Genomic DNA, 53712 nt, shown 5'->3' with positions numbered 1-53712 from the left:
CCCGGGCCGATGCCGTCACAGCATCCGTTGATCTTGGCCGACTCGCGTAGCAGGCCGGAGCCAGCCCCGGTGCGACCGCATCCGTGCAGGTCGGAGGCGTGATTCGCGCCGCATGGATAATGGAATGAACGCGGCATGGCCGAGTGTTAAAGTAACTAGCCCGACAAGGTGTCGGGACGTACGGGGCTGAACGGTTTCGACTGCGTACGTAGATTTAGGGGAAGCGTGTCGGTGCAGGCAAGAGACCACCGTAAGCGTCGTTGCAACCAATTAAGCGCCGATTCCAATCAGCGCGAGTACGCCCTCGCTGCCTAAGTAGCAGGCGTCTCTGTCAGTCCGGGTTCGTCCCTCGACCCGGGTACTGGCATCAGCTAGAGGGAATTACTGTCCGGCTCGGTCGCGGAGTCGGATGGGACATCCAACAGCGACTGGGATCGTCATCCGAGCTTGTTCGCGAGACCCGGAGATCCGAGTAGAGACCTAGCGAACTGCACACGGAGAAGCCCTGAAGACGCGGCGGAGGACCCGGGTTCGATTCCCGGCAGCTCCACAAGATGGGAACCCGCAGGTCAACAACCTGCGGGTTTTCGTTTTTCGATGGCTGGATCGAGTCAGGTGGTGGACGGTGCCTGTACCTGCGGATTTGCACCGACCGCGGTTCGATTCCCAGCACGTCTCTGAGGCTGCATCGAACCCCCGACGGGCATAAGGATTAGTTATAATCTTCTCGTGCGATGGGGCATTGTGCTGCTAGAGCCAGTCAACGACTGGTTCCTTGACCTGGTGAAGAACGAGCCGATGATCGCCGACAAGATTGAGATAGCGCTGGACGAGCTCGCCGAGCGTGGACCGGAGCTGGGAAGACCTTTGGTCGACCGGATCCAGTCCAGCAAGGCACTACACAACCTCAAAGAACTTCGCCCTCGAACCCCGCCAGGTTCCGAGATCAGAATGCTGTTCGTCTTCGATCCGACGCGGGAGGCGATCGTCCTGGTTGCCGGGGACAAGACCGGCCAGTGGAATCGTTGGTACCGAGACGCGATCCCCCTCGCCGAACAGCGCTATAACGACTACCGAGCAACGAAGGAGGAGTCATGAAGGGTGTGTCTTGGGAAGAGACCAAGCGTCGAGCTCGCGAAATCGACCCGACATGGGATTCCCCTGAGCGCATCGCAGCGCGAGATGAGAGCCGCGAGCAGATGCGCGCGGAGCAGCGCGGACACCAGCTCGCCGAACTCCGCAAGCAGTGCGGAGTGACGCAGGCCAAGGTCGCTGAGCTGATGGGGGTTTCGCAGGCCAGGGTGTCGCAGATCGAGCACGGCAAGATCACGTCCATGGACTTGGTTCGCGAATACATCGCCGCGCTCGGAGGAACCCTGGATGTTGTTGCTCACGTTGGTGATTGGAGCGTCAAGGTCGCCTAGCCTGTTCGGGGCACGTTCACCTAGCCCCACGGTATTCAGCGTTCCCGTGCCTCAATGTCGCGTTGTGCCTGCACGTGGCTCATGAGCGCCAGCGCCAGCTTCTTCAAATCCGGCTGACCACGCAGCGCGCCAACAACAACGACCTGCCGTTCCCGCTTGGGCCGTTTACTTTTCTGTTTTCCCATACCAACCCTCCGGTCACTACAAGCTGGTGCCAGCTAGTGATCGCCCGTGGCGAGTTCCTGCTCGCGGTCGGATACTCATCAAAACTCGCTAACGATAGAATTAGTCACTGATGTTGTCGTTTGCGTTAAAGCGAAGCTGAAACACAAACGGCGATACTAGATTTCTTCCAGTTTGGCCTGTGAATTTTGCTGCACAAATACCTCAACCAGGGCAGTGCCGAAAGCGAGCGACTCAGTCCCTCGCCACGGCGGCTGACCTCCTGGATCATGAGCCGGCCCACCGATCTGCCCACCGGGCGCCGCGCTCACCTGGACGAACTTCTCGCATCCTCTCCGGAGATGACGGATCTGGCCAGACTCGTCGGCGAGTTCGCGGCGATCCTCGTCGAGCGCCGTGGCACTGATCTCGACACGTGGATGAAACAGGTCCGAGAGGCCGGGCTGACCGAACTCGACCCGTTTCTGCGCGGACTCGACCAACACCACGACGCTGCAATCGCTGGTCTGACCCTGCCCTACAGCAACGGCCCGATCGAGGGCGTCAACACGAAAACCATTCTGTGGAATCTGAAAAGTCAAGTTCATCCTGATTTGCCCTGGTTCACTGCGATGATCGGCAACAGGGTGGCGGTCGCTGGAGCGCCGATCTCGCGCGGTGTTGCCCCGGCTGGCGTGGGGACATCGACCAGCCGTTCGAGGAGTTGGTCGAGTGCGGTGTGCCCGTCGTCGACGGCGGCGCGTTCGTCGTCGGTGAGCGGGACGCTAGCCAGCATCCGTTGGAGGTTCTCCTTGGCTTCCAGCAGTTGCCCTTTGCTGGAGTCCTTCGGTGTGTAGAAATCGCAACGGGCGCAAGCCATTCGGTGTGGGCACTGTTCGAAGAAGGTGTAGGTGCAGTATCCGTGTCCGAGGTCGTAGAACTGCCAGGGTTCACCCGCTGCAGCCTGACCGGAGGTCACGGCGTCGCGGTCGACGAGGACTTCGATCGTGCGGACATTGCGGGCAAAGTAGCCCGCGTCGGTGTAGGCCCTGGCCAGGGTGTTCGGGCTGATCTTGGCGTAGAACTGAGTCGATTGCGGTGAGCGATGACCGAGCCAGGCCTGCAATTCGAACAGCGTCATCGGCTCTTTCGCGTTATAGAGCTGGCTGGCGATGGTCGATCGGGCACGGTGGCTGGTGATGGCGCCGCGGACATCGACATCGGGAACACCGGCCTTGCGACAGAGCATAGGAATGACGGTGTTGTTGATGTAGCCGGTGGAGATCCTGCGAGCGCGGACAGCGAAAAGAATGTCGACGTGCTCGCCGGTGCGGCGGTCGAGCAGCTTCGGCTGGTCAGGACGGACGGCCTGCCAGGCATCGATGACCTGCCCCAGCAGCGGGTCGACCGGCTTGGCGAACGCAGTGCCGGTCTTGTTGGTCGCGACGTCGAGCAAGCAGACCGCGTCACGAGCCTGGGTCTGGTTGCAGTCGGCGGCGATGGGGATGTCGTTGTGCTGCCATCGGATGCATCCTGTTCGCAGACGGGCGATTTCGTTGCTGCGCAGCCCGGCGAACAGCCAGGTCACTGTCACGGCGCGGACCAGTTCTAGCGGATAGAAATGGCCGCTGGTGGTCACCGGCAGGTCTTCGGCCTGCAGGTTCAGTCCAGCCCACAACAGTTTCGCCCAGATGTCGTCGGCGATCATGCGTGGGTCGGGGCCAAGCAGGGCCGCGATGCTGCGCGGGGTGGCCAGCGCGCGTTGCGGGTCGAATCGGCGTGGCAGCCATTCCCATTCGTGGCAGTCGTCGAAGAACCGGCGCAGCGCGGCGAGGTGGCCTTCCTTGCTGGATGCTTGCAGCGGTTTGCCGAGGCGGTCACCGAGCCCGGCGATGCGCTGCACGTAGTCGCCGACATTCATCCGATCCAGCGCGGCGACCCAGGCCGCGCAGGTCTGGCGAGTCCAGTCGGCCGGGTCGGCCGCCTCGGGATGCTCGGCGGCCAGCCAGCGGCCCACCTTGAGTAGCGTGGACCGGACGTGGCCACGGACGCGTGGGGTCAACGTCGAGGTGGCATACCAGCGGTCGGCCCACTGTTGCCAGACCGGAGCTCCACCGGTCGCGCGGACACTGTGCTCGCCGGTGCGTGCGCGGGGCGGATCGCAGAACCCCAGGTCCGCGACTGCCCGCTGCAACGCATACAAGGCGTTCAACCGGGCGCCTTCGAGCATCCGGTGGGTGCGGAACCGGTCGAACAACTCGGTGTCGAGATCCTCGAGGTGCGGGCTGCGGTTGAACAACAACAGCGGACACAACACCGCCGGCAGCAGAACGTCATCGTCACGGCCGAGCTGATATCCCCACTGCGCCAACACCTTCCGGACACGTGCGATCTCACCGTCGACCCGGTCACGGCCGAAGATCCGCCATGACAGGGTCAGTCGCTGGAAACTGCCGAGTCGATGGAATTCGCTGAACGAGCCCAGCAGATATGCCTGCGCCGCCAGGTAAGGGCGCACCTCGTCACCGGCCCAATCCGGTGCGTTGCAACGGAACTCGGTTGTATCCCGGCCCAGCAGATGCGCCCACTCGTCGCTGCTCCAACCCCAGAACGTCCGTCCGGTCTCGCCGCAGCGGATCAGCAGCACCGCCACGGCGTCGAGCATGGCGCGGCGGCGGTGCGGTGTCGGCGGCGAATCCAGGCCGGCGTTCACCGTTTCCGGTGGCCGTATCAGCCGCCGGATCGTCGACCATCCCGGCGCGGACGGGTCGTGATACTGCAACCGGCGCAGATTGCGCAGGCCGAGTTCGGCGACTGCTGCTGCTTCCTCGGGCCGGATCTCGACCGTAGTGTCGAAATGGTGCCCGGAAAGCGGTGAGCGCCAACGAAGTTGGCCAGACAGGCGGTCAGGCGCGATCTGGGGCCGGGTCACCGCGCAGACTCCACCGCAGCGCTGGAGGTGCCGGTGAGTGCGGCGATGCGCCAGGCATGGATGTGTTCCATGCTCCGGCTGAGCTTGTCGGCCAGGTCCCGACCGGAGAGATGGATGTAGGTCAGAGTCGAGTCGGTATGCCGGTGTCCGGCAAACGAGGCGATCGTGTGCAGTTCCCAGCCCATGCGCGCCAGGTCGGTCAAGCACAAGTGCCTGGTCGTATGCGTGGAGAACCGCGGAACCCCGGCCGCGACGGCGATGCGGCGCACCACCTTCGACCACGTCCACAACGTCAATGGCTCGGCCCGGTTGCGCCGCGATTCCGACAAAAACAACGGACCCCGGGCCCGGCTGAGGGTGGCCCGATGCCGCAGATACGCCGACAACAACACACCCGTCGGCGCCGAATACGGCACCACCCGGCTCCGCCGGGTCTTCGTCGTCTCCGCCCGGACCCGCACCGTCCGATGCGCTGGATCCAGATCATCGGTCCGCAACGAGCACAACTCCTCCCGCCGCAACGCCGAATCGTAGGCCAGCGCCAGCATCACCCGGTTACGGATCGGCTCACCAGCTGCGACGGCGAGAAGGTCGCGCCATTGCTCCTCGTTCGGGATCCAGGGCAGTTTCACCATCCGCGGCACCAGACCGCGCGATGACCCGCCACCGCCCCGGCGGCCGGGTGTATAACGGCCCCGGCCGACCGGATTCGCCCCCCGCACACCCTCTTCCATCAGATGGTCGTAGAACAGGCGAACCGGAACCAGTCGCTGCTGGATCGTGGCATTGGCCAGCCCGGCACCCGAATCGATCGACACAACGTTCGCACCGCGGTGATGCGGGCGAGATGTCAACTCCCGCACGAACATTGCGATATGCGACCGGTTCGCGGTCACCGGATCCACCTGCTCCCGCTCGCACATCAGCAGATACTCCGACAACCCGCGCGCATACGCGTCGAGCGTGCGCGGCGCGCGTCCCAGATCCGACCACACCCCCAACCACGCCGCCGCCCGCTCATGCCGGCCCAGCACCGGCCACTTCACCGTGAACCCGATCGTCCCGCTCAATCCGCCTCCCAAGTCCGTGGTCATACCAGGGAGACATGATGATCACCCCGGCCAGATTCCACGTAACTTTTAAACTGATCAAACGACAAATGTATGGCCGAGCCAGCTTCCAACTGCTCCGACACCGCATCCTGCTGGCATAGCCCCAGCGACCACCGGAAGTGAGCCAAAGCCGTTCATCTGACAGTCCCGGTTGAAACCATTGCAGCCCAATATAATCGGTACTTATCCAACCTGCCTGACCTGGGTTGGAGTCGGTCTGGTGAGGCGAGTGGACGGTCGGAGTGCTGGCGTGCACGGTGGCGACGGGGCAACGGCCGAGAGACCCTGCGCCGCAGGAGTGGATAGGTGCTCCTGGGTTCCTCGGAGCGATCGACGCATCCCGCCACCAAGTGCGCGGCAGGCCGGAACCTGTAGGTCTGCTGGATGAGTCAGCCCTGAGCTACGACAACACGGACTGGGAGTTCGGGGTCGTCAGTGTTGATATCGTGCTCGAATCCGGCTGGGTTGTCGATTCGCCGAGTTGGGTCGTAGATCACCGCGACCAGCGCGGCGACGTTCGCTTGCCCTCGATAGCCGAACATGTCGTCGATGAGTTGGCTCCGAATCTCCTTCGCTCCCAACGATGGCCGGGTCATCTTTGCTTCGACCGCCACCTGTTCCTGACGTAGCACGAAGTCAATACGGTACGAGCCGCCTGCTCTGCGTGGGGTTGTCTCCTCCGGCTCTACGTCATCGAAGTGAAGCCGGAGCACGGCATGCAGGATCTTCTGAAGGTCATACTCGTCCGACACGGTAATGAGGCCGGGGCCGCGACGATTCGGGCTTTCCATAATGGCCAAAGCAGGTGGGAGTCGGCGAAACAGCTCGGTCAGCTGATTCATCGTGTCGTGGACTTCGGGATTGATGGCTAGCCGCCCTTTGGCTTCCAACAGCAGACGGCGCTGTTCAAGCAAGGGCTCCTCGTAGCTCTGCTTCAGTGAGTGTTGCCATCGGCCATGGCTCTTCAGGAAGCGGGGAACGGAGTTGTACAGTGCCCACGGCTTTCTGGGGTAGGCAATGAATTGCTTGATCCTGGGACTTGTGTTCGGATATCTGGCCTCGAACTGCTCGATAAACCGCCCACGGAGATCGTCTGACAGCGAGGAGAGTGAAGCCGAGTACCACAATGGATAGCGGCCCTGTAGCTGGCGTACCGCCAGCACGGCGTCTGACTCGTCCTCGCCTTGGGCCATTCTGCCGAGTTCAGCCAGCTCCTCTATCTGGCCGAGTAGCGCGGCGATCCGCTTGGCTTCCCCCGCTTGGTTCATGGCTAGATTCTAGGGTCCTTGGGTGAGTCGTCTCATGGTGCACGCCGGTCGACTTCTTCCATTGGCTGTTCAATTGGAGCGCCTCAGGTTCAGCTGCGCCGCTGGTCTCCGCGCGGCCGGATCGGTACTCTCGCCTCGCGCAGCACCCTTCGCCACCGTCCGCTTGGCCATGTGATGCTCCACCTTCAACTGCACCATCGAAGCAGCGGCCTCGTACTTGGCGATTATCTCGGCCACTTCGTCTGGCCCTAGCTGCTTCTTCGGCCCGCCCGATGTCCACGGCAGTGATGAGCGTGACCTGCGCGGTCCGCTTAGCTTGATCCGTTTTCGCAGTTCAGTGAAGTCTTCCAAGATGTCGGCCCGGTTCGAGTAAGTTCCCGCCATGTCCACTAAATGGCGAAGCCGCAGGTCATTGGCCTGTGGCTTCGCTGTTGTGTGGCATTGTGCGAACACCTTGCGGCGGTTCAGTCATCGACGAGCGTCGTTTGTGACCGAGCGATCCAGGGTCGTCAAGGCCCGACACACTCCGGGTAGGCGATCCATGTAGCGCGAGTAGACGGACGCTCATGCCGAATTGGGCGCAATTCTGTGGACGGCGTCGGAGTGCGTCGACACAATCTCTGTCGTCCACGCGGATCAGTGGTGGATCACCTCACCGAGCCGCGGCAGGACGAGTCGTTTCCTTCCAACTGCGCTCCACGGCGATATCGAATTCAGGTCGCTGGCATGGCGGCGGGCGTCGCTACTGGCGATCGAGATGGTCGCCTAGTCGCTTCCGACGCGCGTGGGAGATTGCGAGATTCTCAGACTCCGTTCAACGGGGCAGAGGGGGGAAAGGTGACCGGTAGAGCCGCCAAGGACCGGTGGAAGGGGCCAGGCCGCCAGGTCGGTGCGTCGGCCGGTATGGCCAGCTGGATCTCGGGCAGCGCATCGAGAAGCTGATCGATGGCGTTTTGAGCGAGCAGGTAGGCCAGCGACTGCGCGGGGCAGGCGTGTGGGCCGATGCCCCACGCCAGATGCGAGCGATTGCCTGTGTGATTCTCGGTCCGGATCGCGGGGTCGTTGTTGCAGCCGGCCATGCTGATGAGGATCGGCTGGTGCGCGGGCAGCCAGACGTCGTCGATGAGGATCGGCTGACGGGGATAGGTGGTGAGGAGGTTTGCCAGCGGCGGGTTGTTGAACAAGACTTCGTCCAAGGCGTCTCGGGTGGATAGGTTCCCGCCGACGACACTTCCACCGAAACGTTCGTCGGTGAGGATCAGCAGCAGGGTGTTGCCGATCAGGTTCTGTTGCAGTTCGATCCCGGCGCCGTAGACGCTGTTCAGTTGGTGGATCATCTCCAGTTCATCGAGTTCGGCCGGATGCCGCAGTAGTAGCGAGGTGATGTCGTTGCCAGGATGGGTCCGTTTGAGGGCCAGCAGTTCCAGCAGCGCCTCGACGATCATCTTGTTGCCGTCCTCGGCATCGATCCCCTCGAACATCGCGGCCATGCCTGCGGCGACCCGCTGTCCGATCTCCGGCGGGCAGCCCAGCAGAGCATCGGTGACCGCGAATGCGAGCGGTAACGCGTACTGACTGATCAGATCGGCTGTACCGGCCTGGCAAAAGGTGTTGACCAGCGGGATGGCGATCTTCTCCACGGTGGCATCGAGAGCATATAGATCTACCGCGTTGATACTCGTGGTGATTGCCTGCCGGTAGCGCTGGAGGACCGCTCCGTCGTTTCGACTCCCGGTGGGACGCCACTCCATAAGCGGCCGGACGGGGCAGTCGGCCGGGATGTTCTGCTGCCAGGTGCGCGGATCGACAGGGAAGTGCTCGGGATCGTTGAGGATCCGCAGCGCGGTGTCATACCCGACCACCAATGTGGCCGGCACGCCCGGCGCCAGCTCAACCGGAGCCAAAGAGCCGTATTGTCTTCGCATTTCGTCGTAAACACGGTGCGGATCCGCGGCGAATTCCGGTGAGTACAGCGACACCCTTGGACCTTCGGTAGCCATCGGCGAGCCGTGGACGACTGGACAGGCCGGGGTGTCCAGTCGGGACTGTGGCGTACTCAAGAATGGAGCTCCAGATGTTCGTGTGTGCTGTTCTAGGGACGCGGTCTTCAGCGCATCCCTGCTTTCGGTCGCCGAACCACTGCTGCAAACTTCGAGAAGCGTACTGTCCAAGGGAATTTCGTGCCACTCGTTCCGCGCCGCGTTGACAGCAGCCGATTCGAAGTATCGTGCGTCGAACGCGGTTGGTGAACGTCTGATGGGGTCGATGGCGTGCTTTCTTGCCGCTTACGGCCTGGCCCGCGGCGCGCCCCTGGCACACGACCGCTCACATCCGCCGAGTACCTACCGGCGTGATTCGAATCGCCAGCCCTGCGACCGTCAGCGGGTTCGAGTTGTGAAGCGTTAGGCCCACGAAAGGCCCGGTCCGGGCCTTCGTTGTTTCGGTTGATCGTTCGGAACTACACGCAGACGCCGCCGAGGTTCAACGCGGTGACGTTGGTGTACCCGGCTGCTGGTTGGTAGTCGGGGAGACCGTCGTAGTAGACGGCGCTGACGATGTGCTGGCCCGCGATATCCGGAATCCAGAGGATGCTTGCGGTGCCGTTGGAGACCGGGACGGTGCCGACGATGTTGCCGCCGAGGCCGGGCAGGCGGCTGGTGAATTCGACGACACCGCTTTGCACCGGGGTGCCGTCGGGACGCTGCACCCTCGCCTGCGCAGTCTGCCCGCAGCCGACCGCCGCAACACTGGTAGCGCCGAGTGCCGGGCCGGTCATCGTTACCGACAGTGTTGGGGCGATCGCCGCATTCGCTTGGGGTGCAAAGGTTGTCGGTACTGTCAGACACGCCGCCGCCAGCGCCACACCGGCCGCGCCGCGCGAGAGTCCGCCCATCATGCCTGCCTTTCGCTGTGCCGACCGAGCCCCTCATGGCCCGGTGTAGGTCGTCGCACGGTACCTGAGACGCGGATCACATATGCGCAGGCCGCGCCGAGAATCTGATGTTCAGAGTGCCGAGGATCGGACGGTCCGAGCTGACGGAGCCCGGTATTCCCGTCCGAAACCGCGTCGCGCGGAGTTAGTGTTGCACCGCGCTACATAGCCACGTTCCAGCAAACCGCGAACGGAGCGTTATGGGACACAGGATGGGTATCGCCGCGTGCATGGCAGCCGGGCTGTTGTTCGTCACGGGCTGCGGAACGTCGACGGACTCCACCGGAACTTCCACGCAATCGACCTCGCCGGGGGCCGAGCCCGCGTATGCCGCCGCTCTTCGGCCGGTGATAACCACGTTGATGAAGGACAACGTCATTCCGGGTGCTGTTGTGGTTGTCAAATCGCCGAAGCAAGGCAATTGGACTGCGGCATTCGGTACTCGAACCATCGACTCGAATGAGCCGATGACGGTTGACGACTATTTTCGGGTCGGCAGCAATACGAAGACGATGACGTCGACGGTCATCCTGCAGTTGGCGCAGGATGGCAAGCTCTCGCTGGACGACCCCATCGACAAGTATTGGCCCGGCGTGCCGAACGGCGATCAGATCACGATTGCTCAGCTGAACGAAATGCGCAGCGGGCTATACAGTTACACGTTCGACCCGCAGTTCAATGCCGCGCTCGACAACGAGCCGCAGAAGGTGTGGACACCAGAGGAGTTGCTGGCCATCGCGTTCGCGCACCCGGTGAACTTCCAACCCGGGGAAAAGTTCGAGTACAGCAATACCAACTTCATCCTGCTCGGCCTGGTCATCGAGAAGCTCACGAAAACGACGGCCGCCGAGAGTTTCCAGAAGCGTATCTTCGAACCGCTGAGCCTGAAGCACACATCACTGCCCGCGGCCACGGACTCCTCGATTCCGAATCCGCATCCCAGGGCTATGCCTTCGGCACCAACGTTTCCACCATCGACACCTACGCTCTTCCTCCCGCGGAACAAGCCGAGGCCTTCGCGGGCACATTGAAACCGAGCAACCAAACAAATATCAACGTGTCTTGGGCGTGGACAGCCGGTGGCGCGATCTCGACGGCCGACGATATGGCGACCTATGTGAAGGCGCTCGTCGGCGGTGGCCTGCTCGATGCGAAGATGCAGAAGACTCGGGTGGACAGCATTCAGCCGATCGATCCGGCCAATCCGGAGCAGGCCGGATACGGTCTCGGCATCGTGCGTTTCGGTACGCACCTGATCGGACACGACGGTCAGCTCCCGGGTTTCATGACCTTCATGGGCCATGACCCGGCATCGGACCTCACGATCGTGGTCACCACGAACCTCGCGGCAGTTCCGTCGGGTGAGGGGTCCGCCCTGGTGCTGGTCAAAGGCATGCTGCCGACCTTCTACGGTGCTGATGCCCTGCCGGGCAAAGCGACTACGAGCCCGACGAGCAGTTCCACCGAAACAACGACGACCGGTCGATGACAGTACGAGTGATGCCGGATGGATGAGACCGCCGTACTCATCGCGGGCGCAGGCCCGATCGGACTGACCACCGCGATCGAGTTGCGCCGCAGGGGAGTGTCGTGCCGGATCATCGACCAGGTACTGGAATCGCCCCAGTATGCGAAAGCCGTTGGTGAAATCGACATTCGCATTTGAGCCTCTTGCGGAACAGTGGCGCGACGTCGGGAACCGTGCTGTTCATATTGCCGCTGTGCATGAATGCGGTGGGATTCCAGAACTTGGAGTCCTCGAAGACTCCGCGCTCATTTGGTGTATCCGGACAGGCTCGGCGCGAACATTTGGGGGCGGTCATTTTGCGCGGGCGATGTCCAGGATCGGCGCGGCTCCCGGGCTGTCTGTGTGCGAGACAGCCGAATCCTATGCTCCGTGGTTGTGATCCGAGCCGCCGGAGACAGTAGCGACGGCGATCATGACGGTCAGCGCATGGAAACCGTGTGAGCTGGAATTTACGCGCCGACGACCAGTCCCGGCAGATAATGCGACGTAGCGGGCAGACGAGGAGGAAGCCGTGCGGTACCAGGCCGGGCTGGCGGGGACGTTGCGAGTCACCGTCGAATTCACCGATACCGCGCGTCGATTGCTCGACATTACGTGGTCGGCCGCCAACGCATCGGCCGCCCGCAAGAAGTTCGAGTACGCGCGGATCTTCCTGGTGACACTGTGTGGCGATCCGGAGCGGATGTACCTGGACCTCGTGGACCGACGGCCGTCGGCATCGGTGCAACTGCCAGCGGAATTGGCCGAGGGCGCATACGCCATCGAAGTCGACGCCTACGGCAGTGCGAGTTGGGGTGATGGGCGGCTCGACGCACGCGGGCGAAGTGCCTCGTTCATGATCGACCCAGGCGAATCAGGCTAGTGCCGCGTCCAAACAGCCCCTGCCGTATCGAGCCTGGTTCGAGGGGTTCCGTCGAAGGCAGTCGAAGGGTGGTCGCCCACGCCGCATCGACTGTCATATGACAGCCCTGCGAGCGGTCGGAGCGGGTGGCGCGGCAAGCTATCTGGAAGCGGCACTAAAAGAACTGTGTGCGGGATGCCAACTGTTCGACGTATGCGACCGAGTTATTCGACCGTGGTCAAGTGCGAGCGCGGTGAGCGGTGAGTATCACTCGGGCCCAAGAAGTTTCGACTGGTTGTGCGGCAGTGCCCAGGAACCGCGTTGCGGCTCAGCGAGCATGGCGGCGATGATGCCGCGCTGTTCGGCGGGTCCGAGATCGGCGATCAGGGTTCTCATCGCGCCTCCATCGGCGTAGCCTCTGAGCTGTGCTGCGCCGCCAGCGAATGCACCAGATAGATCAGATTGCCTACGGTTACCAGACTGTGCACCTGATCATTTCGCACTGGGCCGGCCAATGAATCGCGGTGGAACTGCGGTAGTACTCGCCCGAGATGGGCCGGCCCCGCCTCGCTGACCACCTGGACCTCGAGCCGATCCGAACAACCTGGTTGCCGGGCATGCAAGACCGCGGCCTATGGGCGCCCTCTGGTCGATGTGGTGGTTGATACATCAGATTGGTTGTGAATCAATGCAATTCGTCAGATCGAACCGATACCATGGGAAAATGACCGCGATGCGGCTCGGTAACGGTACGTGGTCGATTCTGCGGGACGCCTGCGCGGGCGTGGGCATCAATTCCGCAGACGCCCAACTACTTCGAGTGACCGGGGAGATCGACTATCGGTTGCCCGGCGGTGTGATAGCGCGGATCGGTGCGCCCGGACAGCAGGGTGCCGCCAAGCGCGCAGTCGATGTCGCCCGATGGTTGACCGCCGCCGAAATCCCAGTGGCACAGGCGGTTTCCGACATTCCGCAGCCGGTAGTGGTGGACGGTCGCCCGGTGACGTTCTGGCATGAGTTGCCGCAGCACCGCGCGGGCACACCCGCGGAGGTGGCCGCGGCGCTGACCCGATTGCACCGACTCGCGCCGCCGACCGATATGGAAATCGGACAGGTGGCGCCCTTCGTCGGACTCGATGAACGCATCGACGCCGCGCACACCATGAGCACTGACGACAGATCCTGGATGCGTAGGCATTTGGCGGAACTACGTGGTCGCTGGGCCGCGCTGCCGACCGGACGACCGTGGTGCGTCATCCACGGCGCCGCGTGGAGCGGCAATGCGGTTGTCGCGGCGGACGACAGCGTGATTCTGCTCGATACCGGACTGTTGTCGTTCGGTCCGCCGGAATGGGATCTGGTGCATGCGGCGATCGAATGCGCCTCGTTCGGCTGGATCACCGATGCGCAGTACGGCGAGTACTGCCGGGCCTACGGCAGTGATGTGATGCGCTGGGACGGCTTCTATCTGCTGCGTGATATCCGGGAGTTCCGGATGGCCACCATGGCCGCGCAGGCGGCGGCCGCGAATTCGGAGTACCAGGAGCAGGCGGATCTCCGACTGGCCTGTGTGCGCGGCGATATCGGCCCACGGGTGTGGGACGGGTGGACAGCGCTGTCCTAACGCGCTTGCGATGCCGAGCGGCGGAGGTCCGGGAGGGCGTCCGCCGCATCGGGTTCAGCCCTGCTGGGTCGGCACGACGATGAGCTCGGCCACATTGACGCGCGGCGGTGCGGCGACGGCGTAGGCGATCGCATCGGCGATATCGTCCGAACTCAGGATTTCGAGTTCGCTGCGCCACTGGGTGAGCCCAGTGCGCTGTTCTTCATCGCGCATACCCGCGCCGAGTTCGGTCTCGACGAAACCGGGTTCGATATTCTTCACCCGGACACCGCGCGGGCCGAATTCCGCGCGCAGATTGCGGGTGAGATGGGCAACCGCGGCCTTCGTCGCGGTGTAGACGCCGTAGTTGGGGAATACGGTGTGTCCGCCGATCGAGCCGACATGCACCAGATCCGCGCGGCGGCCGTCGCGTGCCGCGGCGAGCAGGTCATCGATGAAAGCTCTTCCGGTGTAGAGCAATCCGTTGATATTGGTGCCGACCATCTGATCCCATTCGTCGGTGTCAGCGGCTTCGAACGGCGCGGCGAGCATGACGCCCGCATTCGCGACCACCAGATCGACCGGGCCGAATGCAGCGCGCACCGTCGCCGCGGCATCGCGCACGGATCGCTGATCGACCACATCGGCGACCACCGCGAGGGTCGGTCCACCGATCTCGGCGGCCAGTTCTTCGATCCGATCCTTACGGCGGCCGAGCAGGGCCACCCGTGCGCCATTGTGTGCGAGCTGTCGGGCAGTGGCGGCGCCGATACCACTGGACGCACCGGTGACGACCGCGGTGCGGCCTTCGAGGTTATTTGTCATGAACACCACGTTCGTATCCGCCGCGGCCATCCGCCAGGCTGCGGACTTCCTGGTAGTCGCAGGGCCACCCAGGTCCGACCAGGTTGTCCTACCCTCGGGTACATGGACTCCGAGAACCGATTGGGCGTATTCCTGCGCGCCCGCCGCGAACTAGCGCGTCCGGAGGAGTTCAGGATTCCGGCCGGCGGGCAACGGCGGGTAGCCGGGCTGCGTCGCGAGGAAGTGGCCATGCTCGCGGGTATGAGCGCGGACTACTATGTGCGGCTGGAGCAGGGACGCGATAAGCATCCGTCCGAGCAGGTTGTCGAGGCATTGGCCCGGGTCTTCGCGTTGGACGAGGAGGGGGTCGCGCATCTGCGCGAGTTGGCACGGCCGACGGCTCGGCGCAGGCGGGCAACGCGACGGCCCGAGCGGGTTGCGCCCGGGCTGCTGCGCCTAATGGATTCCTGGCCGAATACGCCCGCATTGGTCCTGGACCGACATATGGATGTGCTCGCCGCGACTCCACTGGCCACCGCGGTCAATTCCTGTTCAGCCAAGGGCGTCAATATGGTGCGGGCGATCTTTCTGGACCCCCAGGCGCGTGAGTGTTATGCCGACTGGCCCACCATTGCCGCCGATACCGTTGCCAGTCTGCGTGCCACCGCGGGCACCGATCTCGACGATCCACGCCTGACCGAACTTGTCGGAGAGCTGACGCTGAAGAGCGAGGATTTCCGGCGGCTGTGGGCCCGTCATGACGTGCGGGCGAAAACCGCAGGCGTCAAACATTTTCGCAACCCGCTGGTCGGCGATCTCACGCTGTCGTACGAAACCTTTGCCGTGAACGGTGCTCCGGGCCAGATCCTCATCGCCTATCACGCCGAGCAGGATTCGGCCGATGAGCGCGCGCTCGCGCTACTGGGCATGATCGTCGCGGGTGCGGTGCCCGAACCCACTTCCGTACCAGCCGATTCCGATAACTGATTCAGTCTTGGTCGCGCGACGAACCCCGGCGACCCGGAGCGGTCGGTCCTGGTCATCGCGGACTTCGAAGGGGCCGAGCAGCAGTACACGCACGGCAGCAAGCCTGCCGTATCAGGTAGGGGAGTCGACGTTCTGGTGGATCGGCTAACGACTGTGCGGCAGGATGCCGAGTGTCACGGCCAATCCGGCCGCGATGCATCCAGCGGCCGCGGCGCTGGTCGGGAAGGAACGGGTGATGGTGGCGATGCCGGCCACGAAAATCAGGCAGGTTGCCGAGGCCAGCAGCGCGGTTCCGCGATCGACACCGGCCCGCCGGTGAATTCGCTTGTGCGTCACTGTCATGTTCGCTGATTACCCGATTGCCGAGTTATGAAACTGTTATCGACCGCGACAGGCCGAATCATTCCGTGACAACTGCCGTCTCCGACGCGCCTCGAGTGGTAGGACTGGCAGATGGGCAATGACGAGACGGACGCGGACCTGATCGAACTCGCCACCAAGATCTTCGATCTAGCTCGGCATGGCGATGCCGAGCAGCTCACGGCGTACCTCGATGCCGGTGTCCCGGTGAACCTCACCAACGACAACGGCGACACGCTGCTCATGCTGGCCGCCTACCACGGTCATCAGGACGCGGTGCAGGTGCTGCTCGGCCGCGATGCCGACCCGAACCGCGCCAATGACAAGGGACAGACACCGCTGGCCGGTGCCGTCTTCAAGGGCGAGACCGAGATCCTGCGCGCTCTGCTCGCCGCCGGTGCGGATCCGGATGCCGGGACACCGTCCGCGCGGGCCGCGGCCGCCATGTTCGGCAAGAACGATCTGTTGAGCTTGTTCGGGGCGTGACCGATTGGCATGAGCCCGAACGCCGATTCGGCTGCGTTCGGGCGGATCGGTATAGTCGCCGCGGATGAGTAGTGTCACCACCCCAGATAGGTCCAAGCCCGTGAACCGACGATTCGGGCGCGCGGTGTGGCTGGTGCCGGTGCTGCTCGTCGCCTTCGTCACCTGGTGCCTGCTGGCGCCACTGTGGCCCTTCCACCGGATCACCGGTGGGTTCATCGACCTGCAGGTGTACCGGCTCGGTATCGAGGCGCTGCGCGACGGCGCGGATATGTACGGTCAGCTGCCGCAGACCACCATCGGTATCGGCCTGCCATTCATCTATCCGCCGTTCGCCGCGCTGGTGCTGAGCCCGTTCGCACTGCTGCCGTGGGACGCCGCGGCGTTCACCTTCTTCATCTCCTCGACGCTCGCGCTGGCCGTGACGCTGTATCTGGTCGCGCGGCGGCGCTGGCCCGAGCGTGGCGGATTACCTCTTGCGCTGCTTGCCACCTCCTGCGCGACCCCGCTGGCCATGCTTTTGGAGCCGGTCCGCTCGACGTTGGACTTCGGACAGGTGAATCTGCTGCTGATGGTGTTGGTCGCGGCCGACGCACTGACCGCGAAGCCGAAGTGGCGGCGCGGCATGCTGGTCGGCGTGGCCGCCGCGATCAAGCTGACGCCGGCCGCGTTCGTCCTCTATTTCCTGGTGCGCCGGGACTATCGCGCCGCGATCACGGCCGCGATCACCGGTGCGGTGGCGACCGCCCTCAGCTTCGCGATCCTGCCCAAGGAATCGGTCAACTACTGGTTCGGCGGACTCGGCAATGTCTCCGGGCTCAGCGGCTCGTCCTTCCATACCAACCAGTCGATCCAGGCCGTGCTCGCCCGCTTCGGCGTGGAGAAGCCGCTGTTCACCGTGCTGTGGCTGCTGCTGAGTGCGGCGCTGCTCGCGCTGGTGGTCCCGGCCATGCGTCACGCCGCCGAGGTGCCCGCGCTCGCGCTGTCGATCAACGCCGTCTTCACGCTGCTGGTCTCGCCGATCTCCTGGTCGCACCACTGGGTGATGATCGCGCCCGCGCTGTTCGCGATGGTCTGTTACGCGACCACACTGCCGCGCGGCCGGGCGATCGGCTGGTATGTGGCAATCGTCCTCACCACGGCAGCATTCGTCTACGGGCCGCAGAATTGGCTGCCCGGCGATAATCGCCGCGAATTGGCTTGGACCCCTTGGCAACACCTGTGGGGGAATACCTACGTGTGGTTGAGCGTTTTGCTGGTGGTTGCGTACCTCGTTGCCAGCAGGCGGACGAAGTCGCAAGTGGGCGAACGCGATCGCGCGTCGAAGGATGTCGATCTAGTCGATCTGGCAGGTCCTCGCCCGGCGGCCTGACCATTTCTGGGATGCCGGGTTTTGGACGGAGGGTGCCGCGTGGTCGCGATCGATATCGAACGGAATCCGAAGCCGGCGTGGCCGCTGACGCCCCTGCGCGCGGTGCACGCGCGCGGGCTCGGCGGGGTGCCGCCGACGGCACTGGTGCTGATCGGGATCGTCAGCGTGCAGGTCGGTGCGGCGCTGGCCAAACAGCTGTTCACTGCCACCGGTGCTGCGGGGGCGGTCACGCTGCGACTGTTCTTCGCCGGAGTAGTGCTGCTGGTCATCTGGCGGTCCTCGCTGCGAATCGAGCGGCGCGCGCTACTTGTCGTGCTCGGCTACGGCACCGTGCTCGCCTCCATGAATCTGTGCTTCTATCAGGCCATCGACCGGATTCCGCTGGGTATGGCGGTCACCCTCGAATTCTTGGGGCCGCTCACCGTCGCGCTGGCGGGCTCGCGGCGATGGACCGATCCGGTGTGGGCGGTGCTCGCCGGTGGCGGCGTGCTGCTGCTGACAAAGGCGGGCGGTGATGTCGGCTGGTCGGGTGTGCTGTTCGCGTTGGCCGCGGGAGCCCTGTGGGCGAGCTACATTCTGCTGAGCGCCGCACTCGGTGACCGGACCAGCGGCGGCGGGGGATTGGCCATTGCGATGGCCTTCGGCGGTGTGCTCATGGTCCCGGTGGGCATTGCCGACGCGGGGGCGACGTTGTTCCAGCCGTCGGTCCTCGCCGCCGGTTTCGCGGTCGCGATGTTGTCGTCGGTGCTGCCGTATTCCGTGGAACTCGAAGCGTTGCGGCGCATTCCACCGCGCGTCTTCAGCGTGCTGATGAGCCTGGAACCGGCGGCCGCCGCACTCGCCGGACTGATCGTCCTCGGCCAGATCATGCATGCGGCGCAATGGGCGGGCGTCATCTGCGTGGTGGCGGCCTCCATCGGAGCGACCCGCACAGCGCGGCGGAAATAGTCAGCACCCTGCACTACCCGGGGCGAAGATCGGGATTTCGCACCACCACGGCTTGATCACCGGCGGTGTCGCCGGTGCGCCCGCGACGATCCAGTCGCCCTGTACGGATACCTCGCGGGGTGACAGCGGTTCGTTGGCCGGACCGGTGGCGACGGACCCGTCGAGATTGAATTTGCTGCCGTGACAAGGGCAGTTGATGGTGCTGCCCGCGATTTCGTTGAGGGCACAGCCCTGATGCGTGCAGATCACTGAGAAGCCCCGGTAATTACCGGGATTCGGTTGGGTCACCACGGTGTCGCCGAGGATGAGGCCCGAGCCGACCGGTACGTCTGAGGCGCGGGCGATGGCGTTCTCCGGTGCGCCCTCCTCGACCCGCGGCGCAGGTGCGGGTTGTTCCGGGACCTGTTGATGGGTGGCGGGTAGCGGTGCGAACGCGCCCGCGACGATCCATTCGCCCTGAACCGAGATGGTGCGCGCGGCGAGCGGCTGAGTGGCCGGACCAGTGGCCACGGATCCGTCGAGATTGAATTTACTACCGTGACAAGGACAGTTGATGGTGCCGCCGCTGATCGTGCCGACCGCACAGCCCGCATGCGTGCAGATCACCGAAAAGGCTTGGTAATTACCGGGACTCGGCTGGGTGACGACGGTATCGCCGAGTAGCACTCCGGAACCGATCGGCACATCGGAGGTGCGGGTAAGCGCGGTGCCGGGAACCGGTTCCGGCCCGGCCTGCACCTCGGTCGGGGGCGGCGTCGGTTCCGCGGACGGCGCGGCGGCGACCGAACTCGACGAACTCGGCACCGCGGTGGCAGTGGAAGTGGCTTGGTTCGAGGAGGTTTCGCTCGTAGAACAGGCCGCGACAACTGCCGCCGCCCCTGCTCCGATGACGATTGTTCGACGGTTGACGTGTTCGACGCTCATCGGGACCTCGGCGTTGTCGGCTCGTTGTTGTAGGTGTTACGAGATGGCCGCCGATTCGGTTCGAGGTCGTTTCGGATTCTTGCCGAGGTTGGCGCTGCCTACCGCCCGGGTGAGACCGGACCGGGCGGGGCAGCCACCGGCCATTGAACAGAACAGTTCTGAGACCAGAGGTAGGTGTTCGATGAGACTCTCCTGAGAAACTCGGCGGCGCTACCCATAGGCGCGCGGTGTGACCCGTAGGCTGGAATGATGCGGGCGATTGCGTTCTACGAATTCGGCGGTCCGGACGTACTGCAGATCGTCGACATCCCGATCCCGGAACCGGGCCCGGGCCAGGTCCGGGTGGCGGTGCGAACCACTGCGGTGAATCCGGTGGATTGGAAGATCCGTTCTGGCGCATTATCTTTCGGCGAACCGGTGTTTCCGCAGTATCCGGGTGGTGAGATCGCGGGTGTGATCGATGCGGTCGGTCCCGATGTCACCGGGGTCGCGGTCGGCGACGAGGTACTCGGCTGGGCGGTCGCGGCGTATGCCGAATACACCCTCAGTAACGCCGTTGCGAAGAAACCCGAGGAATTGTCCTGGCCGGATGCCGCATCGCTCCCGGTCGCGGTATCGGCAGCGGAGAAGTCATTGGCGGCACTGAAAATACAGCCGGGCGAAACACTGTTGATCAACGGTGCGTCCGGTGCGGTGGGGTCGATGGCGGCGCAACTGGCCGCGGCCGAGGGGGCCACCGTAATCGGCACCGCATCCGCGGCCAATCAGGATATTGTGCGCGAACTCGGCGCCACGCCGATCACCTACGGCGTCGGATTGGTCGAGCGCGTGCGCGAACTCGCGCCCAATGGCATCGACGCGGTCTTCGATGCGGCCGGATATGGTGTGCTGCCGGCCGCCATCGAATTGCGCGGCGGCACCGACCGGATCGTGACGATCGTCGACCCGACAGCCCGCGAACTCGGCATCACTTTCCTCGCCGGTAGCGGTGCCCAGCGGCCGACCGAACTCCTCCACCAGGTCGCCGAACGGGTCGCCAGTGGTGCGTTTCGGCTGCCGGGCCCGGCGCGGACCTTCCTGCTCGAGCGCGCGGCGGCCGCACAGGAGGAGAGCGAAAAAGGGCGTGGCCCAGGCAAGGTCGTCCTCAACGTGAGCTGACCCCGTCCCGGAACGCCTTGTTGCGAACGACAACCGGCGTACCATCTTTTCTTGCCGTGTGCCGATCGGAGCCGCGGCAAAGAGGAGGACGGGCGCGATGGCCGGTAGTCCATCGGCGGACGGAACGGGCCGCGGTGTGCTCGATGCCGGTTTCCAGATCCTGGAGGCCATTTCGGCGGCACCGGAGGGCTGTGGACTCTCGCAACTGGCCCGCACCACCGGATTGGCGAAGGCCACCGCATATCGGTTGACCGAACAATTGGTGGCGCTCGGTGCCGTACAGCGAGTGGAGCAGCGGTATTTCGTCGGCGAGCGGATGGCGGAGCTCGGGCGGCATTGGCAGGCGGCGCCGATCCTGCGCCGGGCCGCGCAACGACCGGCCCGGGTATTGTCCGCATTAACGAATTCGACTGTCGCGGTGTGCATTCTCGACGCGGGCGAGGTTCGCATGGTCTCCGGGATCAAAGGTGCGGAGTTCTTCGTCAACACCACCGCGGATCCGGAGTTGGTCTACCGCACCGCGCTGGCACAGGTGCTGTTCGCGGGACGCGCCGACAATACTGTCCCGCCACCGACATATTCGGCCGCGGAATGGCAGCGTGTCTGCTCCGGAATCGTCGACGCCGGAATGGTTTCCGTCGACCATCACAAGCTGATCGCCGGGATATGTTGTGCCGCAGCGGCTATCCGTCAACCGGGCAGGTGTGATGCGGCCGCGATCGGCTGTATCTCTCTGGCCCAACAGTTTCCGCCGAATCTGCCCGGTCTGGTCGCACATACCGCCCGTGAAATCGAGAAGAATCTTCGCTGATCGGTTCGTTCAGTGGACCGGGCCGTTCCTGCATGCTCGGCGGGCGAACCAGGATAGATGGGCTGTCGAACGCTGAAGGGCCGATCCACCGATGCAAGACTCCGATCTCTGGGGCCACCGCTACGTCTCCTCATCCGTCACCGAGAATGGCCGACCGCGATTCCTGGTCCGCGGCACCCGGATCACCCTGTGGTTCGTCGACGAAACCCGCCGCCTCTCCGCCCACGCGGGTGCCAATACCGTGATGTTCGAGGTGGATCCCGACAGCGGCGTCCTGAAAACCCGATCCCCGTTCTCCACCGTGCTGTCCTACCCTCGGGAATTCGCCGCCCAGGACTCCTGGCTCACCGAATTCCTGCTGCTCGCGCCCACATGGACCACCACCGGTGACGGCACCCTCATCCTCAGCGACGACCGCATCAGGATCGAGCTGCAACAAACCGCCGACTGCCCCTGATACCTAGCTCGCCGGAATAAGAAAGCTTTCGACAACTCGGCGGACCTTGGACACCGCATCGGCTTCGCCGAGGCGCAGTGCGGTATTGGCGGCGCAGAGGACGGCGTCGATCTGGAAGGCGGCGAGATCGATATCCAAATCGGCGATTTCGCCCGCATCGACGGCATACCGGAGTTCGCGCGCCATGGTCGCTATCCAGTCGCGCTGATCGCGCACCAGGGCAGCGCGCACCGGGCCGGGGCGACTGTCGAACTCCGCCATATTCGCGACCCGATAGCAGCCGCCCGCGAACAGCGGTGTCTGCGCGTAGACGATCCAGTGTTCGATCAGGGCGCGAAGTCGTGCCACCCCATGCGGTTGTGCGCGGGCGGGCTGGATGACGGCATCGACGAACATATCGCGGGCGAAATCGAGCGCCGCGAGTTGCAGCGTCTCCTTGGTCTTGAACAGGGTCTGCACCCCCGCTTTGCTGAGCCCGGTATCGGTCGCCAACTTGCCGAAGCTCAAACCGTCGAGACCATTGAGGGAGGCCGTGTCGACTGCCTGGCGCAATACGAGCTGGCGACTCCGGGCACCGCGCAGCAGGCGCTTGTCCTCCGTAGTCATAACCAAAGAGTACGTCCGACCGTATAGCTAATCAACCGGCGTCACCATAGCGTGCAATAGATCGCGCAGAGTTCGCTGCTGAGTGGCGGTGAGCGAGGTCAGTGGCGACTGCGCCCCGAGTAGGTCGAGCGCCTCGGCGCGCCGCCGCTCCCCGGCTGCCGTCAGCACGATCTGCTTGGCGCGTCGGTCGGTCGGATGTGGTTGTCGCCGAACGAGATCCTGCTGTTCGAGGCGGTCCAGCACGAAGGTCGCGTTCGACGGCTCGCACGACATTCTGGTGGCCAATTCGCGCGCGGTAATCGGCTCCGACAGTTCGCGCAGGGCGATGACCTGCGACGGCGTCATATCCAACGTCTCGGCGACGCGGCGAACGTGCACGTCGAGGCGGTGGGTGAACTGATGTACCAGCTTGCAGACATCGCGGTCGATCTCGGTATCCACGGCGAGATTCGGTGCTGCCTGCTCCTTCATGCCGCCGAGTCTAGTGCCACGCTTCGAACTGTGATAGTTCTAGTTCAAATCATTTGAGTTGTCACTATCTGGGGAGTGAATGTATGCGTCCTGCTGTCTTTGCGCTCATGCTGGTGGTCTTCAGCCTGACCACCGGCGAATTCGTGATCGCCGGAATCCTGCCCGAGGTGGCGGATGGACTCGCGGTATCGGTGCCCGCGGCGGGTCTGCTGGTAAGCGCCTATGCGCTCGGCATGATCGTCGGCGGGCCGGTGGTGACCGTGGCGACGGCGCGGCTGCCGCGCAAACCACTGGTGGTCGGTTTGGTCGCGGTGGCGGTCGTCGCGAATCTGGGCTCGGCTCTCGCGCCGAACTATTCGACCGTGCTGCTGGCCAGATTCGCCGCGGGACTCGTGGTGGCAACGTTTTTCGCCGTCGCCATCGCGGCGGTCGTCTCGACGGCCGAACCCGGCCGCGAGGCATCGGCGGTGGCGCAGGTGGCGCTCGGCATGAATCTCGGCATTGTCGGCGGCACTCCGATCGGCGCGGCTATCGGCCAAACTTTCGGCTGGCGTGCGACATTCGTGTCGGTTGCGTTGTGCGCGGCGGTCGCGCTACTGCTTGTGCTGCGTTTCCTGCCGACGATGCCCGCGCTGTCGAGCGGATCGGTGCGCGGCGAGCTGCGCGTATTCGCCGATCGCCGTGTGCAATTGGCGATTGCGCTTACCGCGCTCGGCAATGTCGGTGTGGTGACGGTCTTTACGTACTTCACCCCGCTGCTCACCGAAGTGAGCGGCTTCGCGGCGGGGGTGGTTCCCGCGCTGCTGCTGGTGTACGGAGTCGGCGCGGTGCTCGGCAATTATCTCGGTGGACGGCTGGCCGATAGGGCGCTGATGCCATCGCTGGCCGTTCTGCTCGCAGCCCTGGCGGGCACGCTGGTGTTGCTGTGGGGAGTCGCCGATATTCAATTGATCACGGTGGCAATGATTTTCGTACTGGGTGTGCTAGCCTTCGCGATCATTCCAGGTATGCAGACCCGGGTCGTGACCTCGGCGGGCGGGGCACCCACACTGGCGATCGCGGTCAATGCCTCCGGATTCCAACTCGCCGCCGCGTGCGCGGGCCGCATCGGCGGCTGGGCCATCGATGACGGACCGGGGCTGCGTTCGATCTATCCGATAGCCGCTGTCCTCACGGTATCGGGCTCGGCGATGGCACTGTACATGCTGCTGCGTGATCGCAAGCCCGCGGTGGAATCGAGCTGACCGGTATGTCGTTGAATCCGATTGCTGCACAATCTGTCTCGAGTTGAGCCGCTATTATCTGGCTAGACGCTTACCAGCGTCGCCGATATCAGAAGAGGGGTACGACTGTGAGCATGATTCTCGCCGCGGCACATGACACGTATGGAGCAGTCCTGGCCCAACTCGGCAATCCGACACCGGAGGCGCCGCCCCTCGCGGACAAGATCCTGCAGATGGTCCGCTATTTCACCTGGTTCATCCTGCTCGCGGGCATTACCGCCATCACCTACGCGGGCGGTCGGTTCGCCTGGGAGAAGTGGTCCGGTGGTGGCCTGCAGTCGCCGAAGATGGTGGCCGGAGCCATGATCGGCGGCGTCGTCGCGACCAGCGCGGGCACCATCATGAATGCCGTAATCGGCAGCTAGGCACGCCATTTGATGGAGCAACCCATGCTCGGCCGGTGCGGCTCGGGCACGGGTGCTCCGGTGAGTACCGCCTCGACGGCGGCGCGTAATTCGTTGCCGGTCACCGGTTTACCGTTGCCGGGGGTGGATTCGTCGAAGGCGCCGCGGTACGCGAGTTCGAGGCGTGCGTCGTAGAGGAAGAAGTCCGGTGTGCACGCGGCGCGGAAATCTCGGCCCACCTGCTGTGTTTCGTCGATCAGGTAGGGAAACTTCCAACCGGCGCGATCGGCTTGGGCCCGTAGGTGTTCCGGCGCGTCATCCGGGTAGGCGTCGGCATCATTGGTGCAGATCGCCACGGTCGGGATGGTCAGTGTGCCGAGCACCTCGCCGAGCTTCGACTCGAGGTGCCGCACATACGGGCAGTGGTTGCAGGCGAAGACGACCAGTAGCCCGGACCCGTCCGCATAGTCGGCGCGGGCATGCAGGTGACCGTCGAGGTCGGGCAGACTGAATTCCGGAGCGGGTGTTCCGATCGGGACCATCAGGGATTGGACCGACATGAGGTGCCTCCATCCGAGTCGATATCGAGCGTAGTGCGTTTATCGCGCCAGATCCGCCGGATCGGTGTTGGCCCCGCACAGTACGACGCAGACCCGTTCACCCGGCTCGGGCCGATAGGCCTGGGTGGTCAATGCCGCGAGAGCCGTTGCGGCGGCGTGTTCCACGGCAACGCGGCGGTCCTGCCACAGCGCCAGCCGGGCCGCGATAATGTCGGCGTCGGGGACGAGCACCGAGGTCACGTCATAGTTCTGCGCCGCGTGTAGTGCCAGTTCGGTGGCGCGGCGGGCGCCGAGAGAATCGGCGGCGACCGAATCGACCGGCGCGTCGACGATCCGTCCGGCCTGGATCGCGTCGTGCAGCGCCCGGCAGCGTTCCGGCTCCACCGCGATCGTCCGGACGCCGTAGTGGTCCGCGGCCGTGGCGACTCCGGCGAACAGACCACCGCCGCCGACCGCGACGACAACGGTGTCCAGCCGTGGGAGCTGATGGTGGATCTCTACCATCAGCGTGCCCGCCCCGGCGGCGACGTAGGGGTTGTCGTAGGCGTGTGAGGGCAAAGCGCCACTGGTATCGGCGAATTCGCGACAGGCGGCGAGTGCTTCAGCGTATTCGGTGCCGACCAGGCGTACATCCGCGCCGTAGCCGCGCAGCCGTTCGACCTTCACCGTCGGCGCGGTAGTCGGTAGGAATACCGTCGCCGGTACTTCCTGTTCGCGGGCCGCCCACGCACACGCGAGTCCGGCGTTTCCGCCGGATGCGATGGTTACGCCCGCATCCGGCAGCGTCCCGTCGTCCTGGTGCGCCTGGATGAAGTTTCGGGCGCCACGGGCCTTGAACGAGCCGGTGTGCTGCATGAATTCCAATGCCAGCCACAGCTCACCCGTTGCGTCCCCGGGTGCGATGGCGACCGGCCGCACATGCCCGGTGATCCGATCGGCGGCGGCCTTCACATCGCCGTAGCTCAGCTCCATTCGCACTCCTGTCCTCGGGTTGCTCATTGCTCATCCTGCCCTCTCATCAGGCGTTGGGGAGCGCCCGGTGCAGGGGGTCGAGTAGATCGGTGAGGTGGTGGTCGTAGGGCGCCTGATCGAAGACCGTGGTGTCGCGCATGGTGAAGCCGTAACGGGTATTCGGGGAGGGCGCCGAGGCGTAGCGGACGTGCGCCACGTCGAGGGCGCTTGCCAAACGGGCGATCGGCTCCGGAGTATCGAATCATCTTGGCTCGCATGGGCGATCAACAATTCGGTGGTAGATATCCATCGAGTCCTCTTATTTGCGAACAAATTGCTGATATTCCCACCATGTAGTCTGCGTCCCATCTGGAAGTTGTAGTCATGCTCTGTCGAAGAGAGGTTGACCTGTGAAACTGATCTGGATGACGGTGACGGCCGCACTTGCCGTTGCCGTGGCGGGCTGCTCCGATGACAAGTCCACGACGACCGCATCGAGTTCGTCCGTACCTGCGCAGACGAGTTCGGTGAGTGCGACACCGATCGAAAACGAGGAGCCGGGCGAGGGCGTGCGGATTCCGTTGGGGGAGACCATGAAAGTGCCGATTCCCGCCGATGCCGTGATGGATATCAGGGTGCCCGTCGACTGGGGCGCGGCTGGCGCCGGACTGCGCTGCGCGGTAACCGACAGCACCGGACGCAACGAAGACCTCCGTTCCACGAATACGAAAAAACAGGAAACAATCGGCGGAAAAGAATGGATGACGTTGTGGACCTTTTCCTCACCCGCGGGCGCCGAGGTCACCGTCGGATGTAAGGATCCGGAGGCGAAAATCGCCGCGGGCGACGATCATCTGATCCGGGTCGTCCCGCGTGGCATCACCCCGCACTGAATCGCTGTGACGCGGGCGCCCACCCCGCCTCCCGGGCCTGTGGTACGCCACCGCGATTGTCTACCGTGTAGACGATTTCCACCGATCCGCCGGGCAATGCGCGCGAACTGTCGAGGGTGAGGCCGGTGTCGATATCCAGGGCTTCGGTCAGCCGCATCCCGCCGCCGACGAAGAAGGGCAGCACGACCAGTTCGAGCTTGTCCAATGCGCCTAGTGCGCGGAAGGTTTCGATGGTGCGCGGACCGCCGATCAAGTGGACATCACCACCGCGATTGGCCGCGCGCAGCTGCTCGAGCAATCGCGTCGGATCGCTGTCGACGGTGACGTGATCGGGAGTGCCCGCGGGGCGCTGCGATGCGAGCACGAACACCTGCAGTGTCGGCCACGGCCAGCGGTCATTGGTCAGCGCGGGCGCGAAGGTGGTGTGCCCCATGAGCGCGGCCTCGCAGGTCGCGACGAATTCCGGAACGCCGTGGCTTTCGCCGGGCACATACGCCGGGTCGACTACCTGTGGCGGCCACCCAGTGGGCGTGGTGATGTAGCCATCGGCGCTCATGCACAAGCGAGAACGGATTCGCATACGACGTGCCTCCTCGGTGGTGTGGTCCAGTCTGCTCGATACGACGACGCGGCCGCCGGGAATTCATCGGCGACCGATCACCAATCCCAGTAGGCGCAAGGCGAGTTCGGTATCGCCCGTGACGTGCACGCGGTCGACCACATCCGCCGGATCGAGTTGGCGCGTGCCGAGGCGACCGAGGGTGTGCAGGTCGGTGGTGACGGTGGCATCGGCATTGGCGAGTTCACCGGGTGTCACGGTGGCTCGTCCGTCGTCGATGACGATGGCCGCAGCGGAACCGTCGATGTGGAACTGGATCGTCGCCCGCATGTCGGCGGGAGGGTCGATCAGTGTCGCGAGGAAGACGAGCGTCCATTCGGCGCGGTAGCTCTCCTCGGGCCGTCGCGGTTCGTCGAAATGGTGCCGCATGCCCCACATGGCAAGGGGGACAAGCGCTGCCGCGAGTTCCCGACCGGCCGGGGTGAGTTCGTACACCTGCGACGCTGCCGGTGGCGGCAGGGTGGTCCGGCTGATCAGGCCGTCGTCGTCGAGCTGTTTGATGCGCGCGGCGAGCAGGCTGGTCCCGATGCCGTCGAGTGCGTCGGCGAGGTCGGTGTAGCGCTTCGGGCCCGCCATGAGTTCGCGGATGATCAGCAGCGTCCAGCGTTCGCCGACGAGATCGAGGCTGCGGGACAGTCCGCAGTACTGGTTGTAGGTGCGCCGCGCCATCGCCATCCTTTGAGTTCGAAATCATGGTGTGCTTACTTCTAAATCTTATGTTAGCTTCGAGTTGGGGGGTTGGTCGAACTCAGGAGAGACCCGTGACTACATCGCTGACGAATTCCGCCGAACTCACCGCACTTTCCGCCGATATCCCGACTGCCGTGCGCCACCACTTCGTTCAGATCGATGGCCTGCGCATCCACTACGCCGAGGCGGGCGCGGGTGAACCGCTCATCTTGCTGCACGGCTGGCCACAGCACTGGTGGGAGTGGCGGCACGTGATCGCACCGCTCGCTCAGCGGTATCGGGTGATATGTCCGGATATCCGCGGCCTCGGGTGGTCCGAAGGATCCGGTGACGGCTATACGTTCGAGCGCTTGGCGCGTGATCTCGTCGAATTGCTGGATCGGTTGGAAGTGGATCGAGCGCGGGTGGTCGGACGTGATTGGGGGCTGGTCGTGGGGTATCGCGCCTGCCTGAACTGGCCGGAGCGGTTCGACCAGTTCGTCGCGCTGGCCGGTGTGCATCCGTGGACTATCGATGGGGTGCGTCCCGCGGTATTCACCAGACCGTGGCACGTCTACGCGCTTGCCGCGCTTGGACGTTCGTCAGCACTCCAAACGGTGCTGACAAAGCGGAGTCTGCGCGCGTGGCGGCACCAGGGGCGCTTCAGCGATGCGGAGGCCGCGGTCTATCTGTCCCGGATGCGCACACCGAGTGCGCATGCGGCGACCATCGACTTCAATCGCAATGTGATGTTGCACGAGGTACCGCATTTCGCACGGCACTACCGCATGATGCGGCTGCGGGTGCCGACCCTGCACCTCAACGGCGCCTGCGATCCGCTCTCCGAGGGCGTGCCGGACAGCTATCGCGATTACGCCGACGATATGCGCCTGGAACGGATCCCGGACTGCGGTCACTACGTGCCGGAAGAGCGGCCGCAGTGGCTGGCCGACCGGCTGCTGACCTTCCTCGGCTGAGGCGCGAGGCGGCGCGGGTAGCCTCGGATTCGTGGCAGAGGTAGTGCCGGGATACCGGGAGCAGCCGTCGCGGCTGCCGGGCGCCGTGGTGTGGACGAATACCAATGTCACCGGGGCCGCAGCCTTACCGGTGTTGCCGGACGGATGTATGGATCTGCTGTGGAGCAATGGCAGGTTGCTGGTGGCCGGACCGGACACCCGGGCGTATATGGCCGATGGTGCGACGGGCACTCGATGGGTCGGGATTCGATTCGCACCGGGCAGCGCGCCCACACTGCTCGGGGTGCCCGCGCACGAATTGCGCGATAAACGAGTGGAGTTGCCGGATCTGTGGCCCGCGGCGGCGGCTCGGCGGCTCGCGGAACAGGTCGGGGCGGCTGCGGATCAGACCGCCGCATTGGAGGCGATCGCAATGCGGCGGGCCTACCACACCGAACCGCCCGACCCGGTATTGCGACGGATCGTCGATGCGCTGAATGCAGGATGGTCGGTGGCGGCGACGGCCGAAGCAGCGGGGCTCGGTGCGCGGGTATTGCATCGACGTTCGCTCGCGGCCTTCGGCTACGGGCCCAAGACATTGGGCCGAATCCTGCGGCTGCAGCGGGCGCTCGCGGTGGCCCGCAGCGGAGTACCGCTCGCGGACACCGCATTTCGTACCGGATTCGCCGATCAGGCCCACCTCGCGCGCGATGTGCGCGAACTGACAGGTATGCCGTTGAGCGAGTTGCTCACCCGCTCATAGCGAAGGCTCAATCGGACAGCGGGGCGTACAGATCGACGCTATTGCCATCCGGATCCAGGATCGTCGCGTAGCGCTGGCCCCAGAAGGCGTCCCATGGCTTCAGTTCGCCGCGGTATCCGGCATCGATGAGTTCGCTGTAGACCGCGTCGACCTCGGCGGGGTCCGCGCACTGGAAGGCCAGGCCGAGTCGCCCTGCGGAAGTCGGCGGCTGCCACTCGGAGTGGAACGACTTGATCACGGCCTCGGTATCCAGCGTCAGGCGCATACCGCCGGGCAAGGGGGCCTCCATATGCCCGTCATCCGCCTCCGGGAATTCGAGACCCAGGCGTCGGTAGAAGGCGAGGGAGGCGGCCATATCGCTGACGACAATGCCGATGACATTGAGTTGTGGAGTCATACCCGCAGCGTATGCCGCCCTTCGGTGGGCGTCTTGAACAAATCGGACTCAGCAGGCGGTGGCCGGGATCAGTTCCGCGATGAGGTTCTCGACCAGGATGCGGATCCGGTCGCGGATCGAGCGCACGATGGCGATGTCCTCATCTGTCGCCTCCGGCAGCATCCAATCGCGGTAGCTGATACCGGGGAAGAACGGGCACACGTCGCCGCAGCCCATGGTGACGACGACATCGGACATGGCGACCGCGTCCACGGTCAGCAGCTTCGGCGCGTGCGCCGAGATATCGATATCGAGTTCGGCCATGACCGCGACGGCGGCCGGATTGATGGTGTCGGCGGGCGCGCTCCCCGCGGAGTGCACATCGATGCGGTCGCCGGCGAGCGCATCGAGGAATCCGGCGGCCATTTGCGACCGGCCCGCATTGTGGACACAGACGAACAGCACGCTGGGCTTGTGAGCCATGTGCGGGAATACCTTTCAGGCTGGTGCGTGGTTCTGGGCGCAATGTCGGGATTGTCGGACGGTTGCACCGGGTCTGCGTCGTAGGGTGCGTGATACGTATACCAGGATGGGTGGAATATGTTTCGCGACGAGGGGGGCGACTTTGTCCGCCAAAGCATCTCGAGGCCCGTCGCTCGAGAGTTGTTGCCGCACGCGGGATATCGACCGAGAAGAAACCGGTCGGTCAGAAATTCAGTGTTTTGCCTGGATATGACGCGGCCCGCGGTGCCGGAGCGGCAACCGCGGGCCGTGCACGCGCGCGAAGCGTCACATGGGACGCAGGTTGATGACCTTGCGCAGCCGCGCCCGATCGCGCTCGAGCCGCCGCGCCTCGTATGCGATCGGGAAATAGCGCACCCGCTCCGGTAGCAGCGGCACCGTGCGGGCGATGAACCACCCCAATGCCTTCAGCTTGCGCTCATCGGACTCCGACCACGTCAGGCCGAGCTTGCGCCGGGCTGCCTCCGGGGTGGTGCCGACGGTGACGAAGTACTGCAGCCACCCGACGGGTGCGGCGGCGCTTTTCCAGACCGGGTGCAGTACCCGTGGCAACTGGGTCGGCGGTGCGATCGTCCGGATCACCTTCAGGTAATCGTGTGCAGTACCGGTCGCCTGCAGGTGGTTCTCCACCATATCTGTGAAGAATTTCTCGAATTCTGTGTAGTCCGCCGGAATCTCCTTGGGGGCGACCGAGAAATTTCGCATGAGTTGCACCGTCTCCTGGAAGTACGCCTCCTTCTCGGCCGCGGTCAGTGGGCGGCGGGCGAAGTATTCGGTGCTCACGGTGAAGGCGAAGGTGCCGGTGTGCAGCACCCAGGCCCAGGGCCCGGAGGCCAGCGCCTTGTGCCGGACGCCGTCCGGAGTGGTGGTATTGAGCGAGGCGTGCATCTTGCGCAGGCGATCCGCCTCGGCGATCGCCTCGTCGCCGCCGTAGATCCACATCATCACCGAACCGATGCTGCGCACCGCGCGTCCGAGTGGATCGGTGCGGAAAGTGGAGTGTTCGTCGACGACGGCGGCAATGGTCGGTTCCATGGTCTGCAGCAGAAATGCCGAACCGGCGGTGAGGGAGAAGGTGATCAAGCCGGTCTCGTCCCACATGCGCGTCCCCGGTGCGAACGGGCGGCGCTCCGGTGTGGTCCGCGAATCGGCGTCCGGTGCGACGGCTGTCATTGCGATCTCCTTTGATCGACCATCTAAGAACTTGAGAGACTTAGTGTAACAATCTCTCACAAATTTGGCTTGTCGACCGCTCTGTCCTGGGCACCGCTGACACGGCCCCCTAGGCTGAATCAATGTGACGACCGACTGGCGCAAACGGGACGGGCGGATCGGCGTGCTCACCGGCGCGGGCATCTCCACCGATTCCGGCATTCCCGATTTCCGCGGCCCCCGCGGCGTGTGGACGAAAGACCCCATCGCCGAACTGTTGTCGACCTACGATGCCTACCTCTCCGATCCGGAGCTGCGCAAACGCTCCTGGCTGGCCCGCCGCGACAATCCTGCCTGGCAGGCCCAACCCAATGCCGCGCATACCGCACTGGCCGATCTGGAACGGGCCGGACGCACCATCACGATCATCACCCAGAACATCGACCGGCTGCATCAGCGCGCCGGATCCTCACCGGGCCGGGTGATCGAAATTCACGGCAATATGTTCGAAGTCGTCTGTATCGGTTGCGAATACCAGACGAGCATGGCCGCCACCCTGGCTCGCGTCGCGGCGGGCGAGGCGGATCCGCCCTGTCCGGCATGCGGCGGCATTCTGAAATCCGCGACCATCATGTTCGGCCAGCAAATGGATCGCCGCACCATGACCAAGGCCGCGCTGACCGCCGAGTCCAGCGATGTCTTCTTGGCAGTGGGTTCCTCGCTGCAGGTCGAGCCCGCGGCATCGATGTGCGCGATCGCGGTCGACAGCGGCGCGGATCTGGTCATCGTCAATGCCGAACCGACGCCCTACGACAGCATCGCCACCGAGGTCATCCGCGAACCCATCGGCACCGCCCTACCACGCTTGGTCGCTGACGTACTGGCAAGTTGACGCTAACCCGCTTGGTCGCCGAACTAGTACTGGCGAGTTGACGCGCGACTCTGCCCCAACGGAGCGAGTTTTACGGGCGACACCTTGGCGGTCCAAGCGCACGCGACGCAGGCGCGCAGGACTCAACCATCCACCGTGCATCAGGTGCCGAACTCCCCCGCCATCACCGACCGCCACGGAGTGTCTTACAAAGAGTCAAGGACAACCGCCGCAGGGCTCTCATCCATAATCTCTGTCTTACGAGCGGCCCGTTCGCGGCCCGACGCGAGACACCAGGGGGCCGCCAACACGCGGCGCCCGCGCCGCCAACAACACAGCAAATCAAACACAACCGAGTACCCGCTCGACGTAGCCGTTGGCGAAGCGGCCTTTGGGATCGAAGCGGCGGCGCACCTCGGCGAAGTGATCCCAATCCGGGTAGCGCGGCCGCAGTGTTTCGGCGGTCTGGAAATGGCGTTTGCCCCAGTGCGGGCGGCCGTTGTATTTATCGAAAACCGCCTCGCAGGCGCGGAAATACGGCTCGAAGTCCATACCGCGGTACTGGTGCACGGCGATGTAGCACGTATCGCGCCCGTTCGCGGGGGAGAGATACGCGTCATCGGGGGCGACCCAGCGCACCTCGATCGGCATCGGCGTATCGAACCGTGTCGCGAGCTCCTTGATCTCGCGAATGGCGGCGACGGAATGTTCGCGCGGGATCGCGTATTCCATCTCGGTGAAGCGAATCAGCCGGGGCGAGGCGAAGACTCGATAGGAGCGGTCGACCTGGCGGCGGTAGCTGCCCGCATATGCCGCGCCGCGATGAATCCACGGGACCAGCCGGGGCCGGCGCTTGCCGAGTCGGCACAGCGCGTCGAAGGCGTAGTTGGATATCAGGATGTCGGCGAACCAGTCGGCGGCCCTACCGCGCGGCTGTTCCGGCAGGTCGACGGGGTTATTACGCTTGGTCATGGCCAGCGGGCTGTGCCCGAACATGTAGAACTCGAAATGCTGGTTGCCCTCGACGTAGGAGTCCAGATCCGCGAGGACCTCCTCGACCGGTACCGGGCGTTCGATCCCCTCCAGCACGAATGACGGCACCAGTTGCAGGGTGACCGCGCTGATCACGCCGAGCGCCCCCAGGCTGACCCGCGCCGCGCGCCAACCCTGCGGATCGGACTCCTCGTTCAACTCGACCCGGCTGCCGTCGGCGAGTATCAGCTCGATGGATTGCAGTACGGCCGAAAGGTTTTGCAGCGTCGCGCCGGTGCCGTGGGTGGCGGTGGCGGTCGCGCCCGCGATGGTCTGTACGTCGATATCGCCGAGATTGGGGAAGGCCAGGCCGAGCGGATGCAACGCATTGCTCGCGGCATTGAGGGTGATGCCCGCCTCGACTCGGGCGCGGCCGGTCTCCCGATCCACATTGAGGATGCGGTCCAGCTTCGCGAGGTCGAGCAGAATCCCGTCGGTGAGGACGGCATCGGTGAACGAATGACCCGCACCGGCGACACGTACAGTCTGTCCGGTGGCGGCGGCGCGGCCGATGATCTCGGCCAATTCTTCGGTATTGCGCGGGGCGGCGATGGCAGCGGGCGCGCACTGCTGATCCCCGGTCCAGTTCCCCCACGAGTTGGTCATGCGTCCAACTGTAAGGGCTGGCTCGGAGCAGCGCTAGATATGTCCGGTTTTCTGCGCTAGCGCTTGCGGCCCGCGCAGACGAACGACTTGGCCTGTTCGACTTCTTCGTCCGTCAGGGGCGGTGCCGGCAACGGTCGGCGTGGAGTGTCATCGCTGCGTACGCCGTTGAGTGCGATGGCCATATAGCGCTGCCACGCATTCGGATTCACCGGCTTGGAGAACTCGGCGAGCGCGTCGACCATATGGATCAGTGCGAAGAAGTCCGAGGGCTCGATATCGGGCTGCAGTGCGCCGGCGTCACGCGCGCGATCGATGACCGCGGCGACGGTCGGCTTGATCCGGTCGCGCAACTGGGCGAAGCGCTCCAGATCCTCCTCGAGTTCCAGCATGACCTCGCTGAAGCCGCGATTGGTAGCCAGATGAGTGCAGGCGTACTCGAAGAATTGGACCAGCCCCAGCCACGGGTCGGGATGCTTGGCCGCGGTATCCGCGGCGACGGCGAACTCTCCGACATTCTGTTCGAAGACCTCGGCGATCAGTTCCTTCTTGTTGGCGAAGCGCCGGTAGACGGTGCCGACGCCGACCCCGGCGCGTTCGGCCACGTCATCGAGGGTGATCTCCAGGCCGTGATCGGCGAAGAGCTGACGGGCTGCCTCGACGATGCGCTGCTGATTGCGGGCAGCGTCGGCGCGTAGCCGCCGAGGTGGAGGCACGGTAGTGGCGGGATTCACAGGCACATCCTAGCAATAAGCGGGATTAAGTGGAGGAGTTGTCTCCGTTATTGTGTTAGCTTAACTCGGTAAGCGGAGGAAGTTCCTCCGGATCAAGCCTCGAGACAAATAGGGGACACATGACTACCACGTTGGACCGTGGGGCACCCGCCCCCGAGACAACTGACTCGGGCCGCCGCGGTTCGCACGCTCTGCGCTGGTGGGTGCTCGCCGTACTCGGCGTGGCTCAGCTCATGGTTGTGCTCGACGCGACCGTCGTGAATATCGCGCTGCCCGCAGCGCAACAGGACCTCGGTTTCAGCGATGGCGACCGACAGTGGGTTGTCACCGGCTACGCCCTGGCCTTCGGCAGCCTATTGCTGCTCGGTGGCCGACTCAGTGACCTGTTCGGCCGACGTAACACCTTCATTATCGGCCTGATCGGATTCGCCGGCGCCTCTGCGGTCGGCGGTGCGGCCACCAGCTTCGAAATGCTGGTCGCGGCCCGCGTCGGACAGGGCGTCTTCGGTGCGCTGCTCGCGCCCGCAGCACTGTCGCTGCTCACGGTGACCTTCACCGAACCGGGTGAACGCGCCAAGGCCTTCGGCATCTTCGGTGCGGTCGCCGGTGCGGGTGGCGCCATCGGTCTGCTGCTCGGCGGCATGCTCACCGAATGGGCCTCGTGGCGCTGGGTGATGTTCGTGAACCTCGCCTTCGCGGCGGTCGCACTGGTCGGCGCGGTGCTGCTGCTGGCCAAGCATGTGGTCGTCGAGCGGCCCAAGCTCGACATCCCGGGCACCGTCGTGGTGACCGCCGCACTGTTCGGCATCGTCTACGGGTTCTCGCACGCCGAATCGACCAGCTGGGGCAACCCGGTCACCCTCGGTTTCCTGATCGGTGGCGCGGCCCTGCTCGCGATGTTCGTGTGGATCGAGACCCGAGTCGCGAATCCGCTGTTGCCGCTGCGCATCGTGCTGGACCGCACTCGCGGCGGTTCGTTCCTGACGGTTTTCGTCATGGGCATCGGAATGTTCGCGATCTTCCTGTTCCTGACCTACTACATGCAGCTGAGCATGGGGTACTCCCCGATCAAGACTGGTCTGGCGTTCCTGCCGATGGTGGCGGGCATGGTCGTCTCCTCGACCACGGTGCCCTCGCTGCTGCTGCCGAAGGTCGGTCCGAAAATGGTGGTCGCCGGTGGCTTCCTGGTCGCCGCGCTCGGCATGGCATGGCTGACCCAGATCAGCCTGGACAGCAGCTATGTCGCGAATATCCTGCCCGCCCTGATCCTGATGGGTCTCGGTCTCGGTGGCGCGATGTCGACCGCCTTCCAAGGCGCGACCGCCGGTGTGCACCACGAGGATGCCGGTGTCGCCTCGGCAATGATCAACACCAGCCAGCAGGTCGGCGGCTCGATCGGCACGGCGCTGCTGAGCACCATCGCCGCGTCGGCCGCGACGGACTACCTGTCATCGCACACGCCGGGTCCGCTGGCCGTGGCACAGGCGCAGATCGAGAGCTACACGACCAGTTTCTGGTGGGCCACCGCGATTTTCGCGGCGGGTGCGGTGATCACCGGATTCCTGATGCCGAATACGGTTCCGGCTCCGTCGGAAGGTGAACCGGTAATCGTGCACTGATCTGTTCCGCTCGAACAGCACAACGCCCGCATCAATGATGATGCGGGCGTTGTGTTTTCCGGAATGTTCAGCAGTCCGTCCGGCTACGAAAGACCACACTTGCCACGAATCGATCTGCCGAACAGTTGCTGGCGTCCGCTTTTCGCCGTCTTCCGAGGCGCTGCGGGTACCGCCCTTCGTGCCGCCATCATCGCTGCGGACCTGTGTCCGTAAGCGGAGGTGGAAACTTCGGCCAACCTTCCCGGCATTCGTGTGCCCTCGACGCCGCCGTGTCAACGAACGATGCTGTTCATCGGGTGTGCCGCCGTGCCGGATGTTCGGCTCGGCCGACCCGACCGTTAGCATTGCGCCGGTGACATTCGGCTCGGCAGGAGGTCAGCGGATGGGTCAGCGGGCCCGCAACCCTGCCGTCGAACCGTTGGTGCTGGTGGTGATCTCGCTCGGCGGTGGTCTCGGCGCGCTGGCGCGCTACGGCATCGGCGTGTGGTGGCCTTCGCAACCGCATCAGGTCCCCTGGGCGACCTTCACGATCAATGTCGTGGGATGCTTTGCGATCGGAATTCTGATGGTTCTGATCACCGAGGTGTGGGTAGCCCACAGACTGCTCCGCCCATTTCTCGGTATCGGCGTGCTCGGCGGCTTCACCACTTTTTCCACCTACAGCCTCGAGGTTCGTAGACTGCTCGAATCGGGTGCCGCGGTCGAGGCGCTCGGCTATCTCGGGGGGACGGTGGTGGCCGGACTGGGGGCGGTTGTGCTCGGCATGTTTTCGGCACGGTGGGCTACTGGTACGGCACGGCGGACGAGTTGAATAGTGGACAGCGCGACGGAAGGGGGTCAGGCGATGAAAGATTCACCGACGGGCACTGGTCCGGCGGCGGGACAGTGGCAGTCGGCGGCGCGGCTGACGGTGCTGCTCGACGAGGACGACAAGTGGCGGCACGGGCCCCTGTTCCACGAGATCGTGCGGCGCGCCCGCGACACCGGCCTGGCCGGCGCCAGCGTGTGGCGTGGCGTGGAGGGTTACGGCTCGTCCTCGCGCATCCACACCAGTCGGATCCTAGATCTGGCCGAACATCTACCCGTGCTGGTGATGATCATCGACGAGGTCGAGCGGTTGCGTGCCTTCGTCGAACAGAATTCCGAGGTACTCGCCGGGGTGACAGTCGCATTGTCCGAGGTCGAGGTCTGGCAGCCGAGTCTGGGAGTCGCCCGATGATGGTGGTGCTCGTCCTGGTCGGCGGCATGGTCGGTGCGCCTGCGCGGTATCTCATCGACCGTGCGGTGGCCGCGCGATTCGAATCTCTGCTGCCGCTGGGCACATTGACCGTTAACATTGTCGGTTCGGCGTTGCTCGGTGGACTGATCGGCGCCGGCGCGAACCACTGGCTGTTGGCCGCCGCGGGAACAGGTTTCTGCGGTGCGCTGACCACATTCAGCACCTTCGGCTACGAGACGATCAGGCTCGCGGCCGAGGGCGCCTACGCCTATGCGGTGGGCAATGTGGTGCTCAGCGTCGCGACCAGCTTGACCGCGGTGTTCGTCGCCGCGGCCACGACCCAGTGGTTGTGGACATGATTTTGATGACGAGCCGGGCGCAGCCGACACGGAAGGGAGACCCGAGCATGGCCCATGATCGAGCCGGGCGACCCGCGCGTCCCACCGACCTGGAGGACATCGCGCGTCTGGTGACGGCCTACTACAGCCGCATCCCGAATCCGGCCGAGCCCGCGCAACAGGTGGCGTTCGGGACCTCGGGACATCGGGGCTCCAGTCTGGACACCGCGTTCAACGAGGCGCATATCCTGGCCATCACGCAGTCGATCGTGGAATACCGTGCCACGCGCGGGATTACCGGTCCGGTCTATCTGGCCCGCGATACCCACGCATTGTCCGAACCCGCGTGGACCACCGCGCTCGAGGTGCTGGCCGCCAATGATGTGACCACGATGATCGATGCCCGCGATCGCTACACCCCGACGCCCGCACTGAGTCATGCGGTGTTGCGGCACAACCGCGGTGGGGCCAAGCATCAGGCCGATGGCATCGTCGTCACGCCGTCGCACAATCCGCCGCGCGACGGCGGCTTCAAATACAACCCGCCGCACGGTGGTCCGGCCGATACCAAGGCCACCGATGCCATCGCCAACCGTGCCAACGAACTGTTGCGCAGCGGACTGGCCGGGGTGCGGCGGACCACGCTGCGGCATGCGCTGGAGAACTGCGTCGAGCGCTACGACTACCTCGACCACTACATCGCGGATTTGCCGAATGTGTTGAACCTGGATGCCATTCGTGGCGCCGGGATCCGGCTCGGCGCCGACCCGATGGGTGGGGCCAGTGTCGACTATTGGGAGGAGATCGGGCAGCGCTACGACCTCGAACTCGAGGTTGTCAACCCGTTCGTCGATCCGACCTGGCGGTTCATGACGCTGGATTCCGACGGCAAGATCCGGATGGATCCGTCCTCGCGCTATGCGATGGCCTCGCTGATCGCGATCAAGGACGATTACGACATCTCCACCGGCAACGACGCCGACGCGGATCGGCACGGCATCGTCACCCCTGATGGCGGACTGATGAATCCGAACCACTTCCTCGCGGTCGCCATCGAATATCTGGTCGCGAATCGGATGGGCTGGGATGCGCTCACCAAGATCGGCAAGACGGCGGTGAGTTCGTCGATGATCGACCGGGTGGTCAGCGTGCTCGGGCGCGATGTGTACGAGGTGCCGGTCGGCTTCAAATTCTTCGTGCCCGGATTGTTCAGCGGCAGTCTGGCTTTCGGCGGTGAGGAGAGCGCGGGCGCATCGTTCCTGCGGATGGACGGCACCGTCTGGACCACCGACAAGGACGGCATCCTGCTCGCCCTGCTGGCCACCGAAATCGCCGCGGTCACCGGCCAGAGCCCGTCCGCGCGCTATGTCGAACTCGAGAAGCGCTACGGCAGTCCGGCCTACGCCCGCATCGACGCCGCCGCGACCCCGGAACAGAAAGCACTGCTCGGGAAGTTGACACCGGACATGATCAGCACAAAGGAGATCGCCGGTGAGCCGATCACCGCGGTCCTCACCCGAGCCCGCGGCAATGGCGCCCCCCTCGGCGGACTCAAGGTCACGACCGAAAACGCCTGGTTCGCCGCCCGCCCCTCCGGCACCGAAGACAAGTACAAGATCTACGCGGAGTCCTTCCAGGGGCCCGAACATCTGACCCAGGTCCAAGCGGCCGCGGAAGAAGTGGTGGGGCAGGCGCTGTCCGGTGAGTGATAGATCGACTGCGGGGTCGTCGGGGTCGCTAGGTTCGAGAGCTTCAGCGGGGGAGCAGGGCGGCGCGGGGGCCGGATGGGGTGGGGTGGCATCCAGGGCGCTGCCGGTTGAGATCTGGGTGTTGGTGGGGGCGTCGTTTGTCATCGCCGTCGGGTTCGGTCTGGTGGCGCCGGTGTTGCCGCAGTTTGCGCGGGGGTTCGGCGTCGGGGTTGCCGCGGCTTCGGCGATTGTGAGTGCGTTTGCGTTGATGCGGTTGTTGTTCGCGCCGGTCAGTGGGCGGTTGGTGCAGCGGCTGGGGGAGCGGTCGGTGTATCTCGGGGGGTTGTTGATTGTCGCTGTTTCGACCGGGGCCAGTGCGTTTGCCCAGAGTTATTGGCAGCTGCTGGTTTTGCGGTCGGCGGGTGGGGTCGGGTCGACGATGTTCACGGTGTCGTCGCTGGCGCTGGTGATCCGGATGTCGCCGCCCGCGCAGCGCGGGCGGGTCTCCGGGCTGTGGTCGACGAGTTTTCTGATCGGTTCGGTGAGCGGACCGTTGGTCGGCGGTGCGCTTGCCGGGCTCGGATTGCGGGCGCCGTTCCTGATCTACGCGGCGGCGTTGCTGCTCGCTACCGCGGTGGTCTATGTGAATCTGCGGCATTCGACCCTGGCCGCACCCGAACCGGTGGGCGGGCTGCGGCTGATGTCGTTCCGCGAGGGATTGGCGCGGTCGGAGTATCGGGCAGTACTGCTATCGAACTTCGCCAATGGTGCGGCGGTATTCGGCGTGCGAATGGCGCTCGTGCCGCTGCTCGTTGTCGAAGTGCTGCATCAGAAACCGGGCATGGCCGGTGTGACACTGACAGTGTTCGCCGCAGGCAATGTGGCGGTGCTTTTCGCATCCGGCAGGCTCTCCGACCGTTTCGGACGCAAACCATTCCTGATCACCGGATCGCTGATCTGTGCGGCCGGTACCGCCGGACTCGGTCTCGCGTCGAACGTGCCCTGGCTGCTGGTGACCTCATTCGTGGCCGGGCTGGGTTCGGGCATGTTCACTCCCGCCCAGCAGGCCGCGGTCGCGGACGTCATCGGACCGAAGGCCCGCGGCGGCCCCGTCCTCGCGGGCTTCCAAATGGCCGCCGACCTCGGCACCGTCATCGGCCCGGTCGCAGTGGGTGCCGTGGCCCAACACTTCTCCTACGCCCTCGCCCTCGCCCTGACCGGCGCATTACTTGCCATCGCCGCCGCCATCTGGGCCTTGGTCCCGGAACCACTGCACCGACGAGGCGTCGAATCGAAAGTGGAGATCGCCGCGGATCACCCATCCGACTACATCTACCGCCCCGACGGCGCCGAGTGCCTCGTAGACACCCCCGCCCCAGCCCCTCAAAACGCCGCCCGCTGACCTGGACGTCTGATCACCAGGTAACCCTGGAGGGGCTCTCCGTTTGCCCGCATAAACGCATGGTGATCAGTGGTCCAGCAGCACCCCGTGCGCGGGGTGGCGTGTGATTGGGGCAGAGTGTTCGGGGTGAGCGAATCGGGATCGAAGTACACGCCGCGGCCGATGTCCAGTGCGACGACATATGCCCTGGGTGGCGTGGCGCTCGCGCTCATCGTGTTGATCGTGATCCTCGCGTTCCGGTGGGGGCGCGACGACGCCACGATCCGCAATGACGGCTACGGATCGGTGCACAGCGCGGACGTGCACGCGGTCCTGGACCAGAACAACGGCACGATTCTGCTCGGCCGCCCGGACGCGGCGAAGACCATCGATGTGTACGAGGATCCGCTGTGCCCGTCCTGCGGCGCGCTGGAGCGACTCTACGGTCAGGAGATCGCGCAGCAGATGGACGAGGGCAAGCTCGCGGTCCGATACCACCTCGTGACCTTCCTCGACCCGAAGTCGAAGAGTAAGGACTATTCGACCCGCGCGGTCGCCGCGAACGAATGTGTCGCGGAAACCGGTTCGGGTCCGGTGTATTCGAAATTCCACGCGCTGCTGTTCACCTCGAAGCAGCCGGAAGAGGGCGGCGCGGATCTCAGCAATGACGATCTCGCCAATGTCGCGAAGGAATCGGGCGCCTCGCTGGCGGCGGTGCAGTGCATCAGCTCCGGCGCGAAACTCGATGCGGCGAAGATCCACGCGCAAATGGCACGCGCGGCGTTGACCGATGCCAACGGCGAGGTCGCCACGCCCGCCGTCTTCGACGGCAAGAACAAGGTCGAGGTGAACAACCACGAGTGGGTCCTCGACCTGACGAAGTAATCGTGCCGGGCGGTGGCGCCGCCCGGCACGACGCACCTACCCGGCGGGCTCCGGCTCCGGCTCACCCTTCGCGATCGCGCTCAGTTCGCGCTCGACGAGTTCGTCGTGCGCCCTGGCCTGCGCGGCCGCCTTCTTCGGGCTCCAGTGTCCGGCCATCAGGAAGACGAACGGTAGGAACACCACCTGCGCGACCAGGCAGATCCACCACCAGCGTTCCCACTGCTTCGGCGAATCGGCTTGCGCCTGCTGTACTTCCTTGGCGTGCGCGGCCAGATAAGCCTGATCATCTGCCGGGATGGTGCCGACCGACTGCAACTGCGTAGTCGCCTGCGCCAGTTTGGGGCCGACGGTCGCGGCCACCGCGAGGTCGGCGGCCGGAATCTGCTGCACGGCTTGCAGGCGCGCGATCGCCTGATCCACCGGAATACCGAACTTCTTCGCGACCTGTCCGACCGCCGCCAGACCCGCGTTCGCGTCGGCCGGATTCGTGGTCAGTGTGGCCAGTGTCGCCGAATCGATGGCCTGCAGCGTCGCCAACTCCTGCGGATAGCGGGTGTTGAGACCGACGGTGGTCTGGATATCGGCGGGTGACGCCCCGGTCAGCTTGGTCAGCGCGGTGACCTGTGCGGCCTGATCATTGGGGTTGTGCTGCAGTGCCGCAAGGGTTTCCGTGCCGACCGTCTGGATGGTCGCGAGTTGCTGGGCGTATTTGTGTGCGATCTCCGATAGCCGCGGTCCGTAATTGACCAGCGGACCGGCCGCGTTCACCACGATCAGCAATCCGAACAGCACCACGGTGACGACGCTGCGCAGCGTGCCGCCCCACACCGCGAGACCCACCGCCGTCGCGGCGGGATTACGGGCCTCGACCGTCTCGGTGAAGCTCGCCATCCAGGTGGAGTAGGCGATGCCGGTGCCGACCGCGATCACTACGAAAACCGTCGCGAATGAGTAGTAACCGGTATCGGGCTGATCGGTGTAGCCGATGAACAGGTACATGCCGACGATGCTGATGAGCGCGCCGACGATCATGAACGGCTTGCGCACCTTCAATTTGTCCGACACGATCCCGGCCAGCACCAGGGCGATCGCATTGGCGGCCCAGTACCAGTTGCCGAGCGCATTGGCCTTCGCCGGACTGAATCCGAAGTTCGTCGCCATATACACCGGAAGGAACGACACGATGGTGTAGAAGAAGGCGAGGAACAGGCTGATCGCCAAGGCCGAGCCGATGATGTCGGGGCGCAACATCTGTCGCCACACACCCTGCTCGAGTTCCTTGACATCCAGACCGCGGGCGCGGGCCTCGATCAGCGCACGGTCGCGCAAGGTCACCATGATCTGGTCGCGCAGTCGCGGATTCAGCTCGCGCAATCCGATCACCGCGACTACCGCGATGACGAGGCTGATCACACCGCACAGCCGATAGTGGTACTGCCAATCCGGATGCGCGTCGAGCGTGTGAGTGGAGATCTGCGTCGTGACCAGGGCGCCGATGACCGGCCCTAGCGTCCAGAAGCCCATTGCCGATGCCCGGTCCAGCTGCGGGGAGAAGTCGCGAATCAGAGCCGGTGTGGCCACCAGCACCGCACCCTCGACAATGCTGACCAGGCAGTACACGAGCAGGTACTGCTCTTTGGTGGTCGTCGCGGGCACCGCGAACAGGGTCAGCAGCGAGCAGATCACCACGCCGTAGGCGACGATATTCGCCCGCCCCCATCGATCCAGCACGCCCGCGAGCACCGAGGCAACCGCGCCGAAGGCGGCGCCGATGATGAAGATCCAGACGAAGTAGGCGAAGGACAGGTCGAAGTAGCCGATGAGTTCATTGCCCACGGCGCCGGTGACGAATAGTTGGTAGTAGAGCGCGATCGAGGCGATGACCACGACGGCCAGGTACCAGGAGCGGGCGGGTGTATCGGGATAGTGCGGTAGTTTGCGTTGCCACAGCCCTGTGAGCAGGGTCGGCGGATCCGCAATCTGGGTCGAGCTCATGGTCGAGATGCCTTTCTAGCCACGGCATTTCGTAAAGGACCTGAACCGTGTGTGGATCAGGGCGATTTGCCGGGTGGACACAGGGTAGTGAGATGGATCACTGCCCGCAGGTGTTTCGGACCATGAGAACGCTCGATTTGCGCAATTGGAATAGACGGTACCGATGAGTGGGACCATTGGTTGACGCCGCAAGCATCTCGAGCTGGGGTGGGGATTATGAATTCGGCCGCCGCAGTAAGGGTTTCGATTCCGAGGCGGGGGCGGATATTCGCCGGAATAGCACGGCGGTTGCGCACGGGGGCTGGAAATAATTCCGGCAGTGGCGATTTCGTTGCTCGTACCGACGACAACGGGGCCCGTGCACGATGGCACGGACCCCGTCAGGTCTATGCGGGCTTACAGGTAAGCGCCGCACACGGGCCAAGCGCCCGGGCCCTGGGTGGCGAGCACATTCTCCGCGACGCGGATCTGCTCCTCACGGCTGGCGCCGCTCGGGCTGCCCGAGCCGCCGTTGGCGGCCCAGGTGCTCTGCGTGAACTGCAGGCCGCCGTAGAAGCCGTTACCGGTCGCGATGCCCCAGTTGCCGCCGCTCTCGCACTGCGCGACGGCGTCCCAGTTGTGGCCGGAGGCCGACGCGGTGGCGGTGGACAGGCCGAACGGAACGGCGGCGATGGCACCGGCGACGGCGGCGAGACCAAGGGCACGGGTGAACTTGCGGTTCTGAGTCATGTGGATTCCTGGCTGCGCCCGCTCGGCTCCGGCGGACTTCCGCCGTGTCCCTGCCCCCAGCGATGTCGGGGACCCTCGAAACCGCGGGGCAGGGTTACCGGCGTTCAGCGATTCGAGTTCGAGCCCGTCGCATTGATCCGGGCTGTCGACGACGACGCTAGCGAAGAATTCGCGACAGATCACGTTGAGATAACGTCCGAATTGCCTCGACCCTAACTGCGGATTATCGACATTCACGCAGTTCGAATGCGTAAAAATGTACATATACGACCGTTCGTGATAGTTACGTTATGTGTTCGGGATCACTACGAAATAGTGATCTGGATCGCGTTTGAGCGCTGGATCCTGGGGTCTATGTCTGGTTTCGCCGCCAGTCCGGCTCGGTGCGGATGGTGAAGTTGTGACCCGCTGGGGTATTTGTGAATCCCGCTCGCCCTCGGATCGAAGTCGACAAATCGAGCTTTGCGGCATGTGGGTGTTATGTGACGCTTCGAGCGCGAGCTGCCTTACCGACGTCGACGTGGCGCCGCACGGGGCTTCGACGCACACGGCCCGAGTGATGCCGACAGCACATAGCTCGTGGCGACTGGAGACGTGCAAATGGACATGTTGCGCCGCAAACGGCGATGGGTGCCGAGCGGTCACGTGAGGGGCGCGCAATCTGGAGGTGTCAGGGGCCAGTCATGGGGCAACGGGCGGGGCACCGCGCTTCCGGCCATACGGCCGAGCGTTGGCGAGGGATGCTCCGTCTCGGTATCGCCGAGGCCGACCGAATGCCTGAGCTGGCGGCGGGCCTCTACGACGTCCTCTTCGGGATCACGGTCGGCGATCTCGCGTCACATCTGGTGGCAGCCTTTGGCCTCGCGGCCGACAAGGCAGAGGTCGTGGCGAACCAACTGATCGGCCTCGTCATCCACCCAACGCTTCCCCGCCTGCTGTTCGGAGTCGAACCCCTCGTGGACGCGATGCCAGAGGAGACTCGGCTGGCGGCCGATGTCGACCTCGACGGGATCAGGCACCTCCTCCGCATCGTGATGCCTCCGCCGCCCGCAGCGTGAGGCCGGCGACTGTCGACGGCCACCGCACTCATGCTCGGCCTTTCGCGCAGGAGCGCGGCACGACCGCTGTGCTCACGCAGGCGCGCCGGTCGGCTGCAGCAGGCCCGGCGCGCCCAACCTCGCAGCGAACCCGATCCATCGCCCGGAACTACCGCTCCCGAGCCGGAATGTGTTCGGCGGTGGCACACTTCGCGGAGTGCGAACGCGTCGCGCACCGACCAAGAGGATCCTGCGGGCAGCTCGAGGCGGCTATGTGTCAGCTCCGCTGTCGTACGCCCGCTGGCAGTTCTGGATTTCCTCGCCGTGCTCGACAGTCCAGCTGTAAAGATGCCCAAACGGCTCGCGCAGGATGGACGAGGTCGTCCGGTTCGCGATCGCCCGCGATGCCTGACTACTCGGCGCCGCGACTGGTGAAGTCGAAGGATTCGCTGTCGATGCCCCAGGAGATGACCCGTTCGGGGTGAATTCGGATGACCGCGCGTTCCTGGGGTTGGAACGGTGGCTCCTCGTCGTCGAGCGCCTCAGCCGTGCCGCGTACCTCGATGCCGCGAATCACGTACGGCTCCAACGAAACCTGTTGGTCGATGACGAACGACACCCGGCTGCCCGCCTCGACATTGCGGTACTTGCGACTGGCACGCATCCGCATGCCCTCGATGTCCATCGTGCCGTCGGCGTTCACCCGATAGCTGGTCGGGTTGTTCTGCACAACGCCGTCGGGCGACACCGTGGCCAGCCGCCCGATCCCGGCCTCCGCGAGGAACTGCTGTTCATTGATGGTGAAGGTCATGTCAGGTACTCCTCGGTGAATTGGATGTCTAGCAGCGCTAGATGCTGGAGCAACGGTAACATTCGCCCACTAGCTTGTCTAGCGTTGCTAGATTTCAGATCGCTACCGCGGGGTCGCACTCGGATCAGCAAGCTGCACATGCCCGTTCCGGCCGAGCGCCTTGGTCCCGGCCTCGGGCAAGACTTGCTTCCAGTTGCCCCATCGACTCCGTACTTGCACCCCGCCTCCACCGCGCTCATCTCCCCGGCCAACACCGACAACACCACCCGCACCTTGTCCTCGACCCGGAATCTTCAACCGCCGTGACCGCGTCACAGACCGACTCCTCTCTGGCCGATGTACCCGGAGCGTAAACCGTGCAACCCTGCCAGGAATTCTGACGCGCTAGAGATCAACGCTATCGAACATGCGTTCGATTCTATGGTCGGGCAACCCCCTACGTCCCCCCCGAATCGAGGCGATTTGGTTGCCGACACGCCAGTGGTGTAACTTCGTTCAGGCAGTCAGGGAAACCCGACGGCAACCCACTCGGGGCTATGGCGCAGCTGGTAGCGCACCACACTGGCAGTGTGGGGGTCAGGGGTTCGAGTCCCCTTAGCTCCACTTTTTTCGCAGGTGAGGGCCGCTTTTTGGTTCGGTAAGACGAACCGAAAGCGGCCAATCCTCCAACAAACTCCCAACTAATTCCCCGGACCATTGACGGCGCGTTCGAGTGCTTCCGCCGCCGCGTGGTGTGTTCGCCCGCGTGCCATGTAGCGCCGCTGGGTCATGGCGGGGTCCGCATGGCCGAGTACGTCAGCGGTGATCCGTGCCGACAGGCCCGCGTCATCGAGAATCGTCGCGACGGCGTGGCGGAAGCTGTGCGCGGTGATGTCATCGGCCATGTCCAGCGCTTCACGTACCCGCTGCCATTCGTGGCCGACGTTCTGAGGGTCGCGCAGCGTCCACACGGCCGAGGGAAGTACCAGGTCGAGTGTCGGTGTGTCCGCGTCCGGCGGGGCGGCCAGCTTGCGGGCCGCAAGTACCACTTTGCGCCGCTTGAGCATCTCAACGGCGAAGTCAGGCAGGGCGATTGTTCCCCGGCGGTTCTTGGGGTCGTCGTCGCGGTCTATGCGTACCAGGCCCTCACCTTTGACGCGCACGACCTTGCCGGTACTGCGCAGAGTCCGGGCCTCGAGATCAATGTCAGTCCAGAGCACGCCGAGAATCTGACTGCGCCGCAAGCCCGTTGCCGCCAGCAGGGTTACCACGTCGGCCAGATCGGCACTGTCGCAGTAGTCCGCGACCGTGGGCGGGGTGTACGCCTTCACCGGAGTTTTCCGGTTGCGCTCGGCGCGTGAGAGCTTGCGCGGGCACGGCACTTGCGAAGTCCGCACCGCCGCGAGGATGAACCGCAGTTCATCAATGGTGATGTCACGTGCGCCGCCGGTACGGCCCTTGGCCTCCACATTCTTCGCCATCTCCGATTCACGCACAGGGTTGACCGTGAGGGCATCTTTACGCACCGCGTAGCGGAACATGCCCGACAACACATTGCGGCCGGTCCGCATCGAAGACGGTCCTTTGGCCGCGCCGACCTGCTTGAGGAACGCCTCAACCGATGACGTGGTGACCTCCAGTAGCGCCGCTGCCCGAACGCGGTGGTGAACAGTTCCGCTGCCACGTCGTAGCGTTCCAGTCTGCTGCCCGCGCGGCCCTGTTCGACCAGATAGCCCCGGTACAGAATCCATAGCTGTTGGACCGTGGTGGAGTCCGACAGTTCCCCGCCGAGGTCCACCCGGATAGCCGCCGCAGCCGCCATCACCGCATCCAGAGCGTGAGACCCGTTGCGGTCGGGTATCTTTCGGCCGCGTGTGTCGAGCCTGACCGGGGAGACCCGTCTCAGGTCACGCCGCTTGCCGGAGGCGTCGCGGACGAGTATCCGCGCATTCCCAATGCCCGGCCGATAATTCGGTCAGCATCGGCGTACCGGGGACGCCGATAGGGCGTGCAGGTCTGCCCCGCTTCAGTGGGAGAGCCGGATGTTTGGCGGTGCCTATGACCAAGCACCAGTCGAACATCGCCCGGTCTACGGTGCGCTGAACTTCCGAAACTTGCCATTCGGCGCCGCGCCGCGGTTCGGATCAGCACATTTGCGATTGACCGCGGCAGTGTTGGACCGCGCGACATTCTGCTACCCCGACAGCCATCTGAACCCATCGAATTTCGGCGTGACATCACGTATGAGTCTTATCGCACTGGCCGAGGCAGACGCCGACACTGACATGCTCGATACCTACATCGAGGCGCACATCCACGGGCCCGTCCGGCTCGATCGGGATGTCGAGGCGATCGTGCTCGATCCCAGCCACCATGGAACCAGCATCGAGGCCGCCGCACGGAGGCTTCCGTGTGCTGTCGAGTGGCACAACGGATTTCACCTCAGCGCCGATTGTCTGCTCCGGTACCCCGGGTATCGCGGGGTTCAATACGTAGACCTGGGTATTTCGATCGCGGTGAACGGCGTACTGGACGCGTACCTCCTCGGCAAGGCCGCGCAGTCACGCGAATACGATCCCCAGTCATTGAAGAAAGTCTGGCACTATCTCGCCCGCTTCGGAACAAACCGACCGGGAAGACAAAACGCACCGTAGTGCCTCATGTCGGTCGTTCGGGAACGCAGCGTTCGCCAATCGATTGCGCGATAACCTGTTCCACTTCTGTACTGCCGTCGGTGTCCCACAACTGGCAACGTGGTGGTCCACAACGGGGTGGCAAACGACAGTCGCGCGATCACCGCATCAGCTTGGCCATCTCGTCCATCACCGGCGAATCGGGAAACGGCTGGTCTTGCCCGATCACTCGCCAACCCCAGGACTCGTACGCTGCTTTAGCTGGATTGCCGACCCGGACGAGTAGATAGGCCAACGGCTCAGGGCGTCCGGATAGCAACGCATCGTGGATGATTCGTGCATATCCGTGTCCCTGATAGTCGGGGTGAACGGCAAATTCGCGGAAGATATACACCAGGCCAGACGTTTCAACCGCAAGCTCGGGGTAAATGCGAACTGCCTTGTCCCATACCGCTTGTGGTCGGCCGTACCGGGTCCCGAATGCGTAACCGACCATCCGGCCGCCAACTCGTCCGGTGACAAGCTCGAAACTCGGGATTGGTGCGTACAGTTCTTCCAACCGCTCCCAGAACCTCGCGGGGCTGTACCACGGGTCGGCTTGCTGCTCGCGATGCGAGGCGAGATACACCGCCTTGAGTTCGTCAGCCAGCCCGAGCGTCGCGGCGGCATCGTGGCGTTCGGTACTCAACGGGCTGTTATCGGCGTCGGCCTTCATTGTTCGATCGCCCGCTGTGCACCGAAGGCATCGTCGCGCAGGAGTTCATGCAGCTCGCGGGCTGTCGGTGTGCGCCGTTGATCAGGCGGCACTGCGGCAAGCACCTGTTCCCCCAAGCCCATAACGAAGCGAGTACGGTGCTCGGTCGGAAGGTCATCCAAAGTTGTTGTCGCGTAGGCGGTTCCCCCGCACGGGTCGCCGCTACGCACCAGGCACAGCGCGCGCTGTAACTCGATCTGCACGGGTCCACGACGACTATTCGGCGGGTATAGGGCAAGCGCTGCTGACTGCGCTTTCTCGGCCTTTTCGGTCTCACCGAGATGGGAGTACACGAAGCTTTCCGCGAACCTGACTCGTTCCTCAGGGTAAGCCCAGCAGTGCCAGCCGTGATCGCTGGTTACCGCAGAAGGCAACGCGGCGAACGTCTCTCGTAGTGCAGTCAACGACACCTCGGCATCGTCGGCGTTGCCGAGGAGGGCGTGTGACTGCGCGCGAGCAGCGAGCAGGCTCGGACGCCCGATAATCGGGCCGTTGGCAATGAGATGGTCGGCTTCTGCAATGTTCTCGATGATGACGTGCGGGGACTCACCGTCATAGATGGCGCGGATTGCCTTACGCCCCCGGATGTATGCCATCGCGTGCAGATCTCCCGAAAGGTCAGCTGCCTTGCGGGCGGTAGGCCACCAGCGCATAGCCTCACGCCGCTGTCCACGGTCACCGATCGCTTGCGCCATGTACTGACTCAGCAACGCGCCGATTTTGTACAGCTCGAGTCTCGCCCCGTCGCCCGATGACAGACTCAGCGCCATCTGCAGGCCCAGCACATCTACCAACAGCATTTCGTGCAGTTCGTCCGCAGTGTGCGTGACGTACGCGGATCCGTATTCCCGTACCACCTCACGCCAGTCGTCGAGATCGACCGACACCCCATCCGACATCGCGCGGTTGAGTCCATGGCGCGCTGATTCCAAGCCGAGCACTGCGCCTACGCCAGCTGCTGACGCGCTGAGCAGGAAGGTCCGGCGGAGCACGTCATCTACCTCTTTCCCTGCGCTCGGCAGGAACATCGGCGGGTCATTCGTAGATGCCCCCATGCTAACCACATCGCTACCGCGCTCGGCGGGCCGAAAACCGAGTTCGGCATCCGTCGCGACACCGAGCACTGCCCGCAGCCCTGCCCGGAAATCGGCGTTCGGCCAGCGGAAGACACCGCGTTCGAGCTTGCCCACGTAATTGCCGGACAGCTGGACCACCCGTCCGGTCTGCCGATACACCCACGCGTTCACCGCGTCCGCGAGTTCGGCCCGCGTCAGCGCGTGCCCGGTCGTCGCGGAGCGGATCCGAGTCCGCGCGGCGCTCAGCTGGTGATTCGGTTCGGACACCTCCCGCCCTCCCCTCGTTCGGCAACTTCCTCAAATCATTTCACCTAGATGGCGCGATAGCCGCCGAACGGGTGCGCCCTCCCTCGAACCTCCCCCAGACCTCCCTATTCCCGGCGTTCCCAAGCCGTCGCGTCAGGGCGGAGTCTGACAGAGCACTCGACACCGGGCGACGCCGGACCCACGTCCCGGCATCAAGCCCAGCAGCATCGTTTGGCCTTGGCGAAAGCATCCGGCGTCGGGTGCTCATGAGTCGAATTGCGCAGGGAGCGAACGCGAAAGGGGCACCATGCTCAACCCAGAACGACAACTACCGCGCCGGATACCGCTCATTGGTCCGCCCGTCGCCGTCGCCGTCGACTTTCCCGCCGATGTGGTCGAGCGCTTCGCAGACGCCCTACGCGAGTGGGATACGACCGAGCAGACCCGCACAGACCACCGCGACCAAGAGGTCTAATCCGATGGACCACATAGCATTTGGCGACACGCCCGTATCACGCTGCACCTACTACCGGCGCGTGTGCGATCTTCCCGCGAACATCGACCCGCCCCACCTCGGACGCATCGTCATGAACGCCGAATATGTGCTTGCACTGATGATGCCCGCCCCACTCGGTCAGGCGGTCAAGGTCGACATGCAGCGCCGACAGGCAGATATCGGCCCGATCCTGTCGCATCCGCGCTCCGGTCGTTGGACCTACCTTGTGAGGCCAGATCTCCCCGACGACGACAGCCTGTTCGCAGAAATGTTCCGGCTCAACGTCTCGGTGGTGCGCGCCGGAGGAACCATCGCATTGCCATCCCCAACGGATCGGGGCGGGATGTTCCGGCGCTGGGTCGAACCGCCCCGGTGCACGTTCCGCCCGTCTGGTCTGGTCATGGTGGACGCGATACGGACACGCTCAGGTCAGCGTCCGCCCGCGCAACGGCGGGCCGCTCATGGGTGAATGTCGTTGTGGCCCTCGGCTCTTGGCTCGGGCTGTTGATGTGCAATGTCGGCGTCAACCTCGCCGACTGCACGTTGCACGCGGTTGTGCGCCTTTCACGGATCGAGCTGATGGAGCGTTACCTCGAAGGCCACGAGTGGGCCGATACAGAACGGCTCGAGGAGGCGGGGTGAACCGAAATCCGTTGCACACCACCGCGATACCAGGGAAGCTCGCAGTGTGGCAGCTCGTCAACCGCGCCGCCCGCATACTGCGCGTGCAGCTCACCGCCGAAGCAGCCTACCGCCCGCCATCGCTGACCAAGCTGCCCGACGCGCAGCCCGGAACGATCATATTCGACGCATACCCGGATTTGGTCGACGCCCGCGAGTTGCTTTCCGAGCATGACGACATGTGGGACGCGGTACGCGAGGACTACTGGGCCGCATTACTCAATACGGCGGATCTCCCGTCGCCGGGGTTAGGCGGCTAGCAGATGACCGAATTGCATTCCACACGACCGGATATCGCTCCATCGGTGCGGGTACTGCTCGCTGCCTTCCATGAGGACACTCACAAGAAACTCGACCGTGCCCCCGTGGATGGCCGTCCGATATTTCAGCGCGCGGACGGCTCGATGATGCGGGTTGACGAGGACGGGTGGATATCCGACTCGGACGCGGACCTGGACAAAGCCGACGCCCCCACGATCACGCCCATCAGTGTCGTCGACACCGAAACGCCGTGACCGGGTAGGAACCCGGTAGCGCGAGCGAAGGACTCTCAATGACCGTGTCAAGCCGCAGCAGCCGTCGGGGCAGGTGTGTCGAAGCTGAATTCACGTCCGTCTCGCAGCAGTGCCCACAA

Annotated in this window: 62 protein-coding genes, 1 tRNA gene, 1 other RNA gene and 3 pseudogenes; 37 read left to right on the top strand and 30 right to left on the bottom strand. The window is 64.5% G+C overall.

What is annotated here, in order from left to right; translation table 11 throughout:
* Positions 1 to 182 precede the first annotated feature (182 nt).
* The 3 genes from ssrA to ACIBI6_RS31065 all read left to right on the top strand — a co-directional run bounded on the left by ssrA (position 183) and on the right by ACIBI6_RS31065 (position 1424).
* Positions 183 to 553: a transfer-messenger RNA gene (gene ssrA, locus ACIBI6_RS31075) on the top strand.
* A gap of 176 nt (positions 554 to 729) precedes the next feature.
* Positions 730 to 1098 (top strand): type II toxin-antitoxin system RelE/ParE family toxin, encoded by a 369-nt coding sequence (locus ACIBI6_RS31070; RefSeq protein ID WP_364345106.1) that lies wholly within the window; start codon positions 730 to 732, stop codon positions 1096 to 1098.
* Positions 1095 to 1424, top strand: a complete 330-nt coding sequence (locus tag ACIBI6_RS31065; RefSeq protein WP_364345104.1) for a helix-turn-helix transcriptional regulator — start codon at positions 1095 to 1097, stop codon at positions 1422 to 1424. The genes ACIBI6_RS31070 and ACIBI6_RS31065 overlap by 4 nt, the downstream gene beginning before the upstream one ends.
* Positions 1425 to 1459: 35 nt before the next feature.
* Here the strand turns inward: ACIBI6_RS31065 and ACIBI6_RS31060 are convergent, their stop codons facing one another.
* Entirely contained in the window at positions 1460 to 1609 is a 150-nt protein-coding gene (locus ACIBI6_RS31060) for a hypothetical protein (protein ID WP_364345102.1), read from the bottom strand.
* Positions 1610 to 1876: 267 nt separating this feature from the next.
* Here ACIBI6_RS31060 and ACIBI6_RS31055 point away from each other — a divergent pair.
* Positions 1877 to 2104, top strand: a pseudogene (locus tag ACIBI6_RS31055) (ISL3 family transposase); the annotation flags it as partial.
* Between the two features lie 86 nt (positions 2105 to 2190).
* On the opposite strand, the gene ACIBI6_RS31050 reads toward ACIBI6_RS31055, so the two are convergent.
* The 6 genes from ACIBI6_RS31050 to ACIBI6_RS31025 form a co-directional block, all read right to left on the bottom strand.
* Positions 2191 to 4518: a tyrosine-type recombinase/integrase gene (locus tag ACIBI6_RS31050; protein WP_396958684.1), complete on the bottom strand. Its 2328-nt coding sequence runs from the start codon at positions 4516 to 4518 to the stop codon at positions 2191 to 2193.
* Positions 4515 to 5612 carry a tyrosine-type recombinase/integrase gene (locus ACIBI6_RS31045; protein ID WP_396958683.1) on the bottom strand — a complete coding sequence of 366 codons (1098 nt, stop codon included), beginning with the start codon at positions 5610 to 5612 and terminating at the stop codon, positions 4515 to 4517. Before ACIBI6_RS31045 ends, ACIBI6_RS31050 begins: the two co-directional genes overlap by 4 nt.
* Positions 5613 to 6019: 407 nt before the next feature.
* Positions 6020 to 6898 (bottom strand): hypothetical protein, encoded by an 879-nt coding sequence (locus tag ACIBI6_RS31040; RefSeq protein WP_396958682.1) that lies wholly within the window; start codon positions 6896 to 6898, stop codon positions 6020 to 6022.
* A 69-nt stretch (positions 6899 to 6967) separates the two neighbouring features.
* Positions 6968 to 7282: a hypothetical protein gene (locus ACIBI6_RS31035; RefSeq protein WP_396958681.1), complete on the bottom strand. Its 315-nt coding sequence runs from the start codon at positions 7280 to 7282 to the stop codon at positions 6968 to 6970.
* 419 nt (positions 7283 to 7701) lie between these two features.
* Positions 7702 to 8898, bottom strand: coding sequence for a cytochrome P450 (locus ACIBI6_RS31030; protein WP_396958680.1), 1197 nt, complete (start codon positions 8896 to 8898; stop codon positions 7702 to 7704).
* Positions 8899 to 9356: 458 nt separating this feature from the next.
* Positions 9357 to 9791: a hypothetical protein gene (locus tag ACIBI6_RS31025; RefSeq protein WP_364345094.1), complete on the bottom strand. Its 435-nt coding sequence runs from the start codon at positions 9789 to 9791 to the stop codon at positions 9357 to 9359.
* 239 nt (positions 9792 to 10030) lie between these two features.
* Here ACIBI6_RS31025 and ACIBI6_RS31020 point away from each other — a divergent pair, with 239 nt between their 5' ends.
* The 3 genes and pseudogenes from ACIBI6_RS31020 to ACIBI6_RS31010 all read left to right on the top strand — a co-directional run.
* Positions 10031 to 10861 (top strand): serine hydrolase domain-containing protein, encoded by an 831-nt coding sequence (locus tag ACIBI6_RS31020; RefSeq protein WP_396958679.1) that lies wholly within the window; start codon positions 10031 to 10033, stop codon positions 10859 to 10861.
* A gap of 26 nt (positions 10862 to 10887) precedes the next feature.
* On the top strand, positions 10888 to 11319 hold the full coding sequence (locus ACIBI6_RS31015) for a serine hydrolase (RefSeq protein ID WP_396958678.1): 432 nt from the start codon (positions 10888 to 10890) through the stop codon (positions 11317 to 11319).
* A gap of 18 nt (positions 11320 to 11337) precedes the next feature.
* A pseudogene (locus ACIBI6_RS31010) lies at positions 11338 to 11475 on the top strand (FAD-dependent monooxygenase); the annotation flags it as partial.
* 40 nt (positions 11476 to 11515) lie between these two features.
* Here the strand turns inward: ACIBI6_RS31010 and ACIBI6_RS31005 are convergent.
* A pseudogene (locus ACIBI6_RS31005) lies at positions 11516 to 11642 on the bottom strand (D-alanyl-D-alanine carboxypeptidase); the annotation flags it as partial.
* 227 nt (positions 11643 to 11869) lie between these two features.
* On the opposite strand from ACIBI6_RS31005, the gene ACIBI6_RS31000 reads away from it, so the two are divergent.
* A complete protein-coding gene (locus ACIBI6_RS31000) occupies positions 11870 to 12220 on the top strand; it encodes a hypothetical protein (protein WP_396958677.1) in 351 nt (116 codons plus the stop codon).
* A 246-nt stretch (positions 12221 to 12466) separates the two neighbouring features.
* Here ACIBI6_RS31000 and ACIBI6_RS30995 read toward each other — a convergent pair whose 3' ends face one another.
* Positions 12467 to 12595: a hypothetical protein gene (locus ACIBI6_RS30995; RefSeq protein WP_396958676.1), complete on the bottom strand. Its 129-nt coding sequence runs from the start codon at positions 12593 to 12595 to the stop codon at positions 12467 to 12469.
* 328 nt (positions 12596 to 12923) lie between these two features.
* Here ACIBI6_RS30995 and ACIBI6_RS30990 point away from each other — a divergent pair, with 328 nt between their 5' ends.
* Positions 12924 to 13823, top strand: coding sequence for an aminoglycoside phosphotransferase family protein (locus ACIBI6_RS30990; protein WP_364345088.1), 900 nt, complete (start codon positions 12924 to 12926; stop codon positions 13821 to 13823).
* Positions 13824 to 13877: 54 nt separating this feature from the next.
* Here the strand turns inward: ACIBI6_RS30990 and ACIBI6_RS30985 are convergent, their stop codons facing one another.
* Positions 13878 to 14627: an SDR family oxidoreductase gene (locus tag ACIBI6_RS30985; protein WP_396958675.1), complete on the bottom strand. Its 750-nt coding sequence runs from the start codon at positions 14625 to 14627 to the stop codon at positions 13878 to 13880.
* Positions 14628 to 14729: 102 nt separating this feature from the next.
* On the opposite strand from ACIBI6_RS30985, the gene ACIBI6_RS30980 reads away from it, so the two are divergent.
* The gene (locus ACIBI6_RS30980) at positions 14730 to 15593 is read left to right on the top strand and encodes a helix-turn-helix transcriptional regulator (RefSeq protein ID WP_396958674.1); all 864 of its coding nucleotides are present in this window, start codon (positions 14730 to 14732) and stop codon (positions 15591 to 15593) included.
* Between the two features lie 144 nt (positions 15594 to 15737).
* Here ACIBI6_RS30980 and ACIBI6_RS30975 read toward each other — a convergent pair whose 3' ends face one another.
* On the bottom strand, positions 15738 to 15935 hold the full coding sequence (locus ACIBI6_RS30975; RefSeq protein WP_364345082.1) for a hypothetical protein: 198 nt from the start codon (positions 15933 to 15935) through the stop codon (positions 15738 to 15740).
* Positions 15936 to 16046: 111 nt separating this feature from the next.
* Between ACIBI6_RS30975 and ACIBI6_RS30970 the strand changes: the two genes are divergently transcribed.
* The 3 genes from ACIBI6_RS30970 (at position 16047) to ACIBI6_RS30960 (ending at position 18756) form a co-directional block, all read left to right on the top strand.
* Entirely contained in the window at positions 16047 to 16439 is a 393-nt protein-coding gene (locus tag ACIBI6_RS30970; protein WP_364345080.1) for an ankyrin repeat domain-containing protein, read from the top strand.
* A 64-nt stretch (positions 16440 to 16503) separates the two neighbouring features.
* Positions 16504 to 17808, top strand: coding sequence for a glycosyltransferase 87 family protein (locus ACIBI6_RS30965; protein WP_364345078.1), 1305 nt, complete (start codon positions 16504 to 16506; stop codon positions 17806 to 17808).
* 39 nt (positions 17809 to 17847) lie between these two features.
* Positions 17848 to 18756, top strand: a complete 909-nt coding sequence (locus ACIBI6_RS30960) for an EamA family transporter (protein WP_364345076.1) — start codon at positions 17848 to 17850, stop codon at positions 18754 to 18756.
* Here ACIBI6_RS30960 and ACIBI6_RS30955 read toward each other — a convergent pair whose 3' ends face one another.
* Complete coding sequence (locus ACIBI6_RS30955; protein WP_396958673.1) at positions 18757 to 19680, bottom strand: Rieske 2Fe-2S domain-containing protein; 924 nt, start codon at positions 19678 to 19680, stop codon at positions 18757 to 18759.
* A 249-nt stretch (positions 19681 to 19929) separates the two neighbouring features.
* On the opposite strand from ACIBI6_RS30955, the gene ACIBI6_RS30950 reads away from it, so the two are divergent.
* From ACIBI6_RS30950 to ACIBI6_RS30940, 3 genes are all read left to right on the top strand, one after another.
* On the top strand, positions 19930 to 20838 hold the full coding sequence (locus ACIBI6_RS30950) for an NADP-dependent oxidoreductase (RefSeq protein ID WP_364345074.1): 909 nt from the start codon (positions 19930 to 19932) through the stop codon (positions 20836 to 20838).
* Between the two features lie 97 nt (positions 20839 to 20935).
* Complete coding sequence (locus ACIBI6_RS30945; protein ID WP_364345072.1) at positions 20936 to 21649, top strand: helix-turn-helix domain-containing protein; 714 nt, start codon at positions 20936 to 20938, stop codon at positions 21647 to 21649.
* A gap of 91 nt (positions 21650 to 21740) precedes the next feature.
* Positions 21741 to 22106, top strand: coding sequence for a hypothetical protein (locus ACIBI6_RS30940; protein WP_364345070.1), 366 nt, complete (start codon positions 21741 to 21743; stop codon positions 22104 to 22106).
* Between the two features lie 3 nt (positions 22107 to 22109).
* Here the strand turns inward: ACIBI6_RS30940 and ACIBI6_RS30935 are convergent, their stop codons facing one another.
* A complete protein-coding gene (locus ACIBI6_RS30935) occupies positions 22110 to 22712 on the bottom strand; it encodes a TetR/AcrR family transcriptional regulator (RefSeq protein ID WP_396958672.1) in 603 nt (200 codons plus the stop codon).
* A 27-nt stretch (positions 22713 to 22739) separates the two neighbouring features.
* The gene (locus ACIBI6_RS30930) at positions 22740 to 23183 is read right to left on the bottom strand and encodes a MarR family winged helix-turn-helix transcriptional regulator (RefSeq protein ID WP_396958671.1); all 444 of its coding nucleotides are present in this window, start codon (positions 23181 to 23183) and stop codon (positions 22740 to 22742) included.
* An 83-nt stretch (positions 23184 to 23266) separates the two neighbouring features.
* Between ACIBI6_RS30930 and ACIBI6_RS30925 the strand changes: the two genes are divergently transcribed.
* Together ACIBI6_RS30925 and ACIBI6_RS30920 are read left to right on the top strand one after the other, a co-directional pair.
* Positions 23267 to 24427 (top strand): MFS transporter, encoded by a 1161-nt coding sequence (locus ACIBI6_RS30925; protein WP_396958670.1) that lies wholly within the window; start codon positions 23267 to 23269, stop codon positions 24425 to 24427.
* A gap of 113 nt (positions 24428 to 24540) precedes the next feature.
* On the top strand, positions 24541 to 24831 hold the full coding sequence (locus ACIBI6_RS30920) for a hypothetical protein (protein WP_364345216.1): 291 nt from the start codon (positions 24541 to 24543) through the stop codon (positions 24829 to 24831).
* On the opposite strand, the gene ACIBI6_RS30915 is transcribed toward ACIBI6_RS30920, so the two are convergent.
* The 3 genes from ACIBI6_RS30915 to ACIBI6_RS30905 are packed head-to-tail and all read right to left on the bottom strand — an operon-like array spanning position 24828 to position 26556.
* On the bottom strand, positions 24828 to 25370 hold the full coding sequence (locus ACIBI6_RS30915; RefSeq protein ID WP_364345062.1) for a thioredoxin family protein: 543 nt from the start codon (positions 25368 to 25370) through the stop codon (positions 24828 to 24830). The two genes, ACIBI6_RS30920 and ACIBI6_RS30915, sit on opposite strands and share 4 nt — an antisense overlap.
* A gap of 39 nt (positions 25371 to 25409) precedes the next feature.
* Positions 25410 to 26342 carry a threonine/serine dehydratase gene (locus ACIBI6_RS30910; protein ID WP_396958669.1) on the bottom strand — a complete coding sequence of 311 codons (933 nt, stop codon included), beginning with the start codon at positions 26340 to 26342 and terminating at the stop codon, positions 25410 to 25412.
* 46 nt (positions 26343 to 26388) lie between these two features.
* Positions 26389 to 26556, bottom strand: a complete 168-nt coding sequence (locus ACIBI6_RS30905) for a hypothetical protein (RefSeq protein ID WP_364345058.1) — start codon at positions 26554 to 26556, stop codon at positions 26389 to 26391.
* 175 nt (positions 26557 to 26731) lie between these two features.
* Here ACIBI6_RS30905 and ACIBI6_RS30900 point away from each other — a divergent pair, with 175 nt between their 5' ends.
* Positions 26732 to 27214, top strand: a complete 483-nt coding sequence (locus tag ACIBI6_RS30900; protein ID WP_396958668.1) for a hypothetical protein — start codon at positions 26732 to 26734, stop codon at positions 27212 to 27214.
* On the opposite strand, the gene ACIBI6_RS30895 is transcribed toward ACIBI6_RS30900, so the two are convergent.
* Together ACIBI6_RS30895 and ACIBI6_RS30890 are read right to left on the bottom strand one after the other, a co-directional pair.
* Positions 27201 to 27794, bottom strand: a complete 594-nt coding sequence (locus ACIBI6_RS30895) for a dihydrofolate reductase family protein (protein ID WP_364345054.1) — start codon at positions 27792 to 27794, stop codon at positions 27201 to 27203. The two genes, ACIBI6_RS30900 and ACIBI6_RS30895, sit on opposite strands and share 14 nt — an antisense overlap.
* 63 nt (positions 27795 to 27857) lie before the next feature.
* Positions 27858 to 28502: a winged helix-turn-helix transcriptional regulator gene (locus ACIBI6_RS30890; protein ID WP_396958667.1), complete on the bottom strand. Its 645-nt coding sequence runs from the start codon at positions 28500 to 28502 to the stop codon at positions 27858 to 27860.
* Positions 28503 to 28525: 23 nt separating this feature from the next.
* Here ACIBI6_RS30890 and ACIBI6_RS30885 point away from each other — a divergent pair, with 23 nt between their 5' ends.
* Positions 28526 to 29479 (top strand): alpha/beta hydrolase, encoded by a 954-nt coding sequence (locus ACIBI6_RS30885; RefSeq protein ID WP_364345050.1) that lies wholly within the window; start codon positions 28526 to 28528, stop codon positions 29477 to 29479.
* Between the two features lie 31 nt (positions 29480 to 29510).
* Entirely contained in the window at positions 29511 to 30221 is a 711-nt protein-coding gene (locus ACIBI6_RS30880) for a helix-turn-helix transcriptional regulator (protein ID WP_364345048.1), read from the top strand.
* Positions 30222 to 30228: 7 nt separating this feature from the next.
* On the opposite strand, the gene ACIBI6_RS30875 is transcribed toward ACIBI6_RS30880, so the two are convergent.
* The 3 genes from ACIBI6_RS30875 to ACIBI6_RS30865 form a co-directional block, all read right to left on the bottom strand.
* Positions 30229 to 30618 (bottom strand): VOC family protein, encoded by a 390-nt coding sequence (locus ACIBI6_RS30875; protein WP_364345046.1) that lies wholly within the window; start codon positions 30616 to 30618, stop codon positions 30229 to 30231.
* Positions 30619 to 30666: 48 nt separating this feature from the next.
* Positions 30667 to 31080, bottom strand: a complete 414-nt coding sequence (locus ACIBI6_RS30870) for an arsenate reductase ArsC (RefSeq protein ID WP_364345044.1) — start codon at positions 31078 to 31080, stop codon at positions 30667 to 30669.
* A 306-nt stretch (positions 31081 to 31386) separates the two neighbouring features.
* On the bottom strand, positions 31387 to 32292 hold the full coding sequence (locus ACIBI6_RS30865; protein WP_396958666.1) for an oxygenase MpaB family protein: 906 nt from the start codon (positions 32290 to 32292) through the stop codon (positions 31387 to 31389).
* A 124-nt stretch (positions 32293 to 32416) separates the two neighbouring features.
* Between ACIBI6_RS30865 and ACIBI6_RS30860 the strand changes: the two genes are divergently transcribed.
* Positions 32417 to 33163, top strand: a complete 747-nt coding sequence (locus ACIBI6_RS30860; protein WP_364345040.1) for a Sir2 family NAD-dependent protein deacetylase — start codon at positions 32417 to 32419, stop codon at positions 33161 to 33163.
* Between the two features lie 321 nt (positions 33164 to 33484).
* On the opposite strand, the gene ACIBI6_RS30855 is transcribed toward ACIBI6_RS30860, so the two are convergent.
* Positions 33485 to 34780, bottom strand: coding sequence for a D-arabinono-1,4-lactone oxidase (locus tag ACIBI6_RS30855; RefSeq protein ID WP_396958665.1), 1296 nt, complete (start codon positions 34778 to 34780; stop codon positions 33485 to 33487).
* Between the two features lie 56 nt (positions 34781 to 34836).
* Positions 34837 to 35511, bottom strand: coding sequence for a TetR/AcrR family transcriptional regulator (locus tag ACIBI6_RS30850; RefSeq protein WP_364345036.1), 675 nt, complete (start codon positions 35509 to 35511; stop codon positions 34837 to 34839).
* 119 nt (positions 35512 to 35630) lie between these two features.
* Here ACIBI6_RS30850 and ACIBI6_RS30845 point away from each other — a divergent pair, with 119 nt between their 5' ends.
* From ACIBI6_RS30845 to ACIBI6_RS30815, 7 genes are all read left to right on the top strand, one after another.
* The gene (locus ACIBI6_RS30845; RefSeq protein ID WP_364345034.1) at positions 35631 to 37130 is read left to right on the top strand and encodes an MFS transporter; all 1500 of its coding nucleotides are present in this window, start codon (positions 35631 to 35633) and stop codon (positions 37128 to 37130) included.
* Positions 37131 to 37482: 352 nt separating this feature from the next.
* Entirely contained in the window at positions 37483 to 37941 is a 459-nt protein-coding gene (gene crcB / locus ACIBI6_RS30840) for a fluoride efflux transporter CrcB (protein WP_364345032.1), read from the top strand.
* A gap of 33 nt (positions 37942 to 37974) precedes the next feature.
* Positions 37975 to 38349, top strand: coding sequence for a DUF190 domain-containing protein (locus ACIBI6_RS30835; protein WP_364345030.1), 375 nt, complete (start codon positions 37975 to 37977; stop codon positions 38347 to 38349).
* Positions 38346 to 38708 (top strand): CrcB family protein, encoded by a 363-nt coding sequence (locus ACIBI6_RS30830; protein ID WP_364345028.1) that lies wholly within the window; start codon positions 38346 to 38348, stop codon positions 38706 to 38708. Before ACIBI6_RS30835 ends, ACIBI6_RS30830 begins: the two co-directional genes overlap by 4 nt.
* Before the next feature lie 47 nt (positions 38709 to 38755).
* Positions 38756 to 40396: a phosphoglucomutase (alpha-D-glucose-1,6-bisphosphate-dependent) gene (pgm, locus tag ACIBI6_RS30825; RefSeq protein ID WP_364345026.1), complete on the top strand. Its 1641-nt coding sequence runs from the start codon at positions 38756 to 38758 to the stop codon at positions 40394 to 40396.
* Positions 40397 to 40481: 85 nt separating this feature from the next.
* Positions 40482 to 41777, top strand: coding sequence for an MFS transporter (locus ACIBI6_RS30820; RefSeq protein WP_364345024.1), 1296 nt, complete (start codon positions 40482 to 40484; stop codon positions 41775 to 41777).
* Between the two features lie 126 nt (positions 41778 to 41903).
* Positions 41904 to 42641 (top strand): DsbA family protein, encoded by a 738-nt coding sequence (locus ACIBI6_RS30815; RefSeq protein ID WP_396958664.1) that lies wholly within the window; start codon positions 41904 to 41906, stop codon positions 42639 to 42641.
* A 36-nt stretch (positions 42642 to 42677) separates the two neighbouring features.
* Here ACIBI6_RS30815 and ACIBI6_RS30810 read toward each other — a convergent pair whose 3' ends face one another.
* Together ACIBI6_RS30810 and ACIBI6_RS30805 are read right to left on the bottom strand one after the other, a co-directional pair.
* Complete coding sequence (locus ACIBI6_RS30810; protein ID WP_396958663.1) at positions 42678 to 44636, bottom strand: MFS transporter; 1959 nt, start codon at positions 44634 to 44636, stop codon at positions 42678 to 42680.
* Between the two features lie 396 nt (positions 44637 to 45032).
* A complete protein-coding gene (locus ACIBI6_RS30805) occupies positions 45033 to 45365 on the bottom strand; it encodes a transglycosylase family protein (RefSeq protein WP_364345020.1) in 333 nt (110 codons plus the stop codon).
* 626 nt (positions 45366 to 45991) lie between these two features.
* Between ACIBI6_RS30805 and ACIBI6_RS30800 the strand changes: the two genes are divergently transcribed.
* On the top strand, positions 45992 to 46423 hold the full coding sequence (locus tag ACIBI6_RS30800; RefSeq protein ID WP_396958662.1) for a TetR/AcrR family transcriptional regulator C-terminal domain-containing protein: 432 nt from the start codon (positions 45992 to 45994) through the stop codon (positions 46421 to 46423).
* A gap of 391 nt (positions 46424 to 46814) precedes the next feature.
* Here ACIBI6_RS30800 and ACIBI6_RS30795 read toward each other — a convergent pair whose 3' ends face one another.
* Complete coding sequence (locus ACIBI6_RS30795; RefSeq protein ID WP_396958661.1) at positions 46815 to 47213, bottom strand: PPOX class F420-dependent oxidoreductase; 399 nt, start codon at positions 47211 to 47213, stop codon at positions 46815 to 46817.
* Between the two features lie 530 nt (positions 47214 to 47743).
* On the opposite strand from ACIBI6_RS30795, the gene ACIBI6_RS30790 reads away from it, so the two are divergent.
* Positions 47744 to 47816, top strand: a tRNA-Ala gene (locus ACIBI6_RS30790).
* A gap of 77 nt (positions 47817 to 47893) precedes the next feature.
* Here the strand turns inward: ACIBI6_RS30790 and xerC are convergent.
* Positions 47894 to 48763: a tyrosine recombinase XerC gene (gene xerC / locus ACIBI6_RS30785; RefSeq protein WP_396958660.1), complete on the bottom strand. Its 870-nt coding sequence runs from the start codon at positions 48761 to 48763 to the stop codon at positions 47894 to 47896.
* A 471-nt stretch (positions 48764 to 49234) separates the two neighbouring features.
* On the opposite strand from xerC, the gene ACIBI6_RS30780 reads away from it, so the two are divergent.
* Positions 49235 to 49846, top strand: coding sequence for a DUF3626 domain-containing protein (locus tag ACIBI6_RS30780; RefSeq protein WP_396958659.1), 612 nt, complete (start codon positions 49235 to 49237; stop codon positions 49844 to 49846).
* A gap of 139 nt (positions 49847 to 49985) precedes the next feature.
* On the opposite strand, the gene ACIBI6_RS30775 is transcribed toward ACIBI6_RS30780, so the two are convergent.
* Both ACIBI6_RS30775 and ACIBI6_RS30770 read right to left on the bottom strand, forming a co-directional pair.
* Positions 49986 to 50540: a GNAT family N-acetyltransferase gene (locus tag ACIBI6_RS30775; RefSeq protein WP_396958658.1), complete on the bottom strand. Its 555-nt coding sequence runs from the start codon at positions 50538 to 50540 to the stop codon at positions 49986 to 49988.
* Complete coding sequence (locus ACIBI6_RS30770) at positions 50537 to 51922, bottom strand: hypothetical protein (RefSeq protein WP_396958657.1); 1386 nt, start codon at positions 51920 to 51922, stop codon at positions 50537 to 50539. Before ACIBI6_RS30770 ends, ACIBI6_RS30775 begins: the two co-directional genes overlap by 4 nt.
* 286 nt (positions 51923 to 52208) lie before the next feature.
* On the opposite strand from ACIBI6_RS30770, the gene ACIBI6_RS30765 reads away from it, so the two are divergent.
* Genes ACIBI6_RS30765 through ACIBI6_RS30745 form a run of 5 tightly spaced genes read left to right on the top strand, consistent with a single transcriptional unit; the run spans position 52209 to position 53593 of the window.
* Positions 52209 to 52376 carry a hypothetical protein gene (locus tag ACIBI6_RS30765; RefSeq protein ID WP_396958656.1) on the top strand — a complete coding sequence of 56 codons (168 nt, stop codon included), beginning with the start codon at positions 52209 to 52211 and terminating at the stop codon, positions 52374 to 52376.
* Positions 52377 to 52380: 4 nt separating this feature from the next.
* Positions 52381 to 52866 carry a DNA-directed RNA polymerase subunit beta gene (locus ACIBI6_RS30760; protein ID WP_396958655.1) on the top strand — a complete coding sequence of 162 codons (486 nt, stop codon included), beginning with the start codon at positions 52381 to 52383 and terminating at the stop codon, positions 52864 to 52866.
* Complete coding sequence (locus ACIBI6_RS30755) at positions 52863 to 53039, top strand: hypothetical protein (protein ID WP_396958654.1); 177 nt, start codon at positions 52863 to 52865, stop codon at positions 53037 to 53039. The genes ACIBI6_RS30760 and ACIBI6_RS30755 overlap by 4 nt, the downstream gene beginning before the upstream one ends.
* Positions 53036 to 53338: a hypothetical protein gene (locus tag ACIBI6_RS30750; RefSeq protein WP_396958653.1), complete on the top strand. Its 303-nt coding sequence runs from the start codon at positions 53036 to 53038 to the stop codon at positions 53336 to 53338. Before ACIBI6_RS30755 ends, ACIBI6_RS30750 begins: the two co-directional genes overlap by 4 nt.
* A gap of 3 nt (positions 53339 to 53341) precedes the next feature.
* Complete coding sequence (locus ACIBI6_RS30745) at positions 53342 to 53593, top strand: hypothetical protein (RefSeq protein ID WP_396958652.1); 252 nt, start codon at positions 53342 to 53344, stop codon at positions 53591 to 53593.
* Positions 53594 to 53712 lie beyond the last annotated feature (119 nt).

Origin of the sequence: Nocardia sp. NPDC050412 (assembly GCF_044458825.1) — a bacterium.
GTDB lineage: Bacteria > Actinomycetota > Actinomycetes > Mycobacteriales > Mycobacteriaceae > Nocardia.
This window is presented reverse-complemented; position numbering and strand designations above follow the sequence as displayed.

Bases quoted from the DNA above. Each gene is read 5' to 3' on its own strand.
- ACIBI6_RS30925 (WP_396958670.1), top strand. From the start codon at position 23,267: ATGCGTCCTGCTGTCTTTGCGCTCATGCTGGTGGTCTTCAGCCTGACC.
- ACIBI6_RS30915 (WP_364345062.1), bottom strand. From the start codon at position 25,370: ATGTCGGTCCAATCCCTGATGGTCCCGATCGGAACACCCGCTCCGGAA.
- pgm (WP_364345026.1), top strand. From the start codon at position 38,756: ATGGCCCATGATCGAGCCGGGCGACCCGCGCGTCCCACCGACCTGGAG.
- ACIBI6_RS30970 (WP_364345080.1), top strand. From the start codon at position 16,047: ATGGGCAATGACGAGACGGACGCGGACCTGATCGAACTCGCCACCAAG.
- ACIBI6_RS30965 (WP_364345078.1), top strand. From the start codon at position 16,504: ATGAGTAGTGTCACCACCCCAGATAGGTCCAAGCCCGTGAACCGACGA.
- ACIBI6_RS30800 (WP_396958662.1), top strand. From the start codon at position 45,992: ATGGGTGCCGAGCGGTCACGTGAGGGGCGCGCAATCTGGAGGTGTCAG.
- xerC (WP_396958660.1), bottom strand. From the start codon at position 48,763: ATGCGGACCGGCCGCAATGTGTTGTCGGGCATGTTCCGCTACGCGGTG.
- ACIBI6_RS30940 (WP_364345070.1), top strand. From the start codon at position 21,741: ATGCAAGACTCCGATCTCTGGGGCCACCGCTACGTCTCCTCATCCGTC.
- ACIBI6_RS30975 (WP_364345082.1), bottom strand. From the start codon at position 15,935: ATGACAGTGACGCACAAGCGAATTCACCGGCGGGCCGGTGTCGATCGC.
- ACIBI6_RS30870 (WP_364345044.1), bottom strand. From the start codon at position 31,080: ATGGCTCACAAGCCCAGCGTGCTGTTCGTCTGTGTCCACAATGCGGGC.
- ACIBI6_RS30920 (WP_364345216.1), top strand. From the start codon at position 24,541: ATGATTCTCGCCGCGGCACATGACACGTATGGAGCAGTCCTGGCCCAA.
- ACIBI6_RS30810 (WP_396958663.1), bottom strand. From the start codon at position 44,636: ATGAGCTCGACCCAGATTGCGGATCCGCCGACCCTGCTCACAGGGCTG.
- ACIBI6_RS30935 (WP_396958672.1), bottom strand. From the start codon at position 22,712: ATGACTACGGAGGACAAGCGCCTGCTGCGCGGTGCCCGGAGTCGCCAG.
- ACIBI6_RS31035 (WP_396958681.1), bottom strand. From the start codon at position 7,282: ATGGCGGGAACTTACTCGAACCGGGCCGACATCTTGGAAGACTTCACT.
- ACIBI6_RS31065 (WP_364345104.1), top strand. From the start codon at position 1,095: ATGAAGGGTGTGTCTTGGGAAGAGACCAAGCGTCGAGCTCGCGAAATC.
- ACIBI6_RS30795 (WP_396958661.1), bottom strand. From the start codon at position 47,213: ATGACCTTCACCATCAATGAACAGCAGTTCCTCGCGGAGGCCGGGATC.
- ACIBI6_RS30895 (WP_364345054.1), bottom strand. From the start codon at position 27,794: ATGCGAATCCGTTCTCGCTTGTGCATGAGCGCCGATGGCTACATCACC.
- ACIBI6_RS30955 (WP_396958673.1), bottom strand. From the start codon at position 19,680: ATGAGCGTCGAACACGTCAACCGTCGAACAATCGTCATCGGAGCAGGG.
- ACIBI6_RS30945 (WP_364345072.1), top strand. From the start codon at position 20,936: ATGGCCGGTAGTCCATCGGCGGACGGAACGGGCCGCGGTGTGCTCGAT.
- ACIBI6_RS31025 (WP_364345094.1), bottom strand. From the start codon at position 9,791: ATGGGCGGACTCTCGCGCGGCGCGGCCGGTGTGGCGCTGGCGGCGGCG.
- ACIBI6_RS30780 (WP_396958659.1), top strand. From the start codon at position 49,235: ATGTTTGGCGGTGCCTATGACCAAGCACCAGTCGAACATCGCCCGGTC.
- ACIBI6_RS31030 (WP_396958680.1), bottom strand. From the start codon at position 8,898: ATGGCTACCGAAGGTCCAAGGGTGTCGCTGTACTCACCGGAATTCGCC.
- ACIBI6_RS30885 (WP_364345050.1), top strand. From the start codon at position 28,526: ATGGTGTGCTTACTTCTAAATCTTATGTTAGCTTCGAGTTGGGGGGTT.
- ACIBI6_RS31040 (WP_396958682.1), bottom strand. From the start codon at position 6,898: ATGAACCAAGCGGGGGAAGCCAAGCGGATCGCCGCGCTACTCGGCCAG.
- ACIBI6_RS30775 (WP_396958658.1), bottom strand. From the start codon at position 50,540: ATGAAGGCCGACGCCGATAACAGCCCGTTGAGTACCGAACGCCACGAT.
- ACIBI6_RS30855 (WP_396958665.1), bottom strand. From the start codon at position 34,780: ATGACCAACTCGTGGGGGAACTGGACCGGGGATCAGCAGTGCGCGCCC.
- ACIBI6_RS30875 (WP_364345046.1), bottom strand. From the start codon at position 30,618: ATGACTCCACAACTCAATGTCATCGGCATTGTCGTCAGCGATATGGCC.
- ACIBI6_RS30830 (WP_364345028.1), top strand. From the start codon at position 38,346: ATGATGGTGGTGCTCGTCCTGGTCGGCGGCATGGTCGGTGCGCCTGCG.
- ACIBI6_RS30985 (WP_396958675.1), bottom strand. From the start codon at position 14,627: ATGACAAATAACCTCGAAGGCCGCACCGCGGTCGTCACCGGTGCGTCC.
- ACIBI6_RS30835 (WP_364345030.1), top strand. From the start codon at position 37,975: ATGAAAGATTCACCGACGGGCACTGGTCCGGCGGCGGGACAGTGGCAG.
- ACIBI6_RS30950 (WP_364345074.1), top strand. From the start codon at position 19,930: ATGCGGGCGATTGCGTTCTACGAATTCGGCGGTCCGGACGTACTGCAG.
- ACIBI6_RS30995 (WP_396958676.1), bottom strand. From the start codon at position 12,595: ATGAGAACCCTGATCGCCGATCTCGGACCCGCCGAACAGCGCGGCATC.
- ACIBI6_RS31060 (WP_364345102.1), bottom strand. From the start codon at position 1,609: ATGGGAAAACAGAAAAGTAAACGGCCCAAGCGGGAACGGCAGGTCGTT.
- ACIBI6_RS30845 (WP_364345034.1), top strand. From the start codon at position 35,631: ATGACTACCACGTTGGACCGTGGGGCACCCGCCCCCGAGACAACTGAC.
- ACIBI6_RS30745 (WP_396958652.1), top strand. From the start codon at position 53,342: ATGACCGAATTGCATTCCACACGACCGGATATCGCTCCATCGGTGCGG.
- ACIBI6_RS30765 (WP_396958656.1), top strand. From the start codon at position 52,209: ATGCTCAACCCAGAACGACAACTACCGCGCCGGATACCGCTCATTGGT.
- ACIBI6_RS30980 (WP_396958674.1), top strand. From the start codon at position 14,730: ATGGACTCCGAGAACCGATTGGGCGTATTCCTGCGCGCCCGCCGCGAA.
- ACIBI6_RS30890 (WP_396958667.1), bottom strand. From the start codon at position 28,502: ATGGCGCGGCGCACCTACAACCAGTACTGCGGACTGTCCCGCAGCCTC.
- ACIBI6_RS30805 (WP_364345020.1), bottom strand. From the start codon at position 45,365: ATGACTCAGAACCGCAAGTTCACCCGTGCCCTTGGTCTCGCCGCCGTC.
- ACIBI6_RS30990 (WP_364345088.1), top strand. From the start codon at position 12,924: ATGACCGCGATGCGGCTCGGTAACGGTACGTGGTCGATTCTGCGGGAC.
- ACIBI6_RS30910 (WP_396958669.1), bottom strand. From the start codon at position 26,342: ATGGAGCTGAGCTACGGCGATGTGAAGGCCGCCGCCGATCGGATCACC.
- ACIBI6_RS30865 (WP_396958666.1), bottom strand. From the start codon at position 32,292: ATGACAGCCGTCGCACCGGACGCCGATTCGCGGACCACACCGGAGCGC.
- ACIBI6_RS31020 (WP_396958679.1), top strand. From the start codon at position 10,031: ATGGGACACAGGATGGGTATCGCCGCGTGCATGGCAGCCGGGCTGTTG.
- ACIBI6_RS30760 (WP_396958655.1), top strand. From the start codon at position 52,381: ATGGACCACATAGCATTTGGCGACACGCCCGTATCACGCTGCACCTAC.
- ACIBI6_RS31045 (WP_396958683.1), bottom strand. From the start codon at position 5,612: ATGACCACGGACTTGGGAGGCGGATTGAGCGGGACGATCGGGTTCACG.
- ACIBI6_RS30930 (WP_396958671.1), bottom strand. From the start codon at position 23,183: ATGAAGGAGCAGGCAGCACCGAATCTCGCCGTGGATACCGAGATCGAC.